Source organism: Ensifer adhaerens (genome assembly GCF_013283195.1).
Taxonomy (GTDB): Bacteria; Pseudomonadota; Alphaproteobacteria; order Rhizobiales; family Rhizobiaceae; genus Ensifer; species Ensifer adhaerens_G.
In genome coordinates this window covers 1-55,539 of the sequence record NZ_JABEKT010000006.1, presented here as the reverse complement: position 1 = coordinate 55,539, position 55,539 = coordinate 1, and the positions used below count along the sequence as shown (strand labels likewise).

54 protein-coding genes and 1 tRNA gene are annotated in these 55,539 nt (G+C 62.3%); 26 read left to right on the top strand and 29 right to left on the bottom strand.

The features are described 5' to 3' along the window. The first annotated feature begins 1 nt into the window (after position 1). Positions 2–1,555 carry a VOC family protein gene (locus tag LPJGGPFB_RS31605; RefSeq protein ID WP_173423872.1) on the top strand — a complete coding sequence of 518 codons (1,554 nt, stop codon included), beginning with the start codon at positions 2–4 and terminating at the stop codon, positions 1,553–1,555. Positions 1,556–1,845: 290 nt separating this feature from the next. Here LPJGGPFB_RS31605 and LPJGGPFB_RS31600 read toward each other — a convergent pair whose 3' ends face one another. The 11 genes from LPJGGPFB_RS31600 to speB all read right to left on the bottom strand — a co-directional run bounded on the left by LPJGGPFB_RS31600 (position 1,846) and on the right by speB (position 11,644). Then, positions 1,846–2,409, bottom strand: a complete 564-nt coding sequence (locus LPJGGPFB_RS31600; protein WP_173423871.1) for an NADPH-dependent FMN reductase — start codon at positions 2,407–2,409, stop codon at positions 1,846–1,848. Between the two features lie 120 nt (positions 2,410–2,529). Then, positions 2,530–3,483, bottom strand: coding sequence for a ring-cleaving dioxygenase (locus tag LPJGGPFB_RS31595; RefSeq protein WP_173423870.1), 954 nt, complete (start codon positions 3,481–3,483; stop codon positions 2,530–2,532). 105 nt (positions 3,484–3,588) lie between these two features. Next, positions 3,589–4,368, bottom strand: coding sequence for a carbon-nitrogen hydrolase family protein (locus tag LPJGGPFB_RS31590; RefSeq protein WP_173423869.1), 780 nt, complete (start codon positions 4,366–4,368; stop codon positions 3,589–3,591). Further along, entirely contained in the window at positions 4,365–5,165 is an 801-nt protein-coding gene (locus LPJGGPFB_RS31585) for an ABC transporter permease (RefSeq protein WP_173423868.1), read from the bottom strand. The genes LPJGGPFB_RS31590 and LPJGGPFB_RS31585 overlap by 4 nt, the downstream gene beginning before the upstream one ends. Further along, positions 5,162–6,016 carry an ABC transporter permease gene (locus LPJGGPFB_RS31580; RefSeq protein WP_173423867.1) on the bottom strand — a complete coding sequence of 285 codons (855 nt, stop codon included), beginning with the start codon at positions 6,014–6,016 and terminating at the stop codon, positions 5,162–5,164. The genes LPJGGPFB_RS31585 and LPJGGPFB_RS31580 overlap by 4 nt, the downstream gene beginning before the upstream one ends. Next, positions 6,013–7,050, bottom strand: a complete 1,038-nt coding sequence (locus LPJGGPFB_RS31575) for an ABC transporter ATP-binding protein (RefSeq protein WP_173423866.1) — start codon at positions 7,048–7,050, stop codon at positions 6,013–6,015. The genes LPJGGPFB_RS31580 and LPJGGPFB_RS31575 overlap by 4 nt, the downstream gene beginning before the upstream one ends. A 113-nt stretch (positions 7,051–7,163) precedes the next feature. After that, a complete protein-coding gene (locus LPJGGPFB_RS31570; protein WP_173423865.1) occupies positions 7,164–8,243 on the bottom strand; it encodes an ABC transporter substrate-binding protein in 1,080 nt (359 codons plus the stop codon). Positions 8,244–8,316: 73 nt separating this feature from the next. Further along, a complete protein-coding gene (locus tag LPJGGPFB_RS31565; RefSeq protein ID WP_173423864.1) occupies positions 8,317–8,964 on the bottom strand; it encodes an amino acid ABC transporter permease in 648 nt (215 codons plus the stop codon). After that, positions 8,961–9,629, bottom strand: coding sequence for an amino acid ABC transporter permease (locus tag LPJGGPFB_RS31560; RefSeq protein ID WP_173423863.1), 669 nt, complete (start codon positions 9,627–9,629; stop codon positions 8,961–8,963). The genes LPJGGPFB_RS31565 and LPJGGPFB_RS31560 overlap by 4 nt, the downstream gene beginning before the upstream one ends. Positions 9,630–9,692: 63 nt before the next feature. Further along, positions 9,693–10,487, bottom strand: coding sequence for a transporter substrate-binding domain-containing protein (locus LPJGGPFB_RS31555; protein ID WP_173423862.1), 795 nt, complete (start codon positions 10,485–10,487; stop codon positions 9,693–9,695). Positions 10,488–10,582: 95 nt separating this feature from the next. Beyond that, positions 10,583–11,644 (bottom strand): agmatinase, encoded by a 1,062-nt coding sequence (gene speB / locus LPJGGPFB_RS31550; protein ID WP_173423861.1) that lies wholly within the window; start codon positions 11,642–11,644, stop codon positions 10,583–10,585. A gap of 221 nt (positions 11,645–11,865) precedes the next feature. Between speB and LPJGGPFB_RS31545 the strand changes: the two genes are divergently transcribed. Next, a complete protein-coding gene (locus tag LPJGGPFB_RS31545; protein WP_173423860.1) occupies positions 11,866–12,912 on the top strand; it encodes a LysR substrate-binding domain-containing protein in 1,047 nt (348 codons plus the stop codon). Between the two features lie 17 nt (positions 12,913–12,929). Then, positions 12,930–14,108: an aminotransferase gene (locus LPJGGPFB_RS31540; RefSeq protein ID WP_173423859.1), complete on the top strand. Its 1,179-nt coding sequence runs from the start codon at positions 12,930–12,932 to the stop codon at positions 14,106–14,108. A 105-nt stretch (positions 14,109–14,213) separates the two neighbouring features. Here the strand turns inward: LPJGGPFB_RS31540 and LPJGGPFB_RS31535 are convergent, their stop codons facing one another. The 7 genes from LPJGGPFB_RS31535 to LPJGGPFB_RS31505 form a co-directional block, all read right to left on the bottom strand. Then, positions 14,214–15,137, bottom strand: coding sequence for a DMT family transporter (locus LPJGGPFB_RS31535; protein ID WP_427858779.1), 924 nt, complete (start codon positions 15,135–15,137; stop codon positions 14,214–14,216). A gap of 146 nt (positions 15,138–15,283) precedes the next feature. Beyond that, the gene (locus LPJGGPFB_RS31530; protein ID WP_173423858.1) at positions 15,284–16,717 is read right to left on the bottom strand and encodes an aldehyde dehydrogenase family protein; all 1,434 of its coding nucleotides are present in this window, start codon (positions 16,715–16,717) and stop codon (positions 15,284–15,286) included. A 16-nt stretch (positions 16,718–16,733) separates the two neighbouring features. Then, the gene (locus tag LPJGGPFB_RS31525; RefSeq protein ID WP_173423857.1) at positions 16,734–17,468 is read right to left on the bottom strand and encodes an MBL fold metallo-hydrolase; all 735 of its coding nucleotides are present in this window, start codon (positions 17,466–17,468) and stop codon (positions 16,734–16,736) included. Positions 17,469–17,472: 4 nt separating this feature from the next. Further along, positions 17,473–18,573 carry an ABC transporter ATP-binding protein gene (locus tag LPJGGPFB_RS31520; RefSeq protein ID WP_173423856.1) on the bottom strand — a complete coding sequence of 367 codons (1,101 nt, stop codon included), beginning with the start codon at positions 18,571–18,573 and terminating at the stop codon, positions 17,473–17,475. Next, positions 18,570–19,361, bottom strand: coding sequence for an ABC transporter permease (locus LPJGGPFB_RS31515; RefSeq protein ID WP_173423855.1), 792 nt, complete (start codon positions 19,359–19,361; stop codon positions 18,570–18,572). The genes LPJGGPFB_RS31520 and LPJGGPFB_RS31515 overlap by 4 nt, the downstream gene beginning before the upstream one ends. Next, the gene (locus tag LPJGGPFB_RS31510) at positions 19,361–20,224 is read right to left on the bottom strand and encodes an ABC transporter permease (protein WP_173423854.1); all 864 of its coding nucleotides are present in this window, start codon (positions 20,222–20,224) and stop codon (positions 19,361–19,363) included. Before LPJGGPFB_RS31510 ends, LPJGGPFB_RS31515 begins: the two co-directional genes overlap by 1 nt. A 126-nt stretch (positions 20,225–20,350) precedes the next feature. Beyond that, positions 20,351–21,448: an ABC transporter substrate-binding protein gene (locus LPJGGPFB_RS31505; protein ID WP_173423853.1), complete on the bottom strand. Its 1,098-nt coding sequence runs from the start codon at positions 21,446–21,448 to the stop codon at positions 20,351–20,353. Positions 21,449–21,562: 114 nt separating this feature from the next. On the opposite strand from LPJGGPFB_RS31505, the gene LPJGGPFB_RS31500 reads away from it, so the two are divergent. After that, on the top strand, positions 21,563–22,180 hold the full coding sequence (locus tag LPJGGPFB_RS31500; protein ID WP_173423852.1) for a TetR/AcrR family transcriptional regulator: 618 nt from the start codon (positions 21,563–21,565) through the stop codon (positions 22,178–22,180). A gap of 28 nt (positions 22,181–22,208) precedes the next feature. Then, entirely contained in the window at positions 22,209–22,601 is a 393-nt protein-coding gene (locus tag LPJGGPFB_RS31495) for a YybH family protein (protein WP_173423851.1), read from the top strand. A 13-nt stretch (positions 22,602–22,614) separates the two neighbouring features. Here LPJGGPFB_RS31495 and LPJGGPFB_RS31490 read toward each other — a convergent pair whose 3' ends face one another. Next, complete coding sequence (locus tag LPJGGPFB_RS31490) at positions 22,615–22,764, bottom strand: hypothetical protein (RefSeq protein ID WP_173423850.1); 150 nt, start codon at positions 22,762–22,764, stop codon at positions 22,615–22,617. A gap of 133 nt (positions 22,765–22,897) precedes the next feature. Then, entirely contained in the window at positions 22,898–23,812 is a 915-nt protein-coding gene (locus tag LPJGGPFB_RS31485) for a transglutaminase-like domain-containing protein (RefSeq protein ID WP_173423849.1), read from the bottom strand. A gap of 378 nt (positions 23,813–24,190) precedes the next feature. Here LPJGGPFB_RS31485 and LPJGGPFB_RS31480 point away from each other — a divergent pair, with 378 nt between their 5' ends. Beyond that, entirely contained in the window at positions 24,191–26,092 is a 1,902-nt protein-coding gene (locus tag LPJGGPFB_RS31480) for a PAS domain-containing sensor histidine kinase (RefSeq protein ID WP_173423848.1), read from the top strand. Between the two features lie 83 nt (positions 26,093–26,175). Here LPJGGPFB_RS31480 and LPJGGPFB_RS31475 read toward each other — a convergent pair whose 3' ends face one another. From LPJGGPFB_RS31475 to LPJGGPFB_RS31465, 3 genes are all read right to left on the bottom strand, one after another. Then, positions 26,176–26,595, bottom strand: coding sequence for a response regulator (locus LPJGGPFB_RS31475; protein ID WP_327795866.1), 420 nt, complete (start codon positions 26,593–26,595; stop codon positions 26,176–26,178). Between the two features lie 224 nt (positions 26,596–26,819). Next, positions 26,820–28,133 (bottom strand): NAD(P)/FAD-dependent oxidoreductase, encoded by a 1,314-nt coding sequence (locus LPJGGPFB_RS31470; RefSeq protein ID WP_173423846.1) that lies wholly within the window; start codon positions 28,131–28,133, stop codon positions 26,820–26,822. Then, positions 28,130–29,497, bottom strand: a complete 1,368-nt coding sequence (locus tag LPJGGPFB_RS31465) for a glutamine synthetase family protein (protein ID WP_173423845.1) — start codon at positions 29,495–29,497, stop codon at positions 28,130–28,132. The genes LPJGGPFB_RS31470 and LPJGGPFB_RS31465 overlap by 4 nt, the downstream gene beginning before the upstream one ends. Before the next feature lie 123 nt (positions 29,498–29,620). On the opposite strand from LPJGGPFB_RS31465, the gene LPJGGPFB_RS31460 reads away from it, so the two are divergent. The 3 genes from LPJGGPFB_RS31460 to LPJGGPFB_RS31450 all read left to right on the top strand — a co-directional run bounded on the left by LPJGGPFB_RS31460 (position 29,621) and on the right by LPJGGPFB_RS31450 (position 32,472). After that, on the top strand, positions 29,621–30,313 hold the full coding sequence (locus LPJGGPFB_RS31460; RefSeq protein ID WP_173423844.1) for a GntR family transcriptional regulator: 693 nt from the start codon (positions 29,621–29,623) through the stop codon (positions 30,311–30,313). A gap of 194 nt (positions 30,314–30,507) precedes the next feature. Next, positions 30,508–31,194, top strand: coding sequence for a helix-turn-helix domain-containing protein (locus LPJGGPFB_RS31455; protein WP_210264674.1), 687 nt, complete (start codon positions 30,508–30,510; stop codon positions 31,192–31,194). 174 nt (positions 31,195–31,368) lie between these two features. Further along, positions 31,369–32,472 (top strand): M24 family metallopeptidase, encoded by a 1,104-nt coding sequence (locus LPJGGPFB_RS31450; RefSeq protein ID WP_173423842.1) that lies wholly within the window; start codon positions 31,369–31,371, stop codon positions 32,470–32,472. A gap of 77 nt (positions 32,473–32,549) precedes the next feature. Here the strand turns inward: LPJGGPFB_RS31450 and LPJGGPFB_RS31445 are convergent, their stop codons facing one another. Next, complete coding sequence (locus LPJGGPFB_RS31445) at positions 32,550–32,798, bottom strand: hypothetical protein (RefSeq protein WP_173423841.1); 249 nt, start codon at positions 32,796–32,798, stop codon at positions 32,550–32,552. A 144-nt stretch (positions 32,799–32,942) separates the two neighbouring features. On the opposite strand from LPJGGPFB_RS31445, the gene LPJGGPFB_RS31440 reads away from it, so the two are divergent. The 12 genes from LPJGGPFB_RS31440 to LPJGGPFB_RS31385 all read left to right on the top strand — a co-directional run bounded on the left by LPJGGPFB_RS31440 (position 32,943) and on the right by LPJGGPFB_RS31385 (position 44,289). Further along, positions 32,943–33,659: a FadR/GntR family transcriptional regulator gene (locus tag LPJGGPFB_RS31440; RefSeq protein WP_173423840.1), complete on the top strand. Its 717-nt coding sequence runs from the start codon at positions 32,943–32,945 to the stop codon at positions 33,657–33,659. Beyond that, on the top strand, positions 33,656–34,828 hold the full coding sequence (locus tag LPJGGPFB_RS31435) for a PLP-dependent transferase (protein ID WP_173423839.1): 1,173 nt from the start codon (positions 33,656–33,658) through the stop codon (positions 34,826–34,828). The genes LPJGGPFB_RS31440 and LPJGGPFB_RS31435 overlap by 4 nt, the downstream gene beginning before the upstream one ends. Positions 34,829–34,895: 67 nt before the next feature. Then, complete coding sequence (locus tag LPJGGPFB_RS31430) at positions 34,896–36,155, top strand: ABC transporter substrate-binding protein (protein ID WP_173423838.1); 1,260 nt, start codon at positions 34,896–34,898, stop codon at positions 36,153–36,155. 101 nt (positions 36,156–36,256) lie between these two features. Beyond that, positions 36,257–37,192, top strand: coding sequence for a carbohydrate ABC transporter permease (locus LPJGGPFB_RS31425; protein WP_173423837.1), 936 nt, complete (start codon positions 36,257–36,259; stop codon positions 37,190–37,192). Between the two features lie 5 nt (positions 37,193–37,197). Then, on the top strand, positions 37,198–38,031 hold the full coding sequence (locus tag LPJGGPFB_RS31420) for a carbohydrate ABC transporter permease (RefSeq protein ID WP_173423836.1): 834 nt from the start codon (positions 37,198–37,200) through the stop codon (positions 38,029–38,031). Between the two features lie 9 nt (positions 38,032–38,040). Continuing rightward, the gene (locus LPJGGPFB_RS31415) at positions 38,041–39,108 is read left to right on the top strand and encodes an ABC transporter ATP-binding protein (protein ID WP_173423835.1); all 1,068 of its coding nucleotides are present in this window, start codon (positions 38,041–38,043) and stop codon (positions 39,106–39,108) included. Between the two features lie 212 nt (positions 39,109–39,320). Beyond that, positions 39,321–39,707 (top strand): c-type cytochrome, encoded by a 387-nt coding sequence (locus LPJGGPFB_RS31410; protein ID WP_173423834.1) that lies wholly within the window; start codon positions 39,321–39,323, stop codon positions 39,705–39,707. Positions 39,708–39,847: 140 nt separating this feature from the next. Beyond that, complete coding sequence (locus LPJGGPFB_RS31405; protein WP_173423976.1) at positions 39,848–40,690, top strand: cytochrome c oxidase subunit II; 843 nt, start codon at positions 39,848–39,850, stop codon at positions 40,688–40,690. A 35-nt stretch (positions 40,691–40,725) separates the two neighbouring features. Then, positions 40,726–42,501 carry a cytochrome c oxidase subunit I gene (gene ctaD / locus LPJGGPFB_RS31400; protein WP_173423833.1) on the top strand — a complete coding sequence of 592 codons (1,776 nt, stop codon included), beginning with the start codon at positions 40,726–40,728 and terminating at the stop codon, positions 42,499–42,501. Further along, positions 42,498–43,202 carry a cytochrome c oxidase subunit 3 gene (locus LPJGGPFB_RS31395; protein ID WP_173423832.1) on the top strand — a complete coding sequence of 235 codons (705 nt, stop codon included), beginning with the start codon at positions 42,498–42,500 and terminating at the stop codon, positions 43,200–43,202. The genes ctaD and LPJGGPFB_RS31395 overlap by 4 nt, the downstream gene beginning before the upstream one ends. A gap of 10 nt (positions 43,203–43,212) precedes the next feature. Beyond that, the gene (locus LPJGGPFB_RS31390) at positions 43,213–43,935 is read left to right on the top strand and encodes a heme-copper oxidase subunit III family protein (protein WP_173423831.1); all 723 of its coding nucleotides are present in this window, start codon (positions 43,213–43,215) and stop codon (positions 43,933–43,935) included. 9 nt (positions 43,936–43,944) lie between these two features. After that, positions 43,945–44,289: a cytochrome C oxidase subunit IV family protein gene (locus LPJGGPFB_RS31385; RefSeq protein WP_173423830.1), complete on the top strand. Its 345-nt coding sequence runs from the start codon at positions 43,945–43,947 to the stop codon at positions 44,287–44,289. Between the two features lie 15 nt (positions 44,290–44,304). Here the strand turns inward: LPJGGPFB_RS31385 and LPJGGPFB_RS31380 are convergent, their stop codons facing one another. From LPJGGPFB_RS31380 to LPJGGPFB_RS31370, 3 genes are all read right to left on the bottom strand, one after another. Continuing rightward, complete coding sequence (locus LPJGGPFB_RS31380; protein ID WP_173423829.1) at positions 44,305–45,366, bottom strand: hypothetical protein; 1,062 nt, start codon at positions 45,364–45,366, stop codon at positions 44,305–44,307. A 171-nt stretch (positions 45,367–45,537) separates the two neighbouring features. Beyond that, complete coding sequence (locus LPJGGPFB_RS31375) at positions 45,538–46,494, bottom strand: DUF2950 domain-containing protein (protein ID WP_173423828.1); 957 nt, start codon at positions 46,492–46,494, stop codon at positions 45,538–45,540. Between the two features lie 25 nt (positions 46,495–46,519). Continuing rightward, positions 46,520–47,980: a DUF3300 domain-containing protein gene (locus tag LPJGGPFB_RS31370; protein ID WP_173423827.1), complete on the bottom strand. Its 1,461-nt coding sequence runs from the start codon at positions 47,978–47,980 to the stop codon at positions 46,520–46,522. 388 nt (positions 47,981–48,368) lie between these two features. On the opposite strand from LPJGGPFB_RS31370, the gene LPJGGPFB_RS31365 reads away from it, so the two are divergent. The 5 genes from LPJGGPFB_RS31365 (at position 48,369) to LPJGGPFB_RS31345 (ending at position 54,017) form a co-directional block, all read left to right on the top strand. Then, a complete protein-coding gene (locus LPJGGPFB_RS31365) occupies positions 48,369–49,451 on the top strand; it encodes a hypothetical protein (protein WP_173423826.1) in 1,083 nt (360 codons plus the stop codon). 283 nt (positions 49,452–49,734) lie between these two features. Beyond that, the gene (locus LPJGGPFB_RS31360; RefSeq protein WP_173423825.1) at positions 49,735–50,364 is read left to right on the top strand and encodes a PE-PGRS family protein; all 630 of its coding nucleotides are present in this window, start codon (positions 49,735–49,737) and stop codon (positions 50,362–50,364) included. 101 nt (positions 50,365–50,465) lie between these two features. Next, positions 50,466–52,181, top strand: coding sequence for a type I secretion system permease/ATPase (locus tag LPJGGPFB_RS31355; protein WP_173423824.1), 1,716 nt, complete (start codon positions 50,466–50,468; stop codon positions 52,179–52,181). Between the two features lie 15 nt (positions 52,182–52,196). After that, the gene (locus tag LPJGGPFB_RS31350) at positions 52,197–53,639 is read left to right on the top strand and encodes an HlyD family type I secretion periplasmic adaptor subunit (protein ID WP_173423823.1); all 1,443 of its coding nucleotides are present in this window, start codon (positions 52,197–52,199) and stop codon (positions 53,637–53,639) included. 108 nt (positions 53,640–53,747) lie between these two features. After that, entirely contained in the window at positions 53,748–54,017 is a 270-nt protein-coding gene (locus tag LPJGGPFB_RS31345; protein ID WP_173423822.1) for a transposase, read from the top strand. A gap of 108 nt (positions 54,018–54,125) precedes the next feature. Here the strand turns inward: LPJGGPFB_RS31345 and LPJGGPFB_RS31340 are convergent, their stop codons facing one another. Both LPJGGPFB_RS31340 and LPJGGPFB_RS31335 read right to left on the bottom strand, forming a co-directional pair. Then, a complete protein-coding gene (locus tag LPJGGPFB_RS31340; protein WP_173423821.1) occupies positions 54,126–54,863 on the bottom strand; it encodes a LuxR C-terminal-related transcriptional regulator in 738 nt (245 codons plus the stop codon). 592 nt (positions 54,864–55,455) lie between these two features. Beyond that, a tRNA-Met gene (locus tag LPJGGPFB_RS31335) sits at positions 55,456–55,532 on the bottom strand. Positions 55,533–55,539: the final 7 nt, after the last annotated feature.

The following is a 55,539-nucleotide window of genomic DNA, read 5'->3' as shown; positions in this document are numbered from 1 at the left end:
CATGACGAGCGGCATCCACCACATCACGCTGATTGCCCGCAAGGTGCAGGCGAACGTCGATTTTTACGTCGGCTTTCTCGGCCTGCGCCTCGTCAAGCGGACCGGCGGCTACGAGGATGCGACCCAGCTCCATCTCTTCTACGGCGACGCCGAAGGGTCCCCCGGCTCGCTTGTCACTTTCCTGATGTGGGAAGACGGCGCACCCGGCCGCGTCGGCCACGGCCAGCCGAGCGAAATCGCCTTTGCCATCGCGCCTGAAAGCATCGGCTTCTGGCTGACGCGCGCATTGCAGCACAACATCAAGATCTCTGGTCCGGCCCAGGAATTCGGCGAGCCGGTACTGCGGCTGAAGGACCCGGACGGTGTCATCGTCAAGCTTGTTGGAACGGCCACTCTTTCGGCAGCCTCGCCCTGGAGCACGCGCGACATTCCCGAAGCGGACGCCATCCGGCGCCTGCGCGGCGCGACGATCCTGACGGAGCAGCCGGCCGACTCCGCCCGCTTCCTCGCCGAGCATTTCGGCTATGTCGAAACCGGCGCCACCGACACCATCCGTCGCTTTACCTCGCAATCAGGCGACATTATCGACGTGCGCGACGCCACCGGCTTCTGGACCGCAGCACCCGGCACCGGCACGATCGATCACATCGCCTTTCGCGCCCCCGACAAGGAAACCGTGCTGAAGGTTCGCGACGACCTGAAGCGCGACGATGCCACCGTCAACGCCCATGATCGCAAGTACTTCTATTCGCTCTACGCCCGCGAACCCGGCGGTTCGCTCTACGAATTTGCCACGGACAAACCCGGCTTCACCTTGGATGAACCGAAGGAAACGCTCGGCACGCAGCTGTTCATCCCGGCCCACTTCGCCGATCGCACCGCGGAAACGCTGGTCAGCCTGCCGCAATTCGCGCTGCCGGGCGAGCCGCGCTTGACGGAGCGCGACCTGCCCTTCGTTCACCGCTTCTATCATCCGGAGACGCCCGACGGCCGCACCTTCGTGCTTCTGCACGGCAGCGGCGGCAACGAGACGCAACTGCTGCACCTCGGCCATCAGGTTGACGATAAAGCCACGCTACTCGGCGTTCGCGGCCGCTCCACCGAAGAAGGCTCGCCGCGCTGGTTCAGGCGCTATTCCTCGACCACCTTCGACCAGAAGGACGCGCGCGCCGAAGCCGATGCCTTTGCTGCCTTTCTCGAAGGCGCGCGCGACGGCTACGGTATCGATCTGTCAAAGGTCGTGTTCATCGGCTATTCGAACGGCGCCAACCTGCTGGTCGCGCTGATGACGCTGCATCCCGGTCTGATCCGGAACGTGGTGCTGATGCGCTCGATGCTCGTGCTGGACGATATGCCGGCGCCGGATCTCGCCGGCACCAACATCCTGCTTCTGACCGGCAAGACCGACGGTTACGGCCAGTTCGCGCCACGGCTCAAGGCGGAGCTTGGCAAGACCGGGGCGAACGTGACAACCCTCGACCTGGACATGGGCCACGAGATCGGCGCCCCCGACATCGCCGCCATCCAGCAGTGGTTGGAAGAAAAAGGCGCCTGAGGGTTCCCAATCAGCCGGCGGTTTCCGGTGCCATCGCCGCGGCCGCTCCGCACCCTCCGTCATGCTCGGGCTTGCCCCGAGCATCCATATGCTGGCGGCCACACGAAGATCGGTTAGGCGCAACAATGATGGATCCTCGGGTCAAGCCCGAGGATCACAAACGTTGGTTTTTCGCGAGAGCATTTCTTGCAGAAAGTGCGAAGCGGCTCGCGTCAGGAAGAGCGTAAAAAGCAGGAGATGGGTTGTTTCCATGGCCGCACCTAAATAAAGCCGCCCTATAACTGCAGCTCCTAACGACTGCTCTCCGCCCCCGCAAAGTCCGCAAAAGCTTTGACGAATGCGCGCAGCCTAGCGCCGGCTTCGGCATCGCTCAGCGTCCCATTCTCGTCAAACAGGGTTTCCGCCCGCGGCAGCATGAGCCGTTTGCCCGACCAGAGTTCGGCGCCAAGCGTGCGCATGACCGGCAGCCAGGCATTCTGGCTGAGGATCGTGCCGAAATTGCCCGGCGACGTGCCGGCAAGCGCAAAATGCCGGCCGCGAAACACCTTGGCGATATCGGCCGACGGCCGGCTCAGCCAGTCGATCGCGTTCTTGAAGACGCCGGGCATCGAGTTGTTGTATTCGGGCGTGAACAGGATCACGCCATCGGCGGCCATGATCTTTTGCTTCAGGCCGGTGACCGCTTCAGGGATTCCGTCCTTTGCCTCGACATCGCCGTCATAGAGCGGAATGCCGTGGAGCGTCGCGGTTTCGAATTCGACACCATCGGGCGCGTCAACTGCCGCCGCCTGCATCAGGCCGGTGTTGAACGACGCCTTCCTGAGGCTTCCTGAAATGCCGAGGATTTTCACCATGATCTGAGCCCTTGTTGCGCGTTGCCGCCATCATGGGTCGGCACGGCGGGAAAGCCAATGGGATCAGTGGGATATAGACGAAAAAGCCGGGGACGAGCCCCGGCTTTCTGTTTTTCATCATTATTCCAGCGGCTTCAGCCGCGCCTCGATCTGGGCCCGCTTCGGCTCCAGGAACGGCGGCAGCGACAGGCTTTCACCCAACGTCTCCATCGGTTCGTCGACGGCAAAACCAGGCCCGTCGGTGGCGATCTCGAAGAGCACGCCGTTCGGCTCGCGGAAATAGAGCGAGCGGAAATAGTAGCGTTCAACCTCGCCGCTCGACGGCAGGCGGAAGCCCTGCAGGCGCTCGGTCCACGCCGTCAGCGCGTCGGTATCCGGTGCCCGGAAGGCGACGTGATGCACGGCGCCGGCGCCCTGGCGGGCAATCGGCAGGCCCGGCTGGACAGCCACGTGCAGTTCGGCCGCCGGACCGCCCTCACCCATCGAGAACACATGAACCTCGCCCTCACCATCCGGCGACGGATAGCGTCTCGCCTCAGTCATGTTCATCACCTGCGTCAACACCAGTTCGGTGTTGGTGATGTCGGGCACGCTGATAGTGATGGGACCAAGTCCCTTGATCTGGTGCTCTGAGGGAACCGGGCTCTTTTCCCAGGGGTGCGAGGGCGAAAGTCCGCCATCGTCGATCAACCGGAAACGCTGGCCTTCGCCGTCCTCGAAGTCGAGCGAGGTGCGGCCATCGATGTCACTGACGTCGCCGGCAGTCACCTTCATCTCATCGAGACGTCCCTTCCACCAGCGAACGCTGTCGGCGCTGCCGACCCGCAGGCCAGTGCGCGAGATGCTGTGCGTACCGCGACCTTCGCGACCAACCGGCCAGTCGAAGAAGGTCAGGTCCGTGCCGGGCGTGGCTTGGCCGTCTGCGTAAAACAGGTGATAGGCGGTGGTATCGTCCTGGTTGACGGTCTTCTTGACCAGCCGCAGCCCGAGAACCTTGGTGTAGAAACGCAGGTTCTCCGGCGCATTCGCCGTGATCGCCGTCAGATGATGAATACCCGTCAGTTGCAAGCTCATGATTGCCTCCAATGTGTGGCTTTTCCGTTGAGCACAATATGGGTCGGCACGGCACTATCAAAAGGAGACAATCAAGAACGGATTGTTCTTCCCCGGGGAACGATCTCAGGCACGGTTCAGATCGCCGAGATAGGTATTTTCCAGCCGCGAGACCGCGAAGCTCGCAGGCTCGATATCGGCAAACATCAGCGTTTCATGGGCCGCGTCGCCCTTTGCCAGCACCTGTCCGTCCGGAGAGGCGATGCGCGACAGGCCGGCAAAGGAAAACAGCGGATCGGAACCGCAATGGTTGATATAGGCCACGAAGACCTGGTTCTCGAAGGCCCGTGTCTGGATCATGTGATCGGCGATGAAGGTTCCCGACCATCCGGCCGGCAGCGCCGTCGGCACCAGAACGGCCTCGGCGCCGGCCAGGGCCAGCCGACGCACATTCTCCGGAAACTCGACGTCGTAGCAGATCAGCATGCCGCAGGTGACGCCGCGATGGACGAAGAGCTTCGTCGACGGTCTCTCCGGCGCAAAATGCGAGCGCTCGTAGTCGCCATAGAGATGCGATTTCCGGTAGACCGTCGGCTTCGCATCACCATCAACATGGACGGCGCTGTTATAGACGACGTCCCCGTCCCGCTCGGCAAACCCGGCGATCAGCGCGATACCGGTTTCCCGCGATATCTCCAGCAGGCGTCGGACGATCGGTCCATCGATCGGTTCGGCGAGAGCGCGGATCGCATCCCCCGCCCCATAGCCGGTGAGCCCGAGTTCCGGCGTCAACAAAAGCGTCGCGCCCTTCGACGCCGCTTCCCTTGCCGCCCGCGCGAGGCGGTCGAGATTGGCGGCAACGTCGCCGCAGGCCGATTGCATCTGGAGAGCGGCGAGTTTCATCATTTTCCGTCCGATGACATGGCGCCAAGCAGCTTCGGCAGGTCACCGAAACGGGCAACGAGACCGAAGATCACGGCGGCGGTGGTGACAAACAGAACGGTCACCGATGCCATCGTCGGCGTGTAGCCGTAGCGAAGCGCGTTGAAGATCTTGATCGGCAATGTTTCCATGGTGAAGCCGACCGTCATGTAGGCAACGATGTATTCGTTGAGCGAGAGCACGAAGGCGAAGGCGTAGCCGGAGACTATGTAAGGCAGGATCAGCGGCAGGACGACGGTGCGGAAGATCGTGCGCTCGTCGGCGCCCATCGTCGAGGCCGCCTCGACCAGCGACCGGTCGATAGAGGTAAAGCCGAGCGACAAGGTCACCAGCGGGAGGGTGACGAAGAAGATCGCGTGGCTGACGACCGCGGTCCATGGCTGACCGTAAAAGCCGACGGTCGCCCAGAAGGTGAGCATGCCAAGCGCGGTGATGACGGGCGGAAGCGTGAAGGGCGCAACGCCGAGCACCTGGAAAATGTTGGCCCAGGGTGCGATGCGCCGCCAGAGGAACCAGGCGAGCGGCAGCGCGATGGCAACCGCGAGCGCCGCTGACAAGAGCGCCAGCGTAACGGAGGCAAACAGCGCGCTGCGCCATTCGGGATTGAAAAAGATCTCGCCGTACCAGGAGAGCGAAAAGCCTTGTGGCGGGAAGGCCAGCGTCTGCTTGGCGTTGACCGAGACGCCGGCAACGACAATGATCGGCAGCGCCAGGAACAGCCCGATCAGGAAGAAATAGGCCTTGCGGAAGATCGAGGTCATGCCGCTTCTCCCTTGCGTCCGGCAATCACGGTCAGCGCCACGAGCCCAAGCGTCACCAGCACCAGGAACACCGCCATCGCCGCAGCGAAAGGCATGTTCGACTGGTAGATCGCCTGGTCGGTGATCAGCACCGACAGCGTCCAGTGCTGCGGCCGGCCGAGCAATTGCGGCAACAGGTAGGAGCCGAGCGCGAAGATGAACACCATGATCAGCGTGGCGGTGATGGTGTTTCTGAGCGCCGGCACGACGACGGTGAAAAAGGCCTTGAGCGGCGACGCACCAAGGGTGCGGGCCGCCTCCGTCAGGGTCGGATCGAGCCGCACGAGCGCCGGGAAAAGCACCAGAACCGTATAGGGAAATGCTTGATAGACCATGCCGGTCAGCACCGCGCCAAAGCTCGGCGTCAGTGCCTTTGCCTCGCTCATGATGCCGAGAGCCACGAGAATGTTGGTGATCCCTGCGGTGCGCGAAAACAGCGTCGACCAGGCAAAGCCGATGATGACTTCCGATAGCGACAGGATCGACAGCAGCGCCACAAGCCAGACCACCTGCACCTTCCGGCCCATGCGCGTCAGCATGTAGGTGAAGGGCAGCGCCAGCACGACGCAGCAGATCGCGACGGTGATCGCCAGGAACAGCGAAAAGCCGAGCACGCCGCCGAAGAAAGCGGAAAGGAAGCGCGCATAATTGTCGAAGACGAAGGCCGGCGTGTAGAAACCACCCTGCAGACGCTGGAAAAAGCTGACGGCGATCATCGTGCCGAAGGGGACGACGAAGAAGATCGTCAGCATCGCCGCGGGAAAGAGAAGCGGCGCGTAGTCGCCGAGTTTTTGCGGAGGTTCGCGTCTCATTTCTTCAGCACCACGCAAACGTCAGGCGTGAGCGCGATACCGACCTCCTGGCCGACGGTGACGTCTGGCCGGGCGCGCGGCGTCGAGACCGCGACGATCTGACGGCCGGCAATGTCGACGAAGGTTTCGATCGTGCCGCCGAGATCGCGCACGAAGGTGACCTTGCCCGAGAGCGCGCCGGCGCCCGGCGCCGTCAGGTGCACGTCTTCAGGGCGAACCGACAGCGTTCCCTTGGATGCACCCGCCGGCAAGGCGAGGCCGGCAATCGGCTGGCCCAGCACCTCGACGCGGCCCGCGCTGTCGGCCTGCACCTCGAGCAGATTGGTCTGGCCGATGAAGTCGGCGACAAAACTATCGGCAGGGCGGCGGTAGATCTCGATCGGCGATGCGGCCTGGCGGATTTCGCCGCCGTTCATGACGACGACCGTGTCGGCCATGGTCATCGCTTCGCGCTGGTCGTGGGTGACGACGATGGTGGTGATCCCCAGTTTCTGCTGCAGCTGGCGCAATTCCACCTGCATCGCCTCGCGCAGCTTGGCATCCAGTGCCGAAAGCGGCTCATCGAGCAGGAAAAGCTTGGGCGAAATCGCAAGTGCCCGGGCAATCGCCACGCGCTGGCGCTGGCCGCCGGAAAGCTTGGCAACGGGTCTGTCGGCATAGCCGGTGAGATGGATCATCGACAGCAGCTCATCGACCCGCTTCTTCTGGTCCTCCTTTGCCGCACCGCGGATGCGCAAGGGATAGGCGATGTTCTCGCCGACGGTCAGATGCGGGAACAGTGCCAGCGACTGGAACACCATGCCGAGATTGCGCTTATGCGTCGGCACATGGGTGATGTCTTCGCCATCGAGCCGGATCGCCCCGCCGGTCGGCAGGTCAAGGCCGGCAATCATGCGCAGAAGCGTGGTCTTGCCGCAGCCGGAAGGCCCGAGCATGCAGACGAACGTCCCATGCGGTACGTTGAGCTCGACATTGTTGACGGCTCTAAACGACCCGAATTCCTTGACGACGTTTTGAAGGGCAAGTCCGGACATTGTCTCTCCGCGGAATAGTCCCCTCCCGTTTGCGGGAGGGGTGGTAAGAGGCAATGCCCCTTGAGTTAAGCTCCGGCCCTCCCCTCAAAAGGCGGAGGGCCAACGTCTTGCCATCAGCCGACGATCAGCTCGGTCCACTTCTGGTTCAGCCAATCGGACTTGGACTGGTATAGGTCGTAGCGCGGCACGATCGGCTCGATATCCGACGAAACGGCTGCGAATTCCTTGTCCGTCAGGTCGGTGACTTCGCGCTTGACGGTCGGCGACGTGCCGACCTTGCGCGACAGCGTTGCCTGGATCGAAGGCTGGCACATGTAGTCGATGAAGATATGGGCTTCCTCGGACTTCTGCGACGCACGCGACAGCGCCCAGCAACCGGAATCCTGGATGCCGCCTTCCTTCGGGAAGGTCGAGCGCACCGGATTGCCGTCAGCAGCCGCAAGGCCGGTCACGTCGTGGTAGTACTGGCCCATCGGGATTTCGCCCGACTTCAGCGACTGCTCGAACTGCGCCTCGTCGCGGTACCAGAGCCGGACGTTCGGCTTCACTTCGGCAAGCTTGTCGAACACCTTGAGGATGCCCTCTTCGGTGTCGAGCGCATTGGTGCCGCCGAAGAAGGTCTTGGCGGTCACTTCGAGCAGGAACGAGTTGGAAACCAGCGCCAGCAGGCCAAGCTTGTCGGCGTTTGCCGGATCCCAGAACGCAGCCCAAGAGGTCGGCGCTTCCTTGTAGACGTCGGTGTTGGTGACGAGGGTGATGTACCAGGAGACGGCACCGATGCCGGCCACGCGTCCGTCAGGGTACTTGTTGATGAAGCGGTCGAGCAGGTTCGAGCTGTTCTTGATCTTCGACATGTCGATCGGCGTCCACAGCTCGGTCGACTGGCCCTTAAGCATTGCGACCTGCGACATCATCGAGACGTCGGCAGGCGCCTGGCCGGCGCGGGCTGCCTGTTCCAGCTGGACGAGCCAGGCTTCGCCGGTCGGCTCGGCGATCGATTCGACCGCGATGCCCGTCGCCTTGGTGAATTCCGGGAAGATGTTCTTGTCGAACGAGGTTTTGAAATAGCCGCCGTAAACGCCGACCTTCAGCGACTTGTCCTGGGCGCGCAGCACCGAGGGCATCGCCAGCATCGAGGCGCCGGCAAGGCCCGCGCCGAGCAGCGTGCGGCGCTTGATGGAAGTTGTAATCATCGTCTGTCTCCTTTGTTTCGGCGGTGATCCGCCTTGTTCCCTGTTCTCGTTGATTTCTTGCACATTTTCGGTCTCAGTGCGCGGGTATTTTGCGCTCCAGCATGCGTGCATATTGCGTCAGCGGATAGCACAGCACGAAGAAGATCACCGCAACCAGCCCATAGACCGTGAAAGGTTCGAAGGTTGCATTATTGATCGCATTCGCGGTTCTGAGAAGCTCCTCGAAGCCGATGATCGACGTCAGCGCCGTGCTCTTGATGAGCTGGACGAGAAAGCCGACGGCCGGCGGCCGGGTGATCGCAAACGCTTGCGGCAGGATCACCAGGCGCAGTTCCTGCAACCGGTGCAGACCCAGGCTGGCACCGGCATCCCACTGGCCGAGCGGCAGCGCTTCGACGCCGCCGCGCCAGATTTCGGCGAGATAGGCGCTGGCATAAAAGGTCAGCCCCAGTGCCGCAGCCGTCCATGGCTCGATGCGAAAGCCGAGCATCGGCAGGCCGAAGAACATCAGGAACAGCTGCATCAACAGTGGCGTGCCCTGAAACAAGGCGATGTAGCCCGAACCGAACCGACGCAGCCACTTCTGTTTCGAGATGCGGGCAAACAGGATCAGGAGGCCGACGGCAGCGCCGCCGGCAAAGGCGACAGCCGACAGAAGCACCGTCCAGCGGGTGGCGAATACCAGGTTGCGCAGGATGTCCCAGAAGGTGAATTCGATCATGACACGCCCGCTCCCAGCATGCGCCTGCCGCCGGCGACAAACAGCCGACGGATGGCCATCGACAGAGCCAGATAGATCAGCGTGACGACAAAATAGGTCTCGAAGGACCGGAAGGTGCGTGCCTGCAAGAGGTCAGCCTCATGGGCGAGTTCGCGCACTGCGATCTGCGACACGACGGCCGATTCCAGCATCATGATGATCACCTGGCTGATCAGCGCCGGGAAGATGACTTTCAGCGCCTGTGGCAGGATGATCTTGACGAAAACCTGACGTGGCCTGAGGCCGAGCGCATAGGCCGCCTCGCCTTGGCCTTTCGGCACGGCGTCGAGGCCGGCGCCAACGATCTCCGTGGTGTAGGCGGCCATATTGAGCGTCATCGCCAGGATCGCGGCAACGACCGGATCGAGCCTGATGCCGATGCTCGGCAGGCCGAAGTAGATGAAGAACAGCTGCACCAGAAACGGCGTGTTGCGGATCATCTCGACATAGACCGCAACCGCCTTGCGCAGGATGCCGTAGCGGCTGCGACGGGCGGCGGCAAAGAGAATGCTGATCACGATGCCGAGCACCGTGGTGCAGGCGATCAGGAAGAGCGTCATCATGGCGCCATGGGCAATCGCGCCCGCGGCATCCCGAAGCCACCCGAAATCGAGGCTGTAACCCATCGTCGCAACCTTTCCCCGAAAGGCCCACGGAGACGCCAAGTCCCCGTGGGCGTCAAGAGCTGATTAGTCCTTGAGGTTTTCGGGGTTGAGCGGCGTCTTCAGCCAGGCCTCGGAGCTGGCGTTCAGCTTGCCGTCGGCCAGCATCTTGGCAACGGCGTCGTTGACGGCCGTCTTCAGTGCTTCCTCGTTCTTGTTGAGGCCGATATGCGACGGCGAGGTCAGGAGCTGGAACTTCTGCTCCGGCTTCAGCGCCTCCTGGCGGGCCAGCACCTGCGCGCCGACGTCGTTGCCGACGACCATCAGCTGGGTCTGGCCGGAGATGAACGCCTGGATCACGGCATTGTAGTTGTCGAAGCGCTGGATCGCGGCGGTCGACGGGGCCGCCTCGGTCAGCGACGTATCTTCCAGCGTGCCGCGGTTGACGGCGATGGTCTTGTCGGCGAGGTCTTCCTTACCGGCAACCTTGAGCTCAGCCGGGCCGATGACGGCGATGTAGTAGGGCGCGTAGGCGGCTGCGAAGTCGATCACTTCGGCGCGCTCCTTGGAGAACCCGACGCTCATCAGGATGTCGACGCGCTTGTCGTTGAGATAGGGAATGCGGTTCTGGCCGGTGACGCTGACGAGGTTCAGCTTGACGCCGAGACCATCGGCGATCTGCTGGGCAACGTCGACGTCATAGCCCTTGATGCTCATGTCGGCGCTGGCCGAGGAGAAGGGCGGGAAGTCGGAGAAGATGCCGACCTTGATCTCGCCGGCCGACTTGATGTCGGCGAGCGCGTCGGCACGGGCGATACCGGTTGCAGCACCGAGCATGAGCGCGGCGGCGAAGGCTGCTTTCATTGTCTTTTGAAGTGTCATTGTCGTTCCCCTGTCTGGAAGCATTGTTGATTGTGGGCATTTTCTGGCCGGCTGCCGCTTCCAGTCCGGCAGCCGACGAATCTTTCTCTAAAGTGTCAAGCCGATTTGCCTGTGACAGCAGGGCTGAACACCATGAGGCTGAGGATTTCGAACAGAACCTGAGCGCCGGCATGCGCCGTGTTGGTGGTCGCATCATATTGCGGCGCGACCTCGACGACATCGCCGCCGACAAGGTTGATGCCCTTGAAGCCGCGGATCAGTTCCAGCACTTCGCGGGTGGTAAGGCCGCCGACTTCGGGCGTGCCGGTGCCCGGCGCAAAGCTCGGGTCGAGGCTGTCGATGTCGAAGGAGAGATAGGTCGGGCCGTCGCCGACGATCTTCTTCGCCTTCTCGATGATCGCGGGAATGCCGAGACCGGTCACTTCCTCCGCATGGATCACGGTCATGCCGGACTCGTAGGAGAACTCCCAGAGATACTCGGCCGAGCCGCGGATGCCGATCTGTACGACGCGGGTCGGGTCGAGCACACCGTCAAGCACCGCGTTGCGGAACGGGCCGCCATGGTGGAACTTGGTCAGGTCGTAGGCGCCGCCGGTGTCGCAATGGGCATCGATGTGGATCATGCCGACAGGCTTGTTCTTGCCGACGGCCTTCAGGATCGGGTGGGTGATCGAATGGTCGCCACCGACAGACAACGGGATGACGCCGGCATCGACGATCTGGTTGATGCGCTTTTCGATGTCGTCGTGGCTGAGCTCCAGCCGGTAGCGGCTCTGGAACGGCACGTCGCCGATGTCGGCAACGCGCAACTCGTGAACCGGCGCGCAGCCGAGCACGTGGTTATAGGGGCCGATACGCTCGATCGAACGCAGCGCCCGCGGTCCGAAACGCGAGCCCGGACGGTTGGTGACGCCGAGATCCATGGGAATGCCGACAATCGCGACCTGCAGATTGCCGAAATCAGGCTCGTCGGCATCGATGGCCATATGCGGCGCGGTCAGGAAGGTCGGGATGCCGGAATAGGGCGCAAGGCGGGTGCCGCTCTTCGTGAAGATCTTGTCGGCAACGCGGCGGAAGGTCGGGTCGAACAGCTCGCCGCCATGGCTCTCGCCGTATTTCGCCTTGAGTTCGCCAAGCTTCTTATCGTCCCAGGCCATCCACAATCCTCCGTCACGTCAGCCGGGAAATGCGCACGAAGGCGCCACAGATCAACATCTGCGGATGGGGCCGGTTCTCTCCGGCGCTATCAAGTTCCCCAGGCTTTTTGCCCTTGTTGAGCAGCATTAGGTGACAAATCCGCTGGAAAATCAATTGACATTGTTATAGCGTTTCGTGTGAGAAAAATTCACATCGTTTGAGCCCGCCGGAACCCGAAGAATTGTCCAGCCGCCTGCCGCCCCTGAACCCCTTGCGCGCCTTCGAGGCGACGGCGCGCCGTGGCTCGGTCTCTGCTGCCGCCCGCGAGCTCAACGTCACGCACGGCGCCATCAGCCATCAGATCCGCGCGCTGGAACTATCGATCAACGCCACGCTGTTCGAGCGCGGCGGCAAGCGACTTAAGCTGACGCCGCAGGGCGCACTGCTGCTACCGGCCGTCACCCACGCCTTTGCCGAGATCGCGGCGGCGACCGCCGCCATGACGCGACCGACCACCAGCGGCGAGTTGCGCATCACCTGCGTGCCCGCGCTGCTCTCCTTCTGGCTGATCCCGCGCCTGCATCTCTTCACCGAGCAGTTTCCCGATGTGCGCCTGACGCTGATCGCCTCCAACGACGCCGCCTATCTAGATGCGTCCGATGTCGATGTCTGCCTGATCTATGGCGATGGCAACTGGCCCGGATGCTGGTCGAAGCTCTGGAGCCGCCTCGCCCTCTTCCCGGTGGTCAGCCCGACTTTGCTCAACATGCGGCCACTGCGCTCCGTGCGCGACCTGCGCGACCATGTGATGCTGCACGGCGACGACGGGCGCGAATGGAACACCTGGCTGGCGGCAGCTGACGCAAGCGACCTGCAACGCGGCCGCCAGCACTTCATGAGCGACGCGCGGCTTTCGACCGAGGCCGCGCTGCACAATCAGGGCGTCGCCCTCGGCGACACCATCACCGCCGGCAGCCTGATCGCCCGCGGCGAGCTGATCGCGCCGTTCGACCTGACAGTTCCGGCCAACGACGCCTTTTACGTCGCCTGCCGTAACGAGGTTCTGGCCGCCCCGATCGTGCGCATCTTCATCGACTGGATGTTCTCGGCGCTCGAAAACGACCCGATGCCGGAGCTGCAGACCTCGGCGCGCACGATTATTCGCAGCCGAGCCTCGAAATCCGAGCCGACAGATCGTAAATCGGTGCAGGACGGCTTTCAGCCGGTTTCAGCTCCGGCCCGTGGCCGACGCATGGAACGCCCCCAGAAACGCAAGAACAAAGCCTGAGCCATAGGAACTCCGCCATGCCGCATTTCAATCCGCTCGTCGAAAAGCTCTCGCCGCCGCCCGTCCCCTCGGTGCTCGCTTGGGCGAAAAGCTATGATGGCTCCCGCGGGCCGCTGATCGACCTGTCGCAGGCGGTGCCCGGCTATCCGGCGCACCCGGACATGCTGGCCTGGCTCGGCGAAGCTGCCGCATCGACCGCCTTTACCGGCTATGGCGCGATCGAGGGCGAAGCGGTGCTGCGCGACGCCTACGGCGCGCATGTGGCAAGCCTCTATGGCGCCGCGATCACGGCCGACAACATCCACATCACGTCGGGCTGCAACCAGGCTTTCATCTGTACCGCGATGGCAATTGCCTCGGCCGGCGACACGATCCTGATGACCAACCCCTACTACTTCAACCAGGAAACGACGCTGGCGATGCTCGGCATCAATGTCGAGCTGGTGCCCTGCGACGCCGGTCACGGTTTCCTGCCGGAGGTGGACGCAATCGCCGCTGCGCTGCGGCCAGGCATCAGGGCGCTCGCGCTGGTGTCGCCAAACAACCCGACCGGTGCGATCTATCCGCCTGAGCTTCTGGCGCGCATTCACGAGGCCTGCCGCGCCAACGGCACCTGGTTGATCCTCGACGAAACCTATCGCGACTTCCTGCCCGATGCGGGTGCTGCACCGCACGGTCTGCTGCAGGTGGAAGGGTGGCAGGACAGCTTCATCGGCCTCTACAGCTTCTCCAAATCCTTCTGCATCCCCGGCCATAGGCTCGGCGCGATCACGGCCGGGCCTGCACTCGTCGATCAGGTCACCAAGATCATGGACAATCTGCAGATCTGCGCCCCGCGCTCGGCGCAGGCAGCAGTCGCCAGGGCCATTCCGGCGCTTGCTGAGTGGCGCCTGGGCAATCGCGTCGAGATCGCCGCGCGCGCCGATGCGCTGCGTGATGTCATGAGCCGGCTGCCGCAATGGAAGCTGCAGGCGATCGGCGCCTACTTCGCCTATATCCGCCACCCCTTCCCCGACATCGATTCGCAGTTCGTCGCCGAGAAGCTGGCGAAACTCGCCGGCGTCGTCTGCCTGCCAGGTGACTACTTTGGCGAGGGCCAGGAAAACTACCTGCGCTTTGCCTTTGCCAATGCCGATGCGGCCACGATCCGCCAGCTGGAAGAGCGGCTCGCCGGCTTCAACCTGCCCGGTCTCTGAATCGAACGAGAGCGTTTCCAGTGTCGTCGGCGACGTGGAAACGCTCGACCTCTTTGTTTTTACGCATTTCCTCGCGGAAAACCGCTTCACACTTTTTGGAGATGCTTAACCCCGGCGAGCGATCAGGATGCCGACGAGCACGATCGCCCCGCCGATTGCCTGCATCAGCCCGACCGGTTCGGACAGCAGGATCCAGGCAAGGATGGCTGCGACCACCGGCTGCAGCAGCAGCGTCAGCGACGAAAACGCCGGCGGCAGATAGGCGAGCGCATAGGTGATCGCCACCTGCCCGCCCGCATGGCTGACGAAGGCGAGGCCGAACAGCATCGACCAGCCGAAGAGCGTCGGCGGCATCAGTGTCGGTTCGGACAAAAGCACGATCGGCAGCATGCAGATGGCGGCCGAGGCCGTGCTCCAGACCATGATGCGGATGGTGCTGAACAGGCTGCGCAACCGGCCGATCGCCAGGATATAGCCGGCATAGAACATCGCAGCGACAACGGCGACGCCGTCGCCCAGCAGGTTGCCGTCGCCAAGCGCCATCGGTCCGCCCTTGAGGGTGATGACGCCGACGACCGCCGTCACGAGCCCGATGGCAAAGACGGCGCTGATGCGGGCGCGGAACAACAGCCAGCTCGCGAGCGTGACGAACACAGGGGCAAGGTTGGCGAGAAGCGTGGCATTGGCGACCGTCGTCTTGGTCAGCGCATAGTGCCAGGCGGCAAGGTCGATCGCGAGGAACACGCCCGGCAACACCAGCAGCGCATATTCCGAGAGCTTCTCGGGCTGCCGGTCCCCCGCTGGCGCGCCGCGAAACCAGGACCAGGCGAGAAGCGGGATCAGCGCCAGTGCGACACGCCAGAAAGCCGTTGCCATCGGCCCGACCTCTGACAGCCGCACGAAGATCGGCGAGCCGCCGATCGCAGCCCCGCCGATCAAAAGAGCGGCCATGGCAAGGCGGTTATGGGAGGAGGCGGTGGAGGGTGCTGGGATCACGGCAATGTCGCTATTCTGCTGGCGGGCAATCATGGAGCCCTCAACAAGGCAGCTAACAGAAGACCGGCATCGGCGACAGTCGCAATAAATCGCCCACCAGAACAATGGCGGCCGCCCTGCGCAAACGGGGCGGCCGCCGGTTTATCTATCGCGTCTGACGGACGCGATGCTTCGTTCCATCAGGCTGCGTCCGGAATGTGCACGGTCTTCACCTCGAGGAAATCCTCAAGGCCGAACATGCCGCCTTCACGCCCGTTGCCGGACTGCTTGTAGCCACCGAACGGGCTGCCGTAGCGATGCGGCCCGCCATTGATGTGAACCATGCCGGCGCGCAGGCGCGATGCCACCCGCTCGGCCCGTTTCGGATCGCCGGTCTGCACATAGGCGGCGAGGCCGTAATTGGTGTCGTTGGCAATCGCGATCGCTTCTTCCTCGGTATCGAAGGGAATGATCGTCAGCACCGGTCCGAACACCTCCTCGCGGGCGATGCGCATGGTGTTGTTGACGTCGGCAAAAATGGTCGGCTTGACGAAATAGCCGGTCTCGAAGCCCGAGGGCTTGCCGGCACCGCCGACGACAAGACGCGCGCCTTCGGCAATGCCCGCCTCGATCAGCGCCTGCACCCGGCCGAACTGGACGTCGCTCACCAGCGGTCCGATGTGGCTGCCTTCCTTGGTCGGATCGCCAACAGCCGCCTCGCGGCCGACGCGGCCGGCGATCTCGACCACCTTGTCGTAGACGCTGCGTTCGACCAGCATGCGCGTCGGCGCATCGCAGGACTGGCCGGAATTGTTGAAGCATTCGAGCACGCTTCCGGTGACACGGTCTTCAAGGTCGGCATCGGCAAAGACGATGTTGGGCGACTTGCCGCCGAGCTCGAGCGTCACCCGCTTGACCGTTTCGGCCGCGTCCTTGCTGACGGCGATGCCGGCGCGGGTCGAGCCGGTGAACGACATCATGTCGATGTCGCGGTGCTTCGAGAGGGCGGCACCAGCGTTGATGCCGTCGCCGTTGACGAGGTTGAAGACACCCGCCGGGAAGCCGGCCTCGTCGATCATCTCGGCATAGAGCATGGCGTTGAGCGGCGTAAACTCGCTCGGCTTCAAGACGCAGGTAGAACCGGTGGCCAGTGCCGGAACGACTTTGAGCGCGATCTGGTTGATCGGCCAGTTCCAGGGCGTGATCAGGCCACACACGCCGATCGGCTCGCGCAGGATCACGTCGCCGTTCGGAAGCGTGTCGCGGGTCTTCAGCCGCTTCAAGGCGTCGATGAACCCCTGCAGATGGCCGACGCCGACATCAGCCTGCTGTTCGCGCGTCATCGTCTTGGGGGCGCCGAGTTCCATGGTGATGGTCGCGACCATCTCGTCGTAGCGGCGCTTGTAGATCGAAAGCAGCCTTTCGAGCAGCGCCAGCCGCTCGTCGACGCTCGTGTGGCTATAGGTGGCGAACGCCTTCTTCGCAGCGGCAACCGCACGATCGATATCCGCGGCCGTGCCCATCGAGATCACCGCAACCGGCTTTTCGGTCGCCGGGTTCAGCACCTCCAGATCGTTGGGCGTGATCGGATCGACCCATTGGCCATCAATGTAAAACTTCCTCTTGTCGAGCATGCGCTCCTCCTTCCCGTCAGATTGTCTTTTCTTTCTCAGCGAGCCAGTCCTTGATGAGCGTGCGATACCGCGCGCCGGAAAAGCTCGGAAAATGTCCGCCGTGGACGATACGCGCCGGAATGCGCAGCAACCGTTCCATCGACGCCAGATAGTCGTCGGCATTGGCGTGGTAGGTGTCCTCGATCAGCGGCCCGTCATAGAGGATGTCGCCGGAAAAGAGCACGCCGGTGCTTTCTTCCCAAAGCGCGATGCCTCCGGGCGAATGGCCAGGCGTGTGGATCACCTCGAACACCCGGTCGCCAAGATCGATATGATCGCCGTCATTGAGCAGTCGCGTCGCCGGCGCTGCCTTCACCGCATAGGTCGCGGAGGCATAGGGCTCGGGCGGCAGCGCATCGAAGATCTCGTCGTCAACATAGGGCTCGGCCAGCGTGTTCCTGCGTGTCGGATGCGCCATGAGATCCGCTTCGCCTGAATGCACGCAACGGCAATCGAACTCGTGATGGCAGCCGATATGGTCGAAATGCGTATGGCTGGCGACGGCCGTCAGGGGGCGTTCGGTGACCAGCGGCACCCATTCGCGCAGGGACACCACCCCCATGCCGCTATCGACCAGCATGTCACGGTCACGGCCGCGCACATGCCAGATGTTGCAGCGATAGAATTCCTGGATGAAGGGTTCGCAGATAGAGGTGACATCGTCGTCGAGACGCTTCACCTGATACCAGTCTTTCGGAGCAATTCGCCGCATTTTTCTACAGGGTTCCGCTTGCCGCCGGCAAAGCTACGACGTCGGCAGCCCGCACGGCAAGGGGGACAATCTCGCCGTCACGCACGTCGGAGGATTGCGGCAGATGTGCCACCAGCGCATCGCCGTCGGTCGCGCACGGCTGGAGGTGGCAACGGTAGTGGGTGCCGAAGAAGGCGCTGCCGGCAACCCGGGCATCCCCCAAAGCGAACATCGGATCGTCCGATTTGTCTTCGCCGCGAAAATGCTCCGGCCGGATCGTGAGCGTGATCACGTCACCGGCCTTCGGCACGGCAGCGGTAAAATTGGCGGCCGGAAGCGCCAGGCTGCCGAGCGAAGTTTCGACCTCGGCCGAAGATGCGTTGGCGGCCTTGACCCGGCCGGGGACGAAATTGACCTCCCCCATGAAGCCCGCCGAAAACAGCGAACGCGGCCGCATGTAGATCTGCGACGGCGGGCCGAAATCCTCGATCCGGCCCTGGTTCATGACGACGATCCGGTCGGCGATCGCCATCGCCTCCTCCTGGTCGTGGGTGACATGCACGAAGGTGGTGCCGACCCGCTTCTGGATCGCCTTCAGCTCGTCCTGCATCTGGCGGCGAAGCTTCAGGTCCAGCGCGCCGAGCGGTTCGTCGAGTAGCAGCACCTCGGGATCGACGGCAAGGGCGCGGGCAAGGGCCACGCGTTGCCGCTGGCCGCCGGAAAGTTCGTGCGGACGCTTGCCGGCAGACGCCTTGAGACCGACGAGATCGAGAAAGCCGAGCGCCTTTTCGTCCCGCTCCGCTTTACCGAGGCCGCGCATCCGGAGCCCGAAGCCGACATTGTCGACCAGCCGCATATGCGGAAACAGCGCATAGTCCTGAAACATCGTCGTCGTCGGGCGCTTGGCCGGCGTCACGAAGGTCATGTCGCGATCGCCGATCACGACACGGCCGGAACTTGGCGACAGGAACCCGCCGAGAATGGAAAGAAGCGTGGTCTTGCCGCAGCCCGAGGGGCCGAGCAGCACGATGAACTCGCCTGCCCGGATATCGAGCGAAACCTTGTCGAGCGCCGTGAAGTGGCCGAAGGTCTTGCTGACGTTTTCGATCGAGACGGGAGCGGTCATTGTTTCTTCGTCCTTCCGAACAGGGAAAACTCGAGGATCAGCAGCAGCGCCACCGAGGCGAGAAAGACCAGCGAGCCGATGGCATTGGTCTTGGGATTGAGGCCGGAGCGCAGCATGCTCCAGATCTCGACGGGCAGGGTCACGTCGAAGCGCGACAGCAGGAAGGCGATGATGAACTCGTCCCAGCTGAAGGTCACCGACAGGAAGAAAGCGGCCAGGATCGACGGCATCAGCATTGGTGCTGTCACCAGCGCCATAACCTTGAAATCGCTGGCACCAAGGTCACGCGCCGCCCGCTCGATGTTGATCTGGTGATCCCCCATCGAGGCGTAAATGATGGCAAAGCAGAGGGGCAGGTTGATCACCACATGGCCGATGCCGACGGTCAGAAGCGACAGCGGCATGTGCAGCGCATTGAGCAGCGCCAGAAGCCCGAGCGCGATGATGAGATAGCTGACCGTCATCGGCGCGATCAGCAGGCCCCTTTGCAGGGCCGAGCCCGGCAGCTTGTAGCGCGCCAACGAATAGGCAGCGAGAAAGCCGAGCACGCAGGAGACAACCGACGAGGAGATGGCGACCAGCATCGAATTGCTGAGCGCTGCCATCAGCTTGCGGTCGGCGAAGACGGCCTCGTACCACTGCATGGAAAAGCCGTTGAACGGCGGCACCGGCAGCCGTCCGTCCTGGAAGGAGAACAACACCAGCACGGCGACCGGCAGGAAGATGAAGGCGTAGACGAGGGCAAGGTAGGTCCAGGACACACCACTGACGAAAACTCTGCGCAGCATCACGCCCTCTCGATCTTCAGCCAACGGGCGCACAGGACATAGGCGACGGTGACGGCCAGCATGAGAATGATCGACAGCGCCGCTGCCATCGGGAAATCGGCGCGCCGGCCGAGCTGCAGCATGATGATCTGCGGCAGAACCAGCTCGTTGTTGCCGCCGAGGATCTGCGGCGTCACGTAGTCGCCGATGCACAGCACGAAGGTCAGAAACGCACCGGTCATGATGCCGGGCAAGGTCAGCGGCAGCACCACATGCCAGAAGGTCTGGAAGGCGTTGGCACCAAGATCGGCGGCCGCGCGGCGATAGTTCGGCGAGAGCTGGATCAGGTTGGAATAGATGGTCAGCGTCAACAACATGACGAAGAAATGCACGAAGCCGATCACCGTTGCCGTGCGCGTGCTGGCGATCTCCAGCGGTTCGGCGATCAGTCCCAGGCCCGTCAGCATCTGGTTGATGACGCCGTTTTTCGACAGCACCAGCAGCCAGGAGTAGGAGCGGACCACATAGGAGGTCCAGAACGGCAGGATCGCGAGAATAAGCGCCATGCGCTGGAACCGCTTCGGCACGCGCTCGGCGATGATCCAGGCGAGCGGATAGGCAAGCAGCACCGAAAGCACCGTGACGATGACAGTAATCTCAAGCGAATTGACCAGGCCCTGCAACAGGGCGTTCTCGGAGAAGAAGCGCGCGTAGTTGTCGAGGTTCCAGACGCGGACGATCTCCCGCCCCTCACGCTTCCAGAGGCTCATCGCCGCCATGAACAGGAAGGGGACGACGAAGAAGGCGAGTGTCCACAAAAGCGCTGGCGCTGCGAAGCCCCAGGCCTTTCGACGGTCGGCATCCTCAAGGGTTGTCGCAGTCATGAAAGCTCCAGATTTGAGCGCGCCCCGACAAGGTGTTGGACGCAGTCCACCGTCCCACGGAAAGGTGGGGCGGCAGTCGGGCTGAAGGATCGGCGACCGCCGCGTGCGGTCGCCAGGTATCAGGCGTTATTGCTGCAGCATCTCCGTCCAGGCATCCTGGAACTGCTGATCGAGTTCGGTCGACGGGATCGGGTAGAGCTGCGTCTTCTTCAGGTATTCGGCCTGTTCGTTGAAACGCAGCGCCGCCTTCTGCGGGTCGGTCAGATGCTCGCCCGCCTTGCTGTTTGCCGGCATCGCCCAGTAGCAGGAGGATGTAGCAAGCCGCGCCTGGCCCTCAGGGCTGACAATATACTGCACGAATTTCAGTGCCAGATCCTGCTTGGCGGAATCCTTCATCACGCCGATCGACTGCGCCCAGCGCACAGCACCCTGCTCCGGGATGGTCCAGTCGAGGTTGGGCTTGTCGGCCGAAAGCACCGCCGTGATCCATTCGCCGCCGCCGACCAGGATATCGACTTCGCCAGTTGCCAGCGCCGTCTGCGAAGACACGACATCACTGACCTGCTTGGAAGCCGCCCGCATCTCAGCGAGCTTCTCCTTGAGAGCCGGCATGTCGGCCTCGGAAAGCTCAGCGGTCTTCTTGCCAAGGCCAAGCCCGGCAAGGCCGATCATCGGCAGGTAGTAGTCATAGAGGGCGATGCGGCCCTTGTACTTGTCGGAGAAGACAACCGAAAGATCCTGCATGTCCTTCGGATCGACCTTGGACTTGTCGTACGAGACGGTGTTGTAGCCAAACTTTTCCGTGACGGCGTAGGTCTTGCCGTCCTTGGTGTTGTTGGCTTCCATCCGCACCTCGGGGAAGATGTCTGCCGTCGGCAGCGCGTCGGCCGGCATTTCTGCAAGCAGGTCGAGATCGATGGCACGGTGGACGTCGACGCCGTCGATGACGAGCACGTCCCAATCGCCCGGGCGGGATTGATCGAGGATCGAGAGCGCGGCACCCGTTCCCTCATAGACCTTGAGATTGACCTTGACGTCGTTGGCTTTCTCGAACGGTTCGACCAGCGCCGGATCCGTGTGGTCGCACCAGACGAGCGCATTGAGCTCCTCGGTGGCAAAAGCCGGTGCCGGAACCGAGATGAGCGAGGCGGCGACGATCGCGCCTGCGGCGACCGAGGAGAAAAACCGGCGCAGGTGCGCGCCGTCATGAACTGACTGCATCATGCTGTTGCCCTCTTGTTTTGACGCTCGTTTCGGCGTCTTCAAAAAAAGATTGAATGAATTCATTTTTTAAGTCAATCTCAATTTTGAGGACATTCATAATTCAGGAAAACGCATATGACAGGGCTGCGCGCACGGCAGAAAGCCGACCGGAACAGACGTATCCTGGACGCCGCTGCCTTGTTGTTTCGCGAGGTCGGCTACGACAGCGCCCGCATCGAGGACATCGCCGAGCGGGCCGAGGTGTCGGTCGGCACTTTCTACAATTACTATGAAAACAAGGGCGACATCCTGGTCGCGACCGTCTCCATGGAAGTCGAGGAAGTGCTCGCCGCCGGCCGCACGATCGTCGACAACCCGCCCTCCTCCGTGGAAGGCGCGCTGCAGGCCCTGATCGGTCAATATTACGATCACTCGCTCGTCTATCTCTCCAAGGAGATGTGGCGCACGGCGATGGCGATCTCGATCCAGCAGCCGGAAAGCCCCTTCAGCAAGCGCTACACCGAGCTCGATCGCCGGCTTTGCGATCAGGTCTCGACGCTCATTCACAAGCTGCAGGTCAAAGGGCTTATTGTCCCCGGCACCGACGTTCGCGCCGTCGGCGAGATGCTGTTCAACAATCTCAACCTCATGTTCATCGAATTTGCAAAGGACGAGGCCATGCCGCTTGATGAGCTCAAGGCGCGCGTTGCCCGACAGAACCGGCCGCTTGCAACGCTGATCGCAGCGCCTTGATCAAACCCCGACAATGAAGAGAAAATCCATGCAGGATACGGAAAAGACGGTGCTGGACGCCGCCGATCGGCTCGTCGAGGCCTTTGCCCGCCATGACGCGCAAGCCTATTTCTCAGCCTTCGCGCCGAACGCGACCTTCATCTTCCACAATCTTGAACGGCCCTTGCGCAGCCGGGCAGAGTATGAGGCCGAATGGGCGTTGTGGGAGACCCGCGACAAATTCCGCGTTCGTGCCTGCCAGTCCAGCGACCGGCATGTGCAGGTGATCGGCAACGTTGCCGTCTTCACGCACGGCGTTCAGACCGAACTTGAAATCGGCGGCGAAGCGCTGACGTCGCAGGAAAGAGAAACGATCGTGTTTGAACGGGATGCAACCGGCGCTTGGCTTGCGGTTCACGAACATCTGTCGCGCGCCGGATGATCGCCCCAGGGCGTTAAAGCGCGCCGATAACCACGGCGGAGATGAAACAAAACGCAGCCATGAAGGCGATTGCGTGCGGGAAAAGTGCGATCGGCGAGCGGCGCTGTGGGGCCGCCGCGTAAAACGCGTATCGGGACTGGATCGTCGGTTTCGCAGCGTTCATCGCGTCTCTCCGTCGTTCAGGTCGGAAACAGGACCGTCAATAGTCATGTTCTCCGATATTCTCGATTGAGTTTATAGATATTATTTTCTCCATTCCACCCCGAAAGTGAAAAATCGTCCGCCGACCGTCCGCTTCAGTGCCGATTGCGGTCGCGCTCCTGAACATGTCTGGACCAGCTTTCGCTGAACCATGGCGTCAGCAACGACACATCGGCTTCGCGATGGGAGCGGGTAAGACCGACGTCGGCCTCAACGCAGGTCCACACCGTAAACGCGGTCAGTTCGTGTTTTCCGAAGGTCTGGATCAGCGGGATGTCGGCTGCATCGCGGCCACGGGCAACGGCGATGCGCCCTGCCCTGCGCACATTGTTCTTGGCGTCGAACGTAAACCAGCGGTCACCGAGAAACACCTCGAACCAGGCATTGAAATCCATCGGCGCAACCCTCTCCTCGCCTTCGAGGTCGGGCATGTAGCCGTTGACGTAGCGCGCCGGCATGTTCATGCAACGGCAAAGCGCGATGGCGAGATGCGCATAGTCGCGGCTGACGCCGAGGCGATCCTCATGCGCTTCGAGCGCGCTGCGCATCGCCTGGGCATAGCCGTAGCTGAACACCAGGCGCTCATGCACATAATCGCAGATTGCCTGCACGCGCGACCAGCCTGGCGCCGCATCACCAAAAAGCCTCCAGGCAAGCGCGCCCAGCCGATCGGTCTCGCAATAGCGGCTGGCGGCGAGATAGGGCAGCGTGTTCGGCGGGAGTTTTTCGACGGGAACGGCCAGCGCCAGTGGATCGGACGCGTCGGGCCGGCCATCGTCCTCTATGACGGCATCATAGGTCAGCATGAAATCACCTTCCGGCGCGATCATGCGCAGGCAGGCGTTCTTGTGCGGATCGACAACCTCCTCCATCTTGACGATCGGCGAGGTCACGGGGCCGCGCTCGCGCCTGATATCGGGTCGCCTTTCGGCAACCACGGAAAGGTAAGTCATCATCGGCGTCGGCTGGGGACAGCGGATGCCGATCTCATAGCCAAAGCGTACGAACATCTCCAACCTCCCTCGTTCGGCAGGAATGTTTCACGCCCCCCTTTGTTCCCTCAGGATCGGGACAAATCCGTGCTGCATACGCACACAAGAAAACGCTGAAACAAGAAGGGTCGCGGGCTCGACAAAGGTCTAGATATCGATGGCTCAGGCTCACGAGAAGCCCGGATCGAGCCTGCCCATTCCGAGCCCAATTCTAGGCCCGAACGCCGCAGGCGACAACCGCATTCGCCGGTGCCGCCCAACCGAAGTGCACCAGACCGGGCTCGACGACTGTCGCCGGCAGGAAAGTCTACGCGGACACATGACATCTGGCGAAACTCGCCTATATTGGCGCGAAAGCGGCAGAAATGCCGACAAATCAAATGTTTGGAACCGTCGATGACCGCCCCTTTGTTCCCGAAGGCAGATACGAGACCGCCCGGAAAACTTGGCTCCAGCAAAATGTACGCTCAGTTTCAAACCTTCGACTGGTCCGCAACAGCGCTCGGTGCGGTCGACAACTGGCCCACGGCGCTGACGATGACCCTGAGAATGATGTTCTCGTCGCCGGTCGCAATGGCTGTCCTTGCCGGTCGGGACGGCGTGATGATCTACAACGACGCCTATATCGAGATCGCCGGCAAGCGTCACCCCGATTGCTTCGGTCAATCGGTGTTGATCACATGGCCGGAGGTTGCCGCATTCAACCGGCAGATCATTGCCGATGTCTTTGCCGGCGAAACCGCATCCTTCGAGGATGCGCCGCTGACGCTCTATCGCAATGATGTTGCCGAAGATGTCTGGCTCGATCTGGATTACAGTCCTGTTGTCGATGACGATGGCTGCACAATCGCGGTGCTTGCCATTCTCGCAGAGACGACGAAGCGGGTGAAAGCGGAGAAAGCCCTTCGCGACAACCAGGAGCGCCTGTCGCTGGCGCTCAGCGCTTCCGGCGTCGTCGGCATCTGGGACTGGCGGGTCAGGGAAGACCGGATCTACGCCGACGAACGTTTTTCCGACCTGTTCCATGTGTCACGAGACATTGCCCGCGACGGTGCGCCGATATCGGCCTATCTCGCCTCCATCCATCCGGATGATCTCGAGGGCCTTGAAGCGGCGATGACGCGGGCCATTGAAACCGGCGAAAGCTTCACGTCGGAATACCGGATCGTCCAGCCGGAAGGTGGCGTGCGCTGGGTGCTTGCCGAAGGCCGGCCGGCGCTCGACGAGCATGGCATCTGCGTCCGCTTCCCCGGCATTGCCGTCGATATTACCGAGCATAAGGAGGCGATCGAGGCGCACGCCCGATCCGAGGCGGCCTTTCGAACACTCGCAAACGCCATGCCGCAAATGGTCTGGTCGACCCGACCCGACGGCTATCACGATTATTACAACGCCCGCTGGTACGAATTCACCGGCGTGCCGGAAAACTCGACCGACGGCGAAGGCTGGAACGGCATGTTCCACGCGGAAGACCAGGAGCGCGCCTGGGCAAGCTGGCGCCATTCTCTGGAAACGGGCGACCCTTACCAGATCGAGTATCGCCTGCGCCACCACAGCGGCGTCTACCGCTGGGTGCTGGGGCGGGCCCTTGCGATCCGTGACAATCGCGGGCGCATCACCCGCTGGTACGGCACCTGCACCGACATTCACGACACCAAGATGGCCGCCGCCGAGCGGGAGGTGGTCGCCCACGAGCTCAGCCACCGCATCAAGAACATCTTCTCCGTGCTCAGCAGCATCATCAGCCTTTCCGCGCGCTCGAATCCCGATGCCCAGCCCTTTGCCCTGGAATTGCGCAAGCGCATCGAGGCGATGGGCCGGGCGCATGATTTCGTGCGCCCGCACAGCCAGGCGTCACGCCCTGTGCCTGTAGAACAGTCGATCTTCGGGCTGGTCGAGGAACTGCTGGTTCCCTACGGCAATGCTGACGAACGCATCAGCGTCAGCGGTGAGGACATCCAGCTTGGCGACAGCGCCGCCACGCCGCTGGCACTACTGCTGCACGAACTGGCGACGAACGCGGCAAAGTATGGCGCGCTTTCTGGCGATGCGGGTAAGCTCGCAATCAGCGGCCGACAGCATGAAACCGACTATATCCTGGAATGGCGTGAACATGGCGGAACGGGCGCGGTCGGCGAACCCGATCAGGAAGGCTTTGGATCGCGGCTGATGAGAATCAGTGTCGAGGGCCAGCTCGGCGGCAAGCTCGTCAGGCGCTGGGAGCCGGATGGCGTGCACGTAACGGTGACCATGCCGCGCGCAGCGGTTACGCGAACGAACCGCCTTTCAGGGCAATAGGACTGAGACACCATGTGAAAGGCAGCGCGAAGTCGCCGCCTGTGATCGCCGCTATAGTTGGCGCACGCTCAGGTCCGCGGGCGTCACGCGAAAAGCGTCAAGCGCTCCGGCGGCTCCGCGTCAAGCGTGCGGCGGCGCGCGACGGCATAGTTGACGGCCTGCTTCATCTCATGATCGGCAACGGGCTTGCTGATGACGCCGACGGTTCCGGGCACGCCGTCCCCGAGCTGCGCCGGATTGGCTGTCATGTAGAGGACGGTGATGCCGTGTTCGGCGGCAAGCATCCGCCCGATGTCCTTGCCGGTCGGCCCATCCCTCAGGTTGAGATCGACAAGGGCGACCTCCGCCATCGGAGCAAGGCTGATCGCGGTTGCCTGATCGGCAGCGATGCCCACCGGACGATGCCCGAGTTCCGAGACCACGTATTCGATTTCGGTCGCAACGAGAAACTCGTCTTCGACAATCAGTACTCTGCAAGCCATATCAACTTTCCAACGCTTCACTTCGCGGCATTGGCGGAACCGTCTCCCAAGGCTTCCGGCTTATGCCTGTTAAACTTCAACGGTACAACGCACCATTGTCCAGCAGGGTTCCCCCCGTTTTCAATCGCGACATGCCGTTCTGCACAAGAAGGGAAGCCCGAACGATGCGGACATGCATTCGGGCGACAGGAAACGATCCCTGCCGCCTTTTTGTTCCAGGCAAATGAAAATAATCTAAACCGGCTTTACCAGCCGACCGCATCCTTGAACGAATACCACCAGGAGCCGATGGTCGAATACTGCGCACGGAACATCCGCCCACCCGGGAACGGATACCAGGGCAGCTTCTCGAACATGTCGAAGCGCGTCGCGTCGCCGTCGATCGCCTCGGCGAGCGTGCGCCCGAACAGGTGAGATCCTGTTACGCCGTGGCCGCTATAGCCGTGGGCGAAATAGGTGTTCGTCCCGATACGGCCCATCTGGGGTACGCGGGTAAACGAGAGCGCGAAATTGCCGCTCCAGGCATAGTCGATCTTCACGCCTTTAAGCCTCGGGAAGACCTTCTCCAGATTGGGCTTGAGCTTGGCCACGACATCGGCCGGGTCGGTCCCACCATAGACTGTACCGCCGCCGAAGATCATGCGCTTGTCGGCCGACAGCCTGAAATAGTCGAGGATGTAGCGCACGTCCTCGACGCACATGTCGCTCGGGATCAGCGAATGGGCAAGTTCCTCGCCAAGCGGCGCCGTGGTGATCATCTGGGTCGAGACCGGCATGACGCGCGACACGAGCTTCGGCACCGCATCGCCGAGATAGGCATTGCCGCAGAGGACGACTGTTCGCGCAGACACTTCGCCTTCGGCGGTGTAGACCGTCGGCCTCGCCGCCTCATGGTCGACCCGCGTGACCGGCGACTGTTCGTAGATCGTGCCGCCAAGGCTTTCGAGCGCGCGCGCTTCGCCAAGCACCAGATTGAGCGGATGCATGTGGCCGCCCGTCGTATCAAGCATGCCGCCGCAGTAGGCGTCGGACTTCACCAGCTTGCCGAGCGCGTCGCGGTCGAGCAGTTGGTGGTCGTCCATGCCATACTTGCGCCAGAGCGCCTGCTTGGCTTCCAGTTCCTTCATATGCGCCGGCGTATAGGCCGCATAGATGTTGCCGGGCTTCAGGTCGCAATCGATCTGATACTGGCTGACCAGTCGCCGGATAATCTTGCCGCCTTCCTGCACCAGCCCGCCGACGAAGCTTGCCGCATCCTCGCCGTAGCGGCGCTGGATGGTGGCAAGGCTTGCGTTGAGACCGTTGACCACCTGGCCGCCATTGCGCCCCGAGGCGCCCCAGCCGACCTGCGCGCCCTCGATGACGACGACCTTGTAGCCCTTCTCGGCGAGGTGGATTGCCGTCGACAGTCCGGAATAGCCAGCGCCGACGACGCAGACATCCGTCTCGACGCGACCTTTGAGCGAAACCGGCGTGCGGATGATGTTGCGGGAGGCGGCGTAGTAGCTGGTGGGATAGCTGCCGTCACCGGCATAGGATTTTTGGTGTCTCGTCATCATACGATTTCCAGATAGGCACTGAATTCATAATCCGTGACCTGCTCGGCAAAGCCGGCGATCTCCTGCCGCTTGCAGGCGATCAGCATCGAGCGAAGCACGGGATCGAAGATTTCGGCGGCAATCGGTCCTGCCTCGAAGGCATCGACCGCCTGCCCCCAATCAGCGGGAATTTTGGGCAATTTCTCCGCCGCATAGGCCCGGCCCGTCACCGGCGCCGAGGGTTTCCACTTGTTGCGGATGCCGACGAGTGCCGCGCCGAGGATCGCGGCGATGACGAGGTAGGGATTGGCGTCGGCACCGGCCACCCGGTGCTCGATGCGGCGCGCTGCCGGATTGCCGCCGGGAATGCGGATCGCCGAGGTGCGGTTCTCATAACCCCAGCACACGGCCGTCGGCGCATGCGTATCCGGCCGCAGCCGGCGATAGGAGTTGAAATGCGGCGCAAACAGCAGCGTCGTTTCCGGCATGCCGCGCAGCAGGCCCGCGACGGCGTTCTTGAGGACTGCCGAGCCTTCGTCGGTGCCGTCGTTGAAGACGTTGTTGCCATCGGCATCGAGCAGGCTGAAGTGAATGTGCATGCCGTTGCCCGAGCGCGTTCCGTAGGGCTTGGCCATGAAGGTTGCCGCCAGCCCATGCTTGCGGGCGACCCCCTTGACGATGCGCTTGAAGAAGATCGCGTCATCCGCCGCCTTCAAGGGGTCGTCGGTGTGCAGCAGATTGATCTCGAACTGGCCGATGCCGTTCTCGGCGATCGCCGCATCCGCCGGCACGTTCTGACGGGCGCACTCCTTGTAGACGTCGGAGAAGAACTCGCCGAAATCGTCGAGTTCGTCGATCGACAGGATCGCGTCGGAATCGAGCCGTTTGCCAGTATAGGGCGAGATCGGCGGCACCGCGCTGTCGGGCTCCGGGTCGATCAGATAAAATTCCATTTCGGTCGCGACCACCGGCCGCAAACCCAGCTCCTCGTATTCGCGCACGATCGCCGCCAGCGCCTGACGCGGATCGGCCAGGAACGGCTTGCCGTCCTCAAGCAGGAGCCAGAGCGGAACGAGCGCGCTCGGCCGCGAGGTCCAGTTGACCGGCAGCGCGCCGCGCCCGGTGACGCCGCAGATGCCGTCGCGGTCACCGCTCGCAAACACCTGCTCGCTGTTGATGATGTCCTCGCCCCACACATCGACGCCGACGATCGACAGCGGCATGCGGATGCCGCCGCCAAGCACTTTCGCCGCCTGCTCGACCGGCACGCGCTTGCCGCGCATGATGCCGTTGAGGTCGCAGACCACGGCCTGGATGCTTTCGATAGGGCCGTTCTGCTCCAGCCAGGCCTTGAAGGCGCTCGGGTCTTCCGCGTCGAGGGTCATATCGCAAATCTCATTTTGTGATCACATTTTCGCAAAGTTGACATAATTCAGAAGTTGGAGTCAACCTCGACGGATGTTATCAGCCCGCGACCATTCCCCGTGTGGCAGAAGGAACCCGCTGATTTGAAGACCCCGACGCTGCCGCTCTTCGACCGCCCGGAAGGCATGACCACCCATGACTACGCCTTCGCCAGGCTTCGCCAGGCGATCATGGTCGGCAGTTTCCGACCCGGCACTTCGGTGACGATCCGCGGACTTGCCGAGGCGCTGGAAAGCAGCCCGACGCCGGTGCGCGAGGCCTTGCGGCAGCTGACCTCCATCGGCGCGCTGCAGGTCCTCGAAAACCGCCGCATCGTCGTACCGCACATCACGCCCGCCCGTTTCGAGGAGCTGATATCGCTGCGTATCGCGCTCGAAAGCCACGCCGCCCGCCGCGCCGTCGCCCATCTCACAGAACGGCAGATCGAGCGGATCTCGGCGATCGACGACAGCATCGAGGACGAAATTCGCCGCGGCGACCAGGCCGCCGCGCTGATCGCCAACCAGGCTTTCCACCGGACGATCTACACTGCCAATCCCGACCAGATCGTCATGCCGTTGATCGAAAGCGTCTGGCTGCAGCTGGGCCCGATCCTCGGCATCGCCATGGAGCATGTGAGCGAACTCTATGTCGTCGACCGCCATCGCGAGGCGATCGACGCCCTGCGCCGCCGCGACGAGGGCGCCGTTGCCGACGCCATCGCAGCTGACATTCGCGAAGGCATCGGCGGCTTCGACCAGCAGGCCATCGCACGCCTGTTGAAACTTGCAGCCTGACGGCAAAGCAGGCCTGGATCGGTGAAATTTTAGTGTAGCTAAAATTTTCGTTGACAAGGCGTGAACGCCGCCCCAAAGTCCGGAAAATACGAGCGCATCACCCTGAAATCCCTAGCGATTTCCGGGCATGGATGGCGCGCCCACGCAGGAGATCCTCCCCGAAACGAGGACGTGGGATGAGAGGGGATTTCGCAGTGGATTCGCAGTCTCGGCCAGACAATCCCGTATCTGAGCTTCCGCCGCTCGGCGATCGCCTGCGCCAGCGTCGCAAGGTGTTGAAGCTGACGCTCAAGGACGTCGCGGATCAGGCGGATTTTTCCGTTGGTTTCATCTCACAAATCGAGCGCGGCATCACCGTACCGTCGCTGACCTCGCTCGTTGCGGTCTGCCGCGTGCTGAAGGTCGAGGTCGGCACGTTCCTCAATTCCCCCAAAGTCGCAACGCCGTTTACCCGCCATGACCAGCGCCGCGCCTACGCACTGGCAGGCTCCGTCGACAGCAATGTCTCCTATGAGCGCCTGTCCGCTTCCTTTCCGGGCAGCGTCCTGCGCAGTACCGTAGTGCACACGCCGCCGGGTCACCGCAGCGAGGCGATGACCCATGAGGGCGAGGAGATATTCTTCATCCTTCAAGGCGCCCTGACGATCGAGATCGATGGCGAGGAGACTGTGCTGGAAGCGGGAGATTCCGCACATTTCCTCTCCGGCCTCACCCACCTCACCTGGAACCACACCGGCGAACCAACCATCATCCTGCACACCTGCACCATGGATGTCTTCGGCGACGCGCAGTCGGCGGAAACGCCGGAAGGCGCCTTTGCTGTAACACGCGCCGATGATCGGCGCAGTGCCGCCGCAAGCCCGGACAAGGGCACCGGATAGTCCCGCCCGATCCGGCCGCGCAAGCGCTTCGGCGACTGCGCTCCTCAGCTCCCCAGCCTTTCGTCCGGGCGCCTTAGCCCGGCGACCGCCGCGCGTCGATCGACGCCCGAACACGAGACCGGCGCGCGGCCCCTCACCTGACCCAACCCTGCCAGAACCAGAACTGGAAACGCCATGACTGAACTGACGAAAGCACGCTTCGCGGCCCTTCGCGCCAAGATGAACGACACCGGCAGCGGGCTGGTGGCACTTGCACCCGGATCGCACATGGATTGGCTGATCGGCTATCATCCGCATCCCGACGAACGCCCCTGCCTGCTGCTGATCGGCCCCGAGAAGGAGGCGTTCCTGATGCCGGCGCTCAATGCCGAAGGCACGCGCGAGCACACCGACATTGCCTTCCACAACTGGGCCGATGATGTCGGCCCAGCCGATGCCCTGACCGCAGCCCTTTCCGACGTCGGCGCTACTGCACCTGGCCGCGTCGTGCTGGACGAGACCATGCGTGCCGATTTCGCGCTGTTGCTCCTCGACAATCTGCCCGCTGACACCGCCCGCGACTTCACGCCGGAAACGCTCGGCGCCCTGCGCATGCGCAAGGACAGAATCGAGTACGACCTCCTGAAGATGAACGCCGGCATCGCCGACCGCGCCATGCAGGCGGCCTTCTCGAAAATCCGCCCTGGTATGACCGAGAAGGAACTGGCCGCTGAAATCCGGGCGCACTTTGCCTCCGAGGGCGCGGCACCGGCCTTCTGGATCGTCGGTGCCGGCGGCAACGGGGCTTTCCCGCACCATTCCGCCAGCGAGCGGGTGATTGCCGAAGGTGACGCGGTCGTCATCGATATCGGCGGCCGCAAGCAGGGCTTCCCGAGCGACATCACCCGGATGGCGATTGTCGGCCGCGCGCCGGAAGGCTACGGCCAGATCCACACGATCGTCGAGCGGGCCGTCCAGGCGGCGCTAAAAGCCGCTCGTCCCGGCGTCCTCGCCAAGGAAGTCGACGATGCGGCCCGTAAGGTGATCGCAGACGCCGGCTATGGAGAATACTTCGTCCACCGCACCGGCCACGGCATGGGCATCGACGGCCACGAGCCGCCTTACATCACGGCGACGTCGGAAACGGTTCTGGAGGAAGGCATGGTGTTTTCGATCGAACCCGGCATCTACCTGCCCGGCCGCTTCGGTATCCGGCTCGAGGATATCGTCATCCTGCGCGCGGACGGACCGGAAGTGCTGTCGTCGCTGCCGCGCGACGTTCACGTCGCACAAGTCTGACATGACATTGGTGGCGCCTTAGGGCGCCACTTTTCTACCCGCTCCAGCCCGCCTTGGCTGAAGGAAGGATTGAGCACCTACCGGGTCGGCGGTTTGCGCCCCTTTAGCGATTGACCGCCGTCCGGATCCTTGCCGCGACGCGGCGCATAGACCGGCTCGCGCTGTTCGGCCGGCGGCCAGATCCAGAAAGTGTGGCCATAGGGCTTGCGCTGGATGCCCTCGTAATACTCCCCCTTCCTGGTCCGCATCTGCGCCTGTGCATCGCCGGCGAGCGCCGCCGCACTGATGATTGCCGTGGCGAACAGCACATATCTCGATTTCAACATCTTCAAGCTCCTTGCCCCTTGTCTACGCCTGCCGGCGACGAGGTCAACTGATGTCGAGCTTAATAAGTTCCTGCTTGACGGCCCCCGGCACCTTCGACATATTGATCAGATGTCAGACCAATTTGGCGCCGAGGGGGAGGCTGAATGACTGAACAAGCCAGAGCCGCACTTCTGCCATTGCCGCCCGCCGACCGGGCGCAGCAGGTCATTGCCGCGCTCGCCGATTACGTCCAGCAGTCCGGCCTGAAACCCGGCGACCGTCTGCCGGCGGAACGCGAACTGATGACGGCGCTCGCCGTCGGGCGCTCGACCGTGCGCGAAGTCATTCGCCATTTCCAGGCACTCGGCGTCGTCGAGGCGCGCAAGGGCAGCGGCACCTATCTGCTGCGCGCCATTTCGGCCTCGACCCTCCATATGCCGCTGACGCTCGATGCCGGACACCTGCGCGACGTGCTGTTGATGACGCTCGAGGTTCGACGCGGCATCGAGGTCGAGGCCAATATGGTCGCCGCACGCCGACGCACCGACAAAGACCTCGAGATCATCGAAGTAAAACTCAACGAGATGGAGCGGGTGCACATCGCCAAGGGCACATCAGGTCCGGAGGACCTCGCCTTTCACCTGGCGATCTATGATGCCACCCACAATCCCTTGTTCCGGCAGTTGCTCGAGCAGATGCGCGAGGCCTTCGAGCGCTTCTGGGACCATCCTTTCGATCGCACGGATTTCGCCCGCCGCTCCTTCCCGTTCCACCGCACCCTCTTCAACGCGATCGCGGCAAAGGACCCTGACACCGCGCGCGAAGAAACATTGAAAATCCTCGCGATCGTCGAGGAAGACATCAAGGAAATGTCCAAATGAACAACGGCCTTGATCCGTTCGACCACGCCTCGCTGATCGTCGCGCATGACGAAGGCAATGCCTTCGACGCGGTGGTTCCGCCGATCGTTCAGACCTCGCTTTTCACCTTCAAGGACTATGACGACATGGTCGCGTCCTACAAGGGAGAGCGCGTGCGGCCGATCTACACCCGAGGCCTCAACCCGACGGTGCGCATGTTCGAGGAGATGCTGGCGAAGCTCGAAGGAGCAGAGGACGCAATCGGCTTTGCCAGCGGCATGTCGGCGATCTCGTCCACCGTGCTGTCCTTCGTCGAGCCCGGTGACCGCATCGTTGCCGTCAACCATGTCTATCCCGACGCCTTCCGCCTCTTCGGCACGCACCTGAAGCGCATGAAGATCGAAGTGACCTATGTCGACGGTCGCGACGAGGAAGCGGTTGCGAAAGCCCTGCCCGGCGCCAAACTTTTTTACATGGAAAGCCCGACGAGCTGGGTGATGGACACCCATGATGTCGCCTCGCTTGCCCGGCTTGCCAAGGACCAGGGCATCATCACCGCCATCGACAACAGCTGGGCGAGCCCGATCTTCCAGCAGCCGATTGCGCTCGGCGTCGATCTCGTCATTCATTCGGCCTCGAAATATCTCGGCGGGCACTCGGACGTGGTCGCAGGTGTCGTCGCCGGTTCGAAGGAACTGATCGGCCGCATCCGTTCGGAAGCCTACCCCTATCTCGGCGGCAAGCTCTCGCCCTTCGATGCCTGGCTCCTGATCCGTGGTCTTCGCACCCTGCCGATCCGCATGAAAGCGCATGAGCGCTCGGCGCTGACGGTGGCTCAGCGCCTGCAGGCCCATCCGCTGGTCGAGACCGTCTGCCATCCGGGCCTCGGCAACACCTTGCCGCCGGGCCTGTCCGGCACATCGGGTCTCTTCTCTTTCATCTTCCGCGACGGCGTCGATGTCAGGCGCTTCGCCGATCACCTCGACCTGTTCAAGCTCGGCGTTTCCTGGGGCGGACACGAAAGCCTGATCGTTCCGGGCGAAGTCGTGCTGTCGCAGAAAGCCCAGCCCAATTCCGCGGCCGCCTTCGGCATCTCGCCGCGGTCCGTACGGCTCCATGTCGGCCTGGAGGGAACGGAGGCCCTCTGGAGCGATCTTGAAGCGGCGATGTCTGCCGCTTCGTCAGGCTGACGGGAGCGGGATGCCGCATCCCGCTCATTGCATGTGGATCAACCATCAAAAAACAAAGGGAACAAAAATGAGGAAACTGATTACCGCCACTCTGCTTGCCACCCTGATGGCAGGAAGTGCACTGGCCGATACCAAGCTGAAACTCGTCGAGGTCATCACCAGCCCCGAGCGCACCGAGACGCTGAAGTCGATCGTTGCCAAGTTTGAAGCGGCAAATCCTGGCACCACGGTCGAGATCATCTCGCTGCCCTGGGGCGAAGCCTTCCAGAAGTTCGCCACCATGGTTTCGGCCGGCGAGCTGCCCGACGTGATGGAAATGCCCGACACCTGGCTTTCGCTCTATGCCAACAACGGCATGCTCGAAAGCCTGGAGCCCTATCTCGAAAAGTGGGAGCACACGCCGGGCCTGACCGAGCGCACCCTCGAACTGGGCCGCGACATCAAGAACACCGCCTATATGCTGCCCTACGGCTTCTATCTGCGCGCCATGTTCTACAACAAGAAGCTCTTGTCGGAAGCCGGCGTCAACGAGCCGCCGAAGACCATGGACGATTTCGTCAAGGCATCGGAAGCCGTCTCCAAACTGCCGGGCAAATCCGGCTACTGCCTGCGCGGCGGTCCGGGCGGCCTCAACGGCTGGGTGATGTTCGGCGCAACCATGGCCGGCAGCAACAAGTTCTTCAATGACGACGGCACCTCGACCATGAACAGCGAAGGCTGGGTCAATGGCCTCACCTGGGTAATCGACCTCTACAAGAAGGGGTTGGCGCCGAAGGACAGCGTCAACTGGGGCTTCAACGAGATCGTCGCCGGGTTCTATAGCGGCACCTGCGCCTTCCTTGACCAGGACCCGGATGCATTGATCGCCATTGCCGAGCGGATGAAATCGGAAGACTTCGGCGTCACCACCATGCCGAAGGGCCCGAGCGGCAAGGCGTTCACCACCATCGGCTTTGCCGGCTGGTCGATGCTGTCGGCAAGCCAGAACAAGGACCTCTCCTGGAAGCTGATCGAGACGCTCGAAGGGCCGGAAGGCAACATCGAGTGGAACAAGCGCACCGGCGCTCTGCCGGTGCACAAGGCCGCCGAGAAGGATCCCTTCTATGCGAGCCCGCAGTTCAAGGGCTGGTTCGACGAGCTTGCCGACAAGGACGTCGTTTTGACCGTGATGCCGACCTACCTCGAGGAATTCGCCTTCTTCAAGGATTCGCTCGCGATCAAGACCACCCAGGAAGCCTTGCTTGGCGATATCACGCCAGCGGAGCTCGCCAACCAGTGGGCCGATTACCTCACCAAGGCGCAGCAGAAGCACCTCGCCAAGAAATGAGCCTTCGGCCGGCGGCGCTCTGAGGCGCCGCCGGTCACCCGATGTCGTGAAAACAAGGCACGCCAAAAAAACCGGCGGCCGCACAGGGGAAATTTCGATCGATGGCCTATGTCGCCCGCCAAGACGGCCTGCCCGCAAGCAGGACGCCGCTGATGAAGCGCATCGCCGATGGGGCAGCGCCGTATCTCTACAGCGCCCCGGCGCTGATCCTGATCGTCACCGTCATGCTGGTGCCGCTGGCACTCGGCGTTTCCTACGCCTTCCGCGATATCCAACTGCTCAATCCGTTCTCCGGCGCCTTCATCGGCCTCGATCACTTCCGGGCACTGTCGCAGGACCAGGCCTTCTATCGGGCGCTGCGCAACACGCTCTGGTGGACCGGAGCCTCGGTCTTTCTGCAGTTCCTGCTGGGTCTTATCCTGGCGCTGCTGCTCGACAAGCCGTTCTACGGCCGCGGACTCGCACAGGCGCTCGTCTTCCTGCCCTGGGCGGTGCCGAGCTTCCTTGCCGGCCTCAACTGGTCCTGGCTGTTCAATCCCGTCGTCGGACCGCTGCCGCACTGGTTTTATGCGATCGGCATCATGAGCGAACCCACAAACATTCTCTCCGACCCACAACTGGCAATGTGGGGGCCGATCATCGCCAATGTCTGGTGGGGCATCCCGTTCTTCGCCATTACCTTGCTGGCCGCCCTCCAGGCGATCCCGCGCGATCTCTACGAGGCGGCCAGCATCGACGGCGCCGGCCCAGTGCAGCGGTTCCTGTCGATCACCCTGCCCTTCCTGGCGCCGACGATCGCCATCACCATTCTCTTGCGCACCGTCTGGATCTCGAACTTCGCCGACCTGATCATCGTCATGACCAATGGCGGGCCGGCCGATCGCACCCAGATCGTCGCCAGCTACATCTTCACCCAGGCCTTCAAGCGACTGGACTTCGGCTATGCCTCGGCAATCGCGCTGGTGCTTCTGGCACTGCTGCTCGCCTATTCCATGCTGATCGTCATCCTGCGCCAATGGCTGCTGAGCAAGGATTGAGACCAATGCGCGCCAAACCCATTCTTCTCGTAGCCGCGCATCGATTGGCGATCCTCGCCTATATCGCCTTCGCGCTCTTCCCGCTCTACTGGCTGCTGAAGGTCGCAGTCACGCCGAACGACTTGCTCTACTCCGAAGGCATTCGAATGTGGCCTTCGCGTGCCAGCCTCGAGCATTTCGATTTCGTGCTGCGCCACAGTGCCTTCCCAGTGTTCTTCAAGAACAGCCTGATCGTCTCGGGCTCGACCGCCGTCATCGTCACCGTCCTCGCCTCGCTCTCCGGCTACGCGCTGTCGCGCTTCAACTTCCGCGGAAAGTACTGGCTGGTGGCGCTGATGCTGCTGACGCAGATGTTCCCGCTCGTCATGCTGGTCGCGCCGATCTTCAAGATCCTGTCGCCGCTCGGCCTCACCAACAGCCTGACCGGTCTCGTCATCGTCTACACCGCCTTCAACGTGCCCTTTGCCACCTTCCTGATGCAGTCCTTCTTCGACGGCATTCCGAAGGATCTCGAAGAGGCGGCGATGATCGACGGCGCAACCCAGTTCGTCGCCTTCCGTCAGATCATCCTGCCGCTGACGCTCCCCGGCATCGCCGCCACGCTCGGCTTTGTCTTCACCGCTGCCTGGAGCGAGCTTCTGTTTTCGCTGATGCTGATCTCGGGCAACGACCAGGCGACTTTTCCGGTCGGGCTTTTGTCCTTCGTGTCGAAATTCTCGGTCGACTTCGGCCAGATGATGGCCGCGGGCGTGCTGGCGCTGATCCCGGCCTGCCTCTTCTTCCTGCTCATTCAACGCTATCTCGTCCAGGGCCTGACGGCCGGCGCGGTCAAAGGCTGAGGATCCACCATGGCTTCCATCGATATCGCCAATATCCGTAAATGCTACGGCATCCACCCGGTCCTGCACGATGTGGACCTCAAGATCGGCGACGGCGAATTCGTCGTGCTGGTCGGCCCGTCCGGCTGCGGCAAGTCCACCCTGCTGCGCATGATCGCCGGCCTTGAAAGCGTCACTTCGGGCGAAATCCGCATCGCCGGCAAACGCGTCAACGAACTGGCGCCGAAGGACCGCGACATCGCCATGGTGTTCCAGTCCTATGCGCTCTATCCGCATATGTCGGTCGCCAACAACATGAGCTACAGTCTGAGGCTGAGGAAGACAGCCAAGGAAAAGATCGCCAGTGTCGTCTCGGGCGCTGCGTCCAAGCTCGGTCTCGATCCGCTGCTGGAGCGCCGCCCGCGTGCCCTTTCCGGCGGCCAGCGCCAGCGCGTCGCCATGGGCCGCGCCATCGTGCGCGAACCCAAGGCCTTTCTCTTCGACGAACCGCTATCAAACCTCGACGCACGCCTGCGCGAACAGATGCGCGCCGAGATCAAGAAGCTGCACAAGGATCTGGGCGCCACCTCGATCTACGTCACCCACGACCAGATCGAAGCGATGACGCTGGCCGACCGGATCGTTGCCATGAACGGCGGCTTCGTCCAGCAGGTCGGCAGCCCGCTCGATCTCTATGATCGTCCGGCCAACCTCTTCGTTGCCGGCTTCATCGGTTCGCCCGGCATGAACTTCTTCGAAGGCACCTATCGCAACGGCCAATCGCCTCGCTTCGAGACAAAAGGTGGCGTCACCATCCCGGCGCAAGTGCATGCGGAACTGGCAGACGGCGCCAGCGCGACGCTTGGCATCCGGCCGGAACATGTCGAGATTGGCACCACGGCACCGGATGCATTGAAGGCGACGGTCGATCTTGTCGAACCGACCGGCTTTGGCATCATCCTGCATCTGTCCTTCGGCAAGGCGATCTTCAAGGCCTTCACCAACGACCGCGCCTTCCTCAAGGCATCGGGGGAAATCCCGGCACGGTTGCCGCCGGAGCGCCTGCACTTCTTCGACGCCGACGGCAATCGCGTCTGATCGCCGGGTCGCGGGCGGAATTGCACGCCCTGACAGGTGCCTGACGGTATCGCCCAAGACCGGAGATTGACATCTTCGGACCGAGGCGTACCGTCATCCCGTCGCAAGTATCAACCGCCCGTGGCGCCCAATTGAGAGAAGCAAGTACCGCCAAGACGACGAATTGACGATAGCCTTCCTTGCCACGCGCCCGGCGATTTTGAGGAAGTGTCATGCGAAACTCTGTTGTTGCCCTTGCCTTTTCGACAACGCTGCTCTGTCCCATCGCCGCCCTTGCGCAAGAGGGCGATGCGGAGGCGGGCGCGACCGTATTCAAGAAATGCGCGATCTGTCATATCGTCGACAGCGATACCAACAAGGTCGGCCCGTCGCTCAACCACGTGCTCGGCCGCACCGCCGGCACCCACCCCGACTTCAAGTACTCGCCGGCGATGATCGATGCCGGCAAGGGCGGGCTTGTCTGGGACGAGGCGGCGTTGCGCGACTATCTCCACAATCCGAAGGCGAAGGTGAAAGGCACCAAGATGGTCTTTCCCGGACTGAAGGATGAAGGGGATATTTCCAACCTGCTCGCCTATCTCAAGCAATATTCGCAATAGACGCAACGGTTGGAACCGCCGACAGGCACTCCACCGAACGGTCAATTGCGAGTATTTTCCGTTCGTGCAATACTTGTATTTGAAACTCTACGGATTGCGTATTCATGCCCACAGCCGCAAGCGGCAAGGAGGGACAAGAAATGGCCGTGGTGGTTATTCTGGTTTTGCTGGCCGCCGGATCGGTGTTGTTCCATTTGTTGAGCCCGTGGTGGTGGACGCCGATCGCGTCCAACTGGAACTACATAGACAATACACTCATCATCACCTTCTGGATCACCGGCGCCGTCTTCGTCGCCGTCGTCCTGTTCATGGCTTACTGCGTCTTCCGTTTTCGGCACCGCCCGGGAAACCGGGCGGCCTATGAACCCGAAAACAAGAAGCTCGAAAGCTGGCTTGCTGCCGGCACGACGCTGGGCGTCGCGGCAATGCTGACGCCGGGTCTGTTCGTTTGGCATCAGTTTATCACCGTGCCGGACGGGGCAAGGCAGGTCGAAGTGGTCGGGCAGCAATGGCTGTGGAGCTTCCGCCTGCCTGGCGCCGACGGCAGGCTCGGCACATCGGAGACGCGCGACATCTCGCCGGAAAATTCCCTCGGCCTCAACCGAAACGACGCGGCCGCCCTCGACGACATCATCATCGAAGGTGGCGAACTGCACCTTGAGATCGGCAAACCGGTCAAGATGCTCCTGCGCTCGGTCGACGTGCTTCATAATTTCTACGTGCCGGAGTTCCGCGCCAAAATGGACATGGTGCCCGGTATGGTCACCTTTTACTGGCTCACGCCCACGCGCACCGGCACTTTTGAGGTTCTTTGCGCCGAACTGTGCGGCGTCGGCCATCCGCAGATGCGCGGCACCGTCGTCGTCGACAGCGCGGAGGATTACCAGACCTGGCTCACGAGCCAGCAGACCTTTTCGCAGTTGATGGCAGCAGCACAGACAAAGGAAACGGCACAGGCAGGAAATGCCGCCCCGGCGCGGTAGGAGGCGCCCCGACGGCCATTGTTGGGAGAGTTTAGATGGTCGATATCCGGTCAGGCACAGATAGGGCGCTCGGACCCGCCGAGGTGGAGGATGTCGAGCTCTACCATCCGCACAGTTGGTGGACGCGCTATGTGTTCAGCCAGGACGCTAAGATCATCGCCGTTCAATATGCCTCTACCGCCATTGCCATCGGCATGGTCGCTCTGGTTCTCTCCTGGCTGATGCGCCTACAGCTCGGCTTTCCCGGCGCCTTCGCCTTCATCGACGCCGAGCGCTATTACCAGTTCATCACCATGCACGGCATGATCATGGTGATCTATCTGCTGACCGCCCTGTTTCTCGGCGGCTTCGGCAACTACCTGATCCCGCTGATGCTCGGCGCGCGCGACATGGTGTTTCCCTATGCCAACATGCTGAGCTACTGGCTCTACCTTCTCGCCGTGCTGGTGCTGGTCTCGAGCTTCTTTGCGCCCGGCGGGCCGACCGGCGCCGGCTGGACCCTCTATCCGCCGCAGGCCGTGCTGTCAGGCACGCCCGGCGGCAAGGACTGGGGCATCGTGCTGATGCTTTCCTCGCTCATCCTCTTCATCATCGGCTTCACCATGGGCGGGCTCAACTACGTGGTGACCGTGCTCCAGGGCCGTGCGCGCGGCATGACGCTGATGCGCATGCCGCTGACGATCTGGGGCATCTTCACCGCGACGGTCATGGCACTGCTCGCCTTCCCCGCCCTCTTAGTCGCCTGCGTCATGATGCTGTTCGACCGTATTCTCGGGACCAGCTTCTTCATGCCGGCAATCGTCGAGATGGGTGAACAGCTGCAACACGGCGGCGGCAGCCCGATCCTGTTCCAGCATCTCTTCTGGTTCTTCGGCCACCCGGAAGTCTACATCGTTGCGCTGCCTGCCTTCGGTATCGTCTCCGATCTCATCAGCACCCATGCCCGCAAGAATATCTTCGGCTACCGCATGATGGTCTGGGCGATTGTAGTCATCGGCGCGCTCTCCTTCGTCGTCTGGGCGCACCACATGTATGTCAGCGGCATGAACCCCTATTTCGGCTTCTTCTTCGCCACGACGACGCTGATCATTGCCGTGCCGACGGCGCTCAAGGTCTACAACTGGGTGCTGACGCTCTGGCGCGGCGATATCCACCTCAACCTGCCGATGCTGTTTGCACTGGCCTTCATCGTCACCTTCGTCAATGGCGGGCTCACCGGCCTCTTCCTCGGCAATGTCGTCGTCGACGTGCCGCTGTCCGATACGATGTTCGTCGTTGCCCATTTCCATATGGTCATGGGTGTCGCCCCGATCCTCGTCATCTTCGGCGCCATCTATCACTGGTATCCGAAAGTCACCGGTCGCATGCTCAACGAGGCGATGGGACAGCTTCACTTCTGGGTCACCTTCGTCGGCGCCTACCTGATCTTCTTCCCGATGCACTATCTCGGCCTGATCGGCGTTCCCCGGCGCTACTACGAAATGGGCGAAACCGCCTTCGTACCGGCCTCGGCCCATACGCTCAACGAGTTCATCACCATCGTCGCGCTCATCGTCGGCGCGGCCCAGATCGTCTTCCTGTTCAATCTGGTCTGGAGCATCCGCCACGGTCGCGAGGCCGGCGGCAACCCCTGGCGGGCAACGACGCTCGAATGGCAGACGCCGGAAACGCCCCCGCGCCACGGCAACTGGAAAGACCTGCCGGTGGTCTATCGCTGGGCCTATGACTACAGCGTGCCGGGCGCGCCGGAGGATTTCATCCCGCAGAACCAGCCCGGTCCGGACAACCTAACGCGGGAGACGGCGACATGAGTGTCACGCTGATCTTCCTTGCCGTCATCGCCGCGATCGCCGGCTGGTGGCTGTCGCAGCAGCGGATGCTATCGAAGCCCTGGCTGGAGGTCGGCCAACACCACGACACGCGTCCGCAGGGCCGACGCCCGATCGAGCCGGCCAAGATCGGCCTCGGCGTCTTTCTCGCCGTGGTCGGAGCGCTGTTCACCCTCTTCATCAGCGCCTACTTCATGCGCATGGCCTCGACCGACTGGTGGTCGACGCCGATGCCGAAGCTACTCTGGCTGAACACGGCGGTGCTCGCGTCAGGAAGCCTGATGCTCCATGCCGCCAAAGTGTCGGCTGAACGCCACCGCGACGATGCCAGCCGCACGGCGCTGATCGCCGCCCTTGCCTTGGGCCTCGCCTTCCTCGTCGGCCAGGTCTTCGCCTGGCGCGAACTCACCGATGCCGGCTATCTGCTCACCGGCAACGCGGCCAACAGCTTCTTCTACATGATCACGGCCATGCATGGCCTGCACATCGTCGGCGGCCTGGTCGCGCTTGCCCGCACCATTCTGACAACGCGCAAGGGACCGATCGGCTCTAAGGGGACACTGTCGATCACGCTCTGCGCCACCTACTGGCATTTCATGCTCGCTGTCTGGATCGTGCTGTTTGCGCTGTTCTCCGGCTGGGCAAACGACTTCATCGACCTCTGCCGGCAAATCTTGACCTAGGAGCTGCCCCATGTCCGCGCCGACACATTCTCCTGTCACAGAGCCCCTACCCCGGCCGTCAGGACTGGCTGGCTTTGCCGCCGACTGGGCATCGGATCAGCGCACCTTCAAGAATGTCTCCTGGGGAAAGGCCATGATGTGGATCTTTCTCTTGAGCGACACCTTCGTCTTCGGCTGTTTCCTTGTTGCCTATATGTCGGCGCGCATGTCGACCGTCGTGCCCTGGCCGAACCCGAGCGAGGTCTTCGCGCTGCACATCGGCGGCTCCGACGTGCCGCTGATCCTGATCGCCATCATGACTTTCGTGCTGATTTCCTCGAGCGGCACCATGGCGATGGCGGTCAACTTCGGCTATCGCCGCGACCGTCGCAAGACGGCGGCACTGATGGTGCTGACCGCGCTCTTCGGCGCCACCTTCGTCGGCATGCAGGCGTTCGAATGGACGAAGCTGATCTCCGAAGGCGTGCGCCCCTGGGGCAACCCGTGGGGTGCGCCGCAGTTCGGCTCCACCTTCTTCATGATCACCGGCTTCCACGGAACGCACGTGACGATCGGCGTCATCTTCCTCCTGATCATCGCGCGCAAGGTCTGGCGCGGCGATTTCGAAACGGGAAAGCGCGGCTTTTTCACCAGCCGCAAGGGGCAGTACGAAATTGTCGAAATCACCGGCCTCTACTGGCACTTCGTCGACCTCGTCTGGGTCTTCATCTTCGCATTCTTCTATCTCTGGTGAGGAACGGCCATGACTGACGCACCGGCACATCTTGCTGTCAAAGAGCATCAGCAGCACCCGATCGGCCTCTATCTGCTGGTCTGGGGCCTGCTTTTCGTGCTCAGCGCCTTTTCCTACATGGTCGACTATGTCGGCCTGCAGGGTTATCTCAGATGGTCTCTGATCCTGCTCTTCATGATGCTGAAGGCGGGGCTCATCGTTGCCGTCTTCATGCACATGGCCTGGGAGCGCCTGGCGCTGATCTACGCCATTCTGCTGCCGCCCCTCCTGGTGCTGGTCTTTGTCGCGCTGATGGTGTCGGAATCGCACTACGTGCTCTTCAGCCGCCTCACCTTCTTTGGCGCGGCGCCCTGAGCGAGACGTCGCCGGTCAAAGCAGCAGCAGTTTCTTGAGAACCGAGAAAACTTCCTTGTAGGGAAGAATGGTGGCGCCGGCAGCAGCGATCGGCAGAAGGGCAGCCGCTGCAACAGGCACGATGGCCGACCGGTTCAACAGCATTGCCGACAGCTTGCGCGTGGTCTCGAACTGTTTCGTCGGGTCAGCGATGTCGTCGGCCTGCTGCTGGGCCTCGTCGGCACTTTCCGCCGCAACGTTCGTCCCCAGAATCTTGCGCTCGTTCAAACGCTGATAGCGTGTGGCCTGCGTGCCCAGCATCAGCAGGCTCTTCTCCTTCAATTCCGCAAGCGGCTTGGAGAAGGCCGACAACGGATAGGCAAAGAGCGCGAGCACGACCACCAGCCAACCGCCGGCAATGATGCTGAATGTGGTGCTCGTCAGGCTTTCCTGCAGCAGATGCTTGGCAACTGCAGCGCCGATCGCCGCGCTGACGCCGAAGATGAAGAGGACATAGGCGTTGGGATAGCTGGCGAGAAAAGCCAACCCGCCATTGCCATCAGGGTGGGTTGCCACCAGCCGGAGCTCCAGTCGGGCGATCCGGCGCAACAGCTGCGCCCAGACGAAATGTCGCCAGAGCCCGCGCAAAAGCAGGAACACGAACAGCGGCTGGCTGACGAACACCATCCACCAGGCGGTCAAGGTGAGGCGGTTGCCGTCGGGCGAAACCTCAACCGCCCAGGACGACACAGTCGCCGCGTGGGTGTTGGCGAAAGCCACCACCGCAGCGACAATCGCAAGGACAAGGCAGACCGCTTCTGCGACCCGCGAGTCACGTCTTTCCAGCGCGGTCGTCACGGCCTGGGCGAAAGGCGCAACAGAACCGGGTGCGATCAACGGTGCCTTCAGAAATTGCCCGAGCTTGATGCGCAACCCGCGCTCGACCTGCTGTTCGGCGAGCACGAAGGCGCCGATCGCCACCACAAAACGGGCCCAGACGCCGAGATCGCCGAGATAGGAGCCCGGCGTGTCAGCCGCGAGAAAGCTGCGTGGTAGCCCGAGCAAGAGCGGCACGAACCAAGCCAACCCGACGAACAACAAGGCTCGCCTGCCAGTCTTCAGCGAGCGCTCGTGAAGCAGCCCAAATCGTCGTTGCAACTCGAAAAACGGCCCTCCATGGGCCGCCAGATACTCGCTAGCGGCAGGATCAGGACGCCGCGCCGCTTGTCCCTTCCCCGCTTGCTCCTTGTTCTTGATCCCCAAGAGCGCTCAATCCTCGGTAATGGTCCAGTTGTCGTTGGGATTGAACTGCTTGATATCGCGCGCCATCGCATCCGTGCCCTCTCCGAGATCGGCCTGATAGACGATACCGTTGCGATTGACGACGAAAGTATTGACGCCCGTTTCGCCATATTTTACCGGCCACGCGACGAGCCCGAAGCCCGCAATCATATTGCCGTTGATGACATAGTCGTAGGAGCCGCCGGCGATGTTTCCACCCTGGCGAGTCAGGATCTTGAAGCGATAGCCGTAATAGCCTTCGTTCGCCTTGGCCTTGTCGAGCTCGGCCTGCGAAAGGTCGCCAGCAGGGCTATCACCATCCCCCTGCTCTGCCGGCCAATAGAGGCCATCCGTCTTGCCTTCGCTCGAAATCAGCTTCTGGGCATATTCGAGCACGCCGTCCCCGTCATGGTCTTCCTCGGCATACTCTTCCTGCGCATCGACATAGGATCGCACGGTGGCGATGGCCTCAAGTTCGTTCTCCCCAACGCGCCGGTTGATGATCTCCTCGATGCCGGCATAGGTGTCGAAAGCCCATTTGCCACCGTCGTCCTTGGTGATCGGGAACGGCAGGGGCCAGAGTTCGTCGCCGATCTCGATAATCTTATGGTCGTCCTCGTCGGTCAGAACGACCTTCTTGGCAGCACCGGCCTTGATCTTCTCGAAAGTGTCCATGACGCCTTCGCTCTTTTTCAGCTTTTCGGCATCAAGGCCGAGCAAGGCGGCAAGTTTGCTCAGGTCGGCCGCGCCCAGGGTTTCCTTGAACGCTGCCACCGCTTTTTCCGGGTCGTCGAAGGTGGGAGGATCAGTCGGCGAAATGTAATCTTCGAGTTGCGCCGGCTCGCTCTCGGCCGCCAGGGACACTCCGGCGTAGGCCGACAGGCCGAGCAATGCGAGCCCGACACCCGAACGGAAAATCATGCTCTGACGATAATACTTGGTCATGACCATACCCTCCCGTTTCACGCGCTCAACGACGACGTCCACCGCCACCACGGCCACCACCGCCACCATGACGGGCACCGCCACCACCACCGTGCCGGGCCATGGATCGCCCGCCGCCGCCCCCGCCCTGACCGACCGACCGGTGCGGTCTACCGCCACTACGGGCGCCACCCCCCATGGCCTTCCCACCGCGCCGCGACTGGATCTGCGTGGCCTTGCCCGAGCGTACTTCACCCAGGCCCGACGGCTTGCGCGGACGGTTGTCGGCCTTGGCCGCCGGACGTGGCTTGCCGGCCGGGCGGTTTATCTTGCCCCCGGAGCCGGCCTTGGGCCGCGAAACATTGTCCGGCCGCTTGGCCGCGATGTTGCCGGCGGCGGGTCTGTTGCCTGCCCCGATGTTCGGCTTTGCATTGCCCGGCCGGTTCTTCAGGCCATCGACCTTGTTGGCGCGAACGTCCTTCAGGTCCTTGAAGGACCCGGTATCGACCTTCTGCCGCAGATTTGCACTGGCATTGCTCCGGGTGATCTTGGCCTTGTCGCGGATATTGTTGTGGCCGTTCGCCTCAAGCTTGTTCTTCATGTTCGTTCGGTCGAGCTTGGCGAACTGGCTCTTGTCGATATTGATCTTGCTGCGGTCAACGTTCTTCCAATCGATATCGTTGAACTTGACCTTGCCGTTGATGTTGTTGAAGCAGTTGTTGCAGTCGACGTCTATGTCACCATCGAACCGGCCGCCCCACACGCCCCAGTCGTCCCAGTCGACCATTGCGCCGAACACGGCCCCGGTCACAGCGCCAGCAAAGAACGTCGCCGCCGGATAGTAGTAGTTCGGATAGGGTTCGGGATAATAGGACAGGGGCTCCACAGCATAGTCCGGCACGTAGAGCATCTCCGGCTCGTACTGCGGCACGTAGATCTTTTCCGGATTGGCCGCCTGAATGATGACGTTATCGTTTTCCTGGACGACCTTCATCTTGTCGTCGGTTTTGAGCACGCCTGAGGCAACGGCCTTGTCGCGAAGCTGCTGAATGGCGACCAGCACGTCCTTCTGCTGGTAGGCCATGGCATCGGAGAGCGACTGCGTCCAGTCGAGGTCCTCGCTCATCATCTTGACGAGATCGGGATAGTTCAGCAGCGAGATGACGCTGCCGTCCCAGCTGTCCTTCGGCTTAAGATCCTTGTTCTTCTTCAGGTTTTCGAGGAAGCGCTCCGCCTCGACGATCTGCAGCGGGAACAGCGAGGCCGACGCTATGAGCGCGATCAGCTCATCTGGATATAGCGCGATCCGGGCGACCAGAACTTCCAGCTCGTCCTCGCTGAGCGGTTCCGGCTGTTCCGGAGCAGCCGCCTGCCCGGATGGGGCGGCAGCAGGCTGTTCCTGCGCATAAGCGCGAAAATTATAGGAATAGGTTTCAGGGATCAGCAAACACGCAGTCGCTAGAAAACAGATCGATCGATGCAAACGGATGACACGCTTAACTGCCATTTCCCCTCCCGATCGGACGCGCTGTGGCGTCACCTGTAATAGTCTGCTGGTGCGTGGATCTCTTCTGCCTGTCTGCTGATCTTAGATGCCGGCGGCGCCTCTGGTGCAACCGTAGGGGCATAGTAGTGCATAAGCCGTTGCTTTTTCAATGCACAAATGATGTCCGCACGCTGGCACCTGTTTGGGGTTGTACCAGGTTGAGACGACGGGACTGCGCAGTACGGCCAAACGGCTAGACCCCGCCCAAATGGGCGTAGACGAATTGCAGGCTCTTCTTTTCCCGCAACTGGCTACAGAATAGCGGTTCAATTCGGACCCATGTCCTGCGCGAAATTGTCCTGCGCGAAATTGCAGGGGCTGCGCTGAACGGTGGATTGGAGAGACGGCGATGACGGAAACTCGTCCCTTGTCGGAAACGGCGCCGAACGCGAACACCAATCAGATCACGGTCGCAAGCGCTGCCGCCGGGCACCTCGCGCTGGTTCCCACCTGGCTTCCCCTCGAACTCGTTCCCGATCCAGACCACAATTCGGCCGGCAGCGGCGGCAATGGAACGAGCATCGGCACGCTCGACAGCAACACGCTCGCCGTCTTCATGCCTTCGAACGCCGCCATTACCGGCCCCCATTCGGCTGCGGACGCGCAGCAGGGAAATGACGCCCTCATCAATCAGCATGTCACCGAGATGGCCGGCATGGGCGGCGACGGCGGCAACGGCAATTCCGCGGGCAGCGGTGGCGGCAATGCCGGCGGTGGCGGGCATGGCACCTTCATTGGCAGCCTGGTGAGCACCGACGTGGGCGTGTTTGCCCCGGTGAACACCGCGGTCGCCGCAGGCCCCGGCTCGACGGCGACCGCCAACCAGGTCAACAACGCCGCGATGCTGCAAGGCGCCACCCAGATCGGCGGCATCGGCGGCTCGGGTGGCGACCACAACATTGCCGGCGGCGGATCGTCCGCCAACCACGGCACATCCATCACCTTCACGGGCGATAACTTCGCCGGACACGGCGGCGACGGCACCTTCATCGGCAGCATGATCGACGTCAACGTCGCGGTGTTTTCGCCGATCAACATCGCCATCGGGGCGGCCGGCGGCGACGCCCAGGCCCACCAGACCAACAACGCCATCTTCGATCAGGGCGGCGTACAGATCGCTGGCATCGGCGGCGCCGGTGGCGGTTTCAACCTGTCCTCCGACACGATCTTCACTGGTGATCAGATGGCCGGCGGCGGCGGTTCCGGCTTTTCGAACGGCAGCATGGTCGATGTCAGCATCGGGTATTTCCACCCCATCAATATCGCCGTTCCGGCCGGCGGCACGGCCGATGCGCAGCAGCTCGACCACGTGCTCTACGATCAACACGCACTGCAGATGGCAGGCATCGGCGGACTTGGCGGAGAGGGCAATCTGTCCGACGCCCATTCGGCGCTCGTCGACGATATCCTCAGCCTCGTGGACGGCAGCTGAATTTTGTCGAGCCCAGCCGCCCCGCTGCGACGGCATCAAGAAGACAGGTATCAAAACGCACCCGCAAGCGGGTGCGTTTGTCTGTCGCCCCCACTCTATTGCCTGCCCCATATCCGCCACGTGGCCCATACCCCGCCCAAAGGGACGTCACCGATTGTCCAGCTAGCTCGCACGCGCAAGAACGCGCACCATTCATTCGCGGTTACCCCGTCTGCCACACGGTATCGCTGGCACCGAACCGCTGAGAGAACACGGGGGTCAAGATACGTAGAGGAGCAACGCTATGCCTATTCCGCAAGCATCTGACACGATCAATCTCAGCAACTCCAATGCTGGCGACGCGAATGCCGGCAACGGCGGTGATGGCTTCAACTATGGTGATATTCACTATAATCCGGTCGCCTATGTCGCCAATTCGCAGACGGTAGAAGGTGCCTACACCAAGCTCTACAACGGGGATCACGTCTGGCAGGACGCTGGATGGGGAACCGGTGACGGCGGCGAAGGCGGACTTGCCCAGGCTCGTGACGGCTTCCTTGCCTCGCTGACCAACAGTGGCTCCGGTGGAGCCGGCGGCGACGCCACCTCCAGTGGCGATCAAGGCAACACCAGTGGTGGCAACGTGGCAGCGGTCGCTGCGGACACCACGGCAACACAGAACACGCAGTTCCTTGCCGACCAGCATGCAACCATTCTCGCCGGCGTTGGCGGCAATGGCGGCAATGGCAACCAGGCATTGGGCGGCGACATTTCTTCGGCCCTGGTTCACACCAATCCGTTCACGGAAACCAACACCTCGACCGAAACCAACACGTCTACAGACACATCGACCGAAACCACAACGGTCTCGAATGCGCTCGACAATTTCATCAACGCGTTCGGATCGATCGACCTTAGCGATCTCGGTTCGTGAATTGGCAATGAGGATCGTCGGCTTCGGCCAACGATCCTCATCCTTGTCTGTGCCGTGCCAAAGCCCTGCCTTGTCAGAGTCGATTGCACCGAGATCTGATAATGACAACCAACTCGCAACCCTCGCCGCGCGAACCGACGCATCTGGTCATGGCCCTGAGGGCTTCAGCCGGAGCCTTCGGCTTGGTCTTTCTTTACAGCTGCGGCTACAACCTGTTTCTGCTCGCCCCCTCCATCTATCTGCTGCAAATCTACGATCGCGTGCTGTCGAGCCGCAGCGCCGACACACTGGTGATGCTGACGCTGATTATCGCCGTCGCCGTGGTGGTCGGGTCGCTGCTTGACATCGTGCGTCGGGCCGCCCTTTCGCGCATCGGCAGCTGGCTGGACCATCGGCTGCGCCCGGTGGTTCTCACCGCCTCCTTCGAATATGGCGCGCGCACCAGCTCCGCGGCCGCGACGGATTGCTACAAGGACCTGTCGACGCTCAGGCAGTTTCTGGATTCACCCGCAAGTTCGCTGCTCTTCGACGTGCCCTGGGCGCCGGTTTTCCTGCTGCTTTTGTTTCTCGTCCACCCGCTGCTCGGCGTCATCGGCCTGCTGAGCGCCGCCTCCCTGTTGCTCCTGGCGATCCTCACCGAATTGTCGACCCGACGTCCCCTTGCCCACGCCAATCGTGCGCTTGCGCGCAGCTACCTGCGCTTTGCGACCGCCCTCAAATACATTCAGGTCATCCGCGCGATGGGCATGCAGGACGGCGCAGCCCAGATCGTCTATCGCGACGCCGAAGCGGCAAGGAAGGCCCAGGATGCCGCTATGCAGCGCACCGAGGTCATTCTCGGCCTGTCGAAATCCGTGAGAACGCTGACGCAAATCCTGATGATGGGCGCTGCCACCTGGCTGGTGCTCGAGGAAAACAGCAGCCCCGGCATCATCTTCGTCGCCAGCCTTCTGCTCGGCCGCGGGCTGGCGCCGGTCGAAGGGGCGATCGGCGCATGGCGCTCGGTCGCCTTTGCCCGCAATGCCTTCAATCGGCTCAATCAGATGCTGATTGCGGTCGCAGCCGATAGCGACGCGCGCATGGTTCCCGTGCCCGAGCAAAGCGGCCTCATCCTCGACAGCGTTGGCTACACCCTGCCCTATCCGGACAGGCAGATCTTGCAGGGCGTCACCCTGCGGCTGGCGCCGGGCGATTGTGTGGCCCTGATCGGGCCATCGGGGTCGGGGAAATCAACGCTCGGACGGATCATTGCCGGCGTCGAGCCGGCGACCAGTGGCTGTGCCCTTCTTGGCGGCGTCGACATCGCCGCCCTGCGCCTGTGCGCGGGGACACGCCATGTCGGCTACCTGCCGCAGGACATCGAACTCTTCGGCGGCGCGGTCAAGGACGTGATCGGCCGGCTGGATGGAGCCGATCCGGGCAAGGCGATCGAGGCGGCGAAGCTCGTCGGCCTGCATGAGACGATCATGCGGCTGCCCAAGGGCTACGACACCGACATCGGCGAAGGCGGCGGGCTGCTCCTGAGGGCGCAGCGCCAGCAGCTTGGGCTGGCGCGCGCTGCCTACGGCAATCCATCGCTGGTGGTGCTTGATGATCCAAACTCGAGCCTCGACTACGACGGCGAACGCAAGCTGTTCACGGCCATATCGCGGATGAGATCGCGTGGCATGATCGTCGTCATCATCACCCATCGCATGGGTATCCTGCCCGTCACCAACAAGATCGCCATCCTGCGCAACGGCACGGTCGATGCCTTCGGCGACAGCGAACAGATCTTCGAGGCGCATCTTCAGCCTCCGGCGCGAACCGGAACGTAGGAGGAGGACGACACGATGCATCTCGTTCAGATCGAACCGCCTCCAGCACGGATCATTGGCGCGGCAAACGTGGCCCACCGCCCGATAAAGCCGCAGGGCCCAATCGGAAAACTGCTGACCTATTCGCCGCAGGACGGCATCAACCCGATCGAGCTTGCGGCCGCTTCGCCGATGTCACGGCTGCGTTCCGTCGCCTGGACCGGCAATCTGCTGATCGGCTTCTTTGTCATAGGTCTCGGCACTTGGTCGGCACTGGCGCCACTCAGCAGCGCGGCCATCGCCTCAGGCGTCGTTGAACCGGAAACCAGCCGCAAGACCATCCAGCATCTCGAAGGCGGCATCATCCGGCAGATCCGCGTCAAGAACGGCGATGCGGTCACCTCCGGCCAGGTGCTGATCGAACTGGACGATACCAAATTCCGCTCCGAACGCGACAGCCTCCAGGGACAGCTGTGGGACGCGGATGCCAGGCGCGCGCGGTTGCTTGCCGAGCAGGATGACGCAGACAGCATAACCTATCCGCCAGAAATGCTGGCAGTGATGGCCGACAACGCCGCCATCAGTGCGATCGTCACCGGCCAGCAGCGGATCTTCGAGACCCGTCGCCAGGTGTTGCAGTCGGAGATCGCGATCACACAGGAAAGAATGAAGCAGGTGCAGCAGGAAGTCGCCGGCCTCGCCGCCCAGAAGGCAGCGTTGAGCGAACGGGTCGAAATCTCCAGGCAGGAGCTTGAGAGCGTCACGACGCTGACGGCCAAGGGATTGGAAAAGAAAAGCCGCGTTCTCAACCTGCAACGGGAAAAGGCGGATATCAGCGGACGACTGGGTGAAATTTCGGCGCAGATATCCCGTGCCTACCAGGTGATCAGCGAGGCCCAGGCCTATCTTGTGAAACTTCGAAGCGACCGGCTGAACGAAGTCGCCCAGACCATGCGCGAAACTGAAACCCAGATCCTGCAACTGAGCGAAAGGTTGCGGGCGATCGACGACCAGCTGGCCAGAACCGCGATCCGGGCGCCGGAAGACGGTGTAATCATGGATTTGCGCATCCATACCAGCGGTGGCGTCATCGGCGCCGGCGAACCGCTTGTCGACCTCGTCCCGCGCAAGGGACGCCTGATCGTTTCGGCCAGAGTACGACCTGAAGACATCAATCTGGTGCATCCGGGTCTCGAGGCACAGGTCCATCTGCTGCCTTACAATCAACGCCGGGTGCCGCTTCTGAAGGGAAAGGTCGAATATGTATCGGCGGATCGCCTGGTCGACAAGCAAACCGGGCAATCCTACTACGCCGCGACGATCCATGTGGCTGATGAGCGCTTGGCCAAGATGAGCGAAGTCGAGCTGGTGCCCGGCATGCCAGCCCAAACGCTGATCGAAACGGGCACGAACAGCGTCGCCCTCTATGCGCTGAGGCCGCTGCTCGACAGTTTCAACCGGGCATTTCGTGAGGACTGAAACATGCTGTAGCCGGCTGCTCTGTGCGCGACGCGAATGGAGGTACGTGCTCCGTTGCCGCCCCATGCCCCTTGCATCCCTGGCTTGGTTCCACCAAAGGACACCATGATGGGCAAGCGAAAATTCGATGACGACGAGATCATGGACATCCTCCGGGAGCATCAGGCCGGCGCGACAGTGGCTGATGTCTGCCAGCGCTACGGCGTCAGCGAACCGACTTTCTACCGCTGGCAATCCTCGCAGCTTCGAACCGTTGGCTTCGACGTCAAACGCATAAGGGCACTGGAACAGGAAAACCAAAAGCTGAAGAAGCTCTTGGCCGAAGCCATGCTGACGGCCGCGACCCTGAGCGAGATGCTGGAGAAGACCTCGAGATGACGGCCGCTAGAGCGTTTCCGGTTTAGACAGAGTCGCAGAAACGCTCTAGCACCTTGTTTTTAGGCATTTCCTGACGGAAAACCGCTTCGCACTTTTCCTGGAAATGCTCTAGGTGACCGCCGCGCCATCGCCGGGCGACGATCTGCCGCCGAGCCGTGCGACCACCTCCGTGCGGTTCTGCACCTGCAGCTTGCGCATGATGTGCTGGAGATGCATCTTCACGGTATGGCCCGACAGGTTCAGCTTGCCGGCGATGACCTTGTTCGAGGAACCGCACTGCAATTCGGCCAGCACATCAGCCTCGCGTGGCGTGAAATCGGCCAGCATAGGATCGTCGTGGCGCAACCGTTTGGGTTCGGGCTGCTCCTCCGCCTGCACCAGATGCAGCGCCGCGTCGTCGCCGAACGCACCCAGCGGATGCGGGCAGAACACGCCGCCGGCAAGCACAAGCCTCAAACCGGCAAGCGCAATCTCGATTGGCAGCGCGGTGGTGAAGAAGCCGCGGATCCCCATCTGCAGGGCCTGCGTCGCGACGGAAACATCGTCCGTATCCGATAGCAAGGCGATCGGCGCTTTGGGAAAGCGCGCGGCAACGGCCGCCAGATCGTCGAGCAAGCTGCTGCTTCTGACGCCCCTCCCCGCCAGATCGAGCGTAATTAAACGCACGTCCATGCCGAGAGCCTTGTCCAGACTTGCAGTCGAGATCATATCGATGAAGGTCCACCCCGCAAGTTCGCGCTCAAGCAGCGTGACGATGGCGGTGCGGGCAAGCGTATGCGGTTCGATGACGATGCCGGTCGGTGCATTGCGCGCTTTGCGGCGCACCGCTCCTGAACTGATGGACACAGGTCGACCCCCAGGATGTTTGCAACCTCTAAGGGATGCATACTAGGCCCGGAGATGCATCATGTCATGAGAAAATCAGGATTAATCCTATTGGACCAACGGCAACATGGCATTGAAATTAAAAAGATTTTTTGAGTGCATTTCGCAAGGCTGACTGTTGTAACATATCTTGAGTAGTGAAATCCGCGTTGTTCATCGAGACAGTGATGCAAGGCGCGTCGATCACGCGACCCTGAATTTGCAACTCGATCTGGTGATATGTGCCTGGCCCCGGCGAAACATTTGGCAAACTGGCTCTGCTCCGCGCCCCTAGGCACTGGACGGTTTCGGTTGACTATTTCAGTCCGACGGACCCAGCGGGGTTGATGGAGCCGGTTGCGCAGCGCATTGGCCCGCGCAGCGCTTTGGCCTTGGCGGCCTCCATGGTCGGCTGATCACCATCCCGTCGCACGCTTCGCTGCAAGCAGGCACATGTCCTATTCTGCGCACCACCCGGTGTTTTCTGGATTTTGTTTCGGGGCGCCTTGCCTGCTTTGCCTGGCCCCAGAACGCCAAAAGCCCGCCGGTTTTCACCTGACGGGCTTTTATGATTTGGTTGCGGGGGCAGGATTTGAACCTGCGGCCTTCAGGTTATGAGCCTGACGAGCTACCGGGCTGCTCCACCCCGCGCCAAGCG

Bases quoted from the DNA above. Each gene is read 5' to 3' on its own strand.
- LPJGGPFB_RS31605 (WP_173423872.1), top strand. From the start codon at position 2: ATGACGAGCGGCATCCACCACATCACGCTGATTGCCCGCAAGGTGCAG.
- LPJGGPFB_RS31600 (WP_173423871.1), bottom strand. From the start codon at position 2,409: ATGGTGAAAATCCTCGGCATTTCAGGAAGCCTCAGGAAGGCGTCGTTC.
- LPJGGPFB_RS31595 (WP_173423870.1), bottom strand. From the start codon at position 3,483: ATGAGCTTGCAACTGACGGGTATTCATCATCTGACGGCGATCACGGCG.
- LPJGGPFB_RS31590 (WP_173423869.1), bottom strand. From the start codon at position 4,368: ATGATGAAACTCGCCGCTCTCCAGATGCAATCGGCCTGCGGCGACGTT.
- LPJGGPFB_RS31585 (WP_173423868.1), bottom strand. From the start codon at position 5,165: ATGACCTCGATCTTCCGCAAGGCCTATTTCTTCCTGATCGGGCTGTTC.
- LPJGGPFB_RS31580 (WP_173423867.1), bottom strand. From the start codon at position 6,016: ATGAGACGCGAACCTCCGCAAAAACTCGGCGACTACGCGCCGCTTCTC.
- LPJGGPFB_RS31575 (WP_173423866.1), bottom strand. From the start codon at position 7,050: ATGTCCGGACTTGCCCTTCAAAACGTCGTCAAGGAATTCGGGTCGTTT.
- LPJGGPFB_RS31570 (WP_173423865.1), bottom strand. From the start codon at position 8,243: ATGATTACAACTTCCATCAAGCGCCGCACGCTGCTCGGCGCGGGCCTT.
- LPJGGPFB_RS31565 (WP_173423864.1), bottom strand. From the start codon at position 8,964: ATGATCGAATTCACCTTCTGGGACATCCTGCGCAACCTGGTATTCGCC.
- LPJGGPFB_RS31560 (WP_173423863.1), bottom strand. From the start codon at position 9,629: ATGGGTTACAGCCTCGATTTCGGGTGGCTTCGGGATGCCGCGGGCGCG.
- LPJGGPFB_RS31555 (WP_173423862.1), bottom strand. From the start codon at position 10,487: ATGACACTTCAAAAGACAATGAAAGCAGCCTTCGCCGCCGCGCTCATG.
- speB (WP_173423861.1), bottom strand. From the start codon at position 11,644: ATGGCCTGGGACGATAAGAAGCTTGGCGAACTCAAGGCGAAATACGGC.
- LPJGGPFB_RS31540 (WP_173423859.1), top strand. From the start codon at position 12,930: ATGCCGCATTTCAATCCGCTCGTCGAAAAGCTCTCGCCGCCGCCCGTC.
- LPJGGPFB_RS31535 (WP_427858779.1), bottom strand. From the start codon at position 15,137: ATGATTGCCCGCCAGCAGAATAGCGACATTGCCGTGATCCCAGCACCC.
- LPJGGPFB_RS31530 (WP_173423858.1), bottom strand. From the start codon at position 16,717: ATGCTCGACAAGAGGAAGTTTTACATTGATGGCCAATGGGTCGATCCG.
- LPJGGPFB_RS31525 (WP_173423857.1), bottom strand. From the start codon at position 17,468: ATGCGGCGAATTGCTCCGAAAGACTGGTATCAGGTGAAGCGTCTCGAC.
- LPJGGPFB_RS31520 (WP_173423856.1), bottom strand. From the start codon at position 18,573: ATGACCGCTCCCGTCTCGATCGAAAACGTCAGCAAGACCTTCGGCCAC.
- LPJGGPFB_RS31515 (WP_173423855.1), bottom strand. From the start codon at position 19,361: ATGCTGCGCAGAGTTTTCGTCAGTGGTGTGTCCTGGACCTACCTTGCC.
- LPJGGPFB_RS31510 (WP_173423854.1), bottom strand. From the start codon at position 20,224: ATGACTGCGACAACCCTTGAGGATGCCGACCGTCGAAAGGCCTGGGGC.
- LPJGGPFB_RS31505 (WP_173423853.1), bottom strand. From the start codon at position 21,448: ATGATGCAGTCAGTTCATGACGGCGCGCACCTGCGCCGGTTTTTCTCC.
- LPJGGPFB_RS31500 (WP_173423852.1), top strand. From the start codon at position 21,563: ATGACAGGGCTGCGCGCACGGCAGAAAGCCGACCGGAACAGACGTATC.
- LPJGGPFB_RS31495 (WP_173423851.1), top strand. From the start codon at position 22,209: ATGCAGGATACGGAAAAGACGGTGCTGGACGCCGCCGATCGGCTCGTC.
- LPJGGPFB_RS31490 (WP_173423850.1), bottom strand. From the start codon at position 22,764: ATGAACGCTGCGAAACCGACGATCCAGTCCCGATACGCGTTTTACGCG.
- LPJGGPFB_RS31485 (WP_173423849.1), bottom strand. From the start codon at position 23,812: ATGTTCGTACGCTTTGGCTATGAGATCGGCATCCGCTGTCCCCAGCCG.
- LPJGGPFB_RS31480 (WP_173423848.1), top strand. From the start codon at position 24,191: ATGACCGCCCCTTTGTTCCCGAAGGCAGATACGAGACCGCCCGGAAAA.
- LPJGGPFB_RS31470 (WP_173423846.1), bottom strand. From the start codon at position 28,133: ATGATGACGAGACACCAAAAATCCTATGCCGGTGACGGCAGCTATCCC.
- LPJGGPFB_RS31465 (WP_173423845.1), bottom strand. From the start codon at position 29,497: ATGACCCTCGACGCGGAAGACCCGAGCGCCTTCAAGGCCTGGCTGGAG.
- LPJGGPFB_RS31450 (WP_173423842.1), top strand. From the start codon at position 31,369: ATGACTGAACTGACGAAAGCACGCTTCGCGGCCCTTCGCGCCAAGATG.
- LPJGGPFB_RS31445 (WP_173423841.1), bottom strand. From the start codon at position 32,798: ATGTTGAAATCGAGATATGTGCTGTTCGCCACGGCAATCATCAGTGCG.
- LPJGGPFB_RS31440 (WP_173423840.1), top strand. From the start codon at position 32,943: ATGACTGAACAAGCCAGAGCCGCACTTCTGCCATTGCCGCCCGCCGAC.
- LPJGGPFB_RS31435 (WP_173423839.1), top strand. From the start codon at position 33,656: ATGAACAACGGCCTTGATCCGTTCGACCACGCCTCGCTGATCGTCGCG.
- LPJGGPFB_RS31430 (WP_173423838.1), top strand. From the start codon at position 34,896: ATGAGGAAACTGATTACCGCCACTCTGCTTGCCACCCTGATGGCAGGA.
- LPJGGPFB_RS31425 (WP_173423837.1), top strand. From the start codon at position 36,257: ATGGCCTATGTCGCCCGCCAAGACGGCCTGCCCGCAAGCAGGACGCCG.
- LPJGGPFB_RS31420 (WP_173423836.1), top strand. From the start codon at position 37,198: ATGCGCGCCAAACCCATTCTTCTCGTAGCCGCGCATCGATTGGCGATC.
- LPJGGPFB_RS31415 (WP_173423835.1), top strand. From the start codon at position 38,041: ATGGCTTCCATCGATATCGCCAATATCCGTAAATGCTACGGCATCCAC.
- LPJGGPFB_RS31410 (WP_173423834.1), top strand. From the start codon at position 39,321: ATGCGAAACTCTGTTGTTGCCCTTGCCTTTTCGACAACGCTGCTCTGT.
- LPJGGPFB_RS31405 (WP_173423976.1), top strand. From the start codon at position 39,848: ATGGCCGTGGTGGTTATTCTGGTTTTGCTGGCCGCCGGATCGGTGTTG.
- ctaD (WP_173423833.1), top strand. From the start codon at position 40,726: ATGGTCGATATCCGGTCAGGCACAGATAGGGCGCTCGGACCCGCCGAG.
- LPJGGPFB_RS31395 (WP_173423832.1), top strand. From the start codon at position 42,498: ATGAGTGTCACGCTGATCTTCCTTGCCGTCATCGCCGCGATCGCCGGC.
- LPJGGPFB_RS31390 (WP_173423831.1), top strand. From the start codon at position 43,213: ATGTCCGCGCCGACACATTCTCCTGTCACAGAGCCCCTACCCCGGCCG.
- LPJGGPFB_RS31385 (WP_173423830.1), top strand. From the start codon at position 43,945: ATGACTGACGCACCGGCACATCTTGCTGTCAAAGAGCATCAGCAGCAC.
- LPJGGPFB_RS31375 (WP_173423828.1), bottom strand. From the start codon at position 46,494: ATGACCAAGTATTATCGTCAGAGCATGATTTTCCGTTCGGGTGTCGGG.
- LPJGGPFB_RS31370 (WP_173423827.1), bottom strand. From the start codon at position 47,980: ATGGCAGTTAAGCGTGTCATCCGTTTGCATCGATCGATCTGTTTTCTA.
- LPJGGPFB_RS31365 (WP_173423826.1), top strand. From the start codon at position 48,369: ATGACGGAAACTCGTCCCTTGTCGGAAACGGCGCCGAACGCGAACACC.
- LPJGGPFB_RS31360 (WP_173423825.1), top strand. From the start codon at position 49,735: ATGCCTATTCCGCAAGCATCTGACACGATCAATCTCAGCAACTCCAAT.
- LPJGGPFB_RS31355 (WP_173423824.1), top strand. From the start codon at position 50,466: ATGACAACCAACTCGCAACCCTCGCCGCGCGAACCGACGCATCTGGTC.
- LPJGGPFB_RS31350 (WP_173423823.1), top strand. From the start codon at position 52,197: ATGCATCTCGTTCAGATCGAACCGCCTCCAGCACGGATCATTGGCGCG.
- LPJGGPFB_RS31345 (WP_173423822.1), top strand. From the start codon at position 53,748: ATGGGCAAGCGAAAATTCGATGACGACGAGATCATGGACATCCTCCGG.